This window comes from Streptomyces sp. NPDC058758, assembly GCF_042746075.1.
In the GTDB taxonomy this organism is placed as follows: Bacteria; Actinomycetota; Actinomycetes; order Streptomycetales; family Streptomycetaceae; genus Streptomyces.
In genome coordinates this window covers 1-46,781 of sequence record NZ_JBHYPS010000048.1, presented here as the reverse complement: position 1 = coordinate 46,781, position 46,781 = coordinate 1, and the positions used below count along the sequence as shown (strand labels likewise).

At 73.3% G+C, this 46,781-nt stretch carries 39 protein-coding genes and 1 pseudogene; 13 read left to right on the top strand and 27 right to left on the bottom strand.

The genetic code is table 11. From position 1 onward, the window contains the following. Positions 1 to 159: 159 nt before the first annotated feature. The 8 genes from cmdF to ACFW6A_RS34730 all read right to left on the bottom strand — a co-directional run bounded on the left by cmdF (position 160) and on the right by ACFW6A_RS34730 (position 11,403). A complete protein-coding gene (gene cmdF, locus ACFW6A_RS34765; protein WP_200428849.1) occupies positions 160 to 1,776 on the bottom strand; it encodes a tyrosine 2,3-aminomutase in 1,617 nt (538 codons plus the stop codon). Between the two features lie 45 nt (positions 1,777 to 1,821). Beyond that, entirely contained in the window at positions 1,822 to 4,329 is a 2,508-nt protein-coding gene (locus ACFW6A_RS34760) for an AMP-binding protein (protein ID WP_386645565.1), read from the bottom strand. 293 nt (positions 4,330 to 4,622) lie between these two features. Further along, positions 4,623 to 5,873 (bottom strand): NikS protein, encoded by a 1,251-nt coding sequence (locus ACFW6A_RS34755; protein WP_386645562.1) that lies wholly within the window; start codon positions 5,871 to 5,873, stop codon positions 4,623 to 4,625. Beyond that, a complete protein-coding gene (cysK, locus tag ACFW6A_RS34750; RefSeq protein WP_386476658.1) occupies positions 5,870 to 6,832 on the bottom strand; it encodes a cysteine synthase A in 963 nt (320 codons plus the stop codon). The genes ACFW6A_RS34755 and cysK overlap by 4 nt, the downstream gene beginning before the upstream one ends. A gap of 76 nt (positions 6,833 to 6,908) precedes the next feature. After that, positions 6,909 to 7,640 (bottom strand): serine O-acetyltransferase EpsC, encoded by a 732-nt coding sequence (gene epsC / locus ACFW6A_RS34745; RefSeq protein WP_386476655.1) that lies wholly within the window; start codon positions 7,638 to 7,640, stop codon positions 6,909 to 6,911. A gap of 30 nt (positions 7,641 to 7,670) precedes the next feature. Continuing rightward, positions 7,671 to 9,002: an ATP-grasp domain-containing protein gene (locus tag ACFW6A_RS34740; protein WP_386476652.1), complete on the bottom strand. Its 1,332-nt coding sequence runs from the start codon at positions 9,000 to 9,002 to the stop codon at positions 7,671 to 7,673. Further along, positions 8,999 to 10,249 (bottom strand): ATP-grasp domain-containing protein, encoded by a 1,251-nt coding sequence (locus ACFW6A_RS34735; RefSeq protein ID WP_386645559.1) that lies wholly within the window; start codon positions 10,247 to 10,249, stop codon positions 8,999 to 9,001. Before ACFW6A_RS34735 ends, ACFW6A_RS34740 begins: the two co-directional genes overlap by 4 nt. A 227-nt stretch (positions 10,250 to 10,476) precedes the next feature. Further along, positions 10,477 to 11,403, bottom strand: a complete 927-nt coding sequence (locus ACFW6A_RS34730; protein ID WP_386476647.1) for a GNAT family N-acetyltransferase — start codon at positions 11,401 to 11,403, stop codon at positions 10,477 to 10,479. Between the two features lie 608 nt (positions 11,404 to 12,011). On the opposite strand from ACFW6A_RS34730, the gene ACFW6A_RS34725 reads away from it, so the two are divergent. The 4 genes from ACFW6A_RS34725 (at position 12,012) to ACFW6A_RS34710 (ending at position 17,024) form a co-directional block, all read left to right on the top strand. Beyond that, positions 12,012 to 13,106, top strand: coding sequence for an aldehyde dehydrogenase family protein (locus ACFW6A_RS34725; RefSeq protein WP_386645556.1), 1,095 nt, complete (start codon positions 12,012 to 12,014; stop codon positions 13,104 to 13,106). 93 nt (positions 13,107 to 13,199) lie between these two features. Continuing rightward, the gene (locus ACFW6A_RS34720; protein ID WP_386476641.1) at positions 13,200 to 14,921 is read left to right on the top strand and encodes a thiamine pyrophosphate-binding protein; all 1,722 of its coding nucleotides are present in this window, start codon (positions 13,200 to 13,202) and stop codon (positions 14,919 to 14,921) included. Continuing rightward, positions 14,918 to 16,438 (top strand): class I adenylate-forming enzyme family protein, encoded by a 1,521-nt coding sequence (locus ACFW6A_RS34715; protein ID WP_386476638.1) that lies wholly within the window; start codon positions 14,918 to 14,920, stop codon positions 16,436 to 16,438. Before ACFW6A_RS34720 ends, ACFW6A_RS34715 begins: the two co-directional genes overlap by 4 nt. Positions 16,439 to 16,583: 145 nt before the next feature. Beyond that, positions 16,584 to 17,024: an enediyne antibiotic chromoprotein gene (locus ACFW6A_RS34710; RefSeq protein ID WP_386476635.1), complete on the top strand. Its 441-nt coding sequence runs from the start codon at positions 16,584 to 16,586 to the stop codon at positions 17,022 to 17,024. A 57-nt stretch (positions 17,025 to 17,081) separates the two neighbouring features. Here the strand turns inward: ACFW6A_RS34710 and ACFW6A_RS34705 are convergent, their stop codons facing one another. From ACFW6A_RS34705 to ACFW6A_RS34665, 9 genes are all read right to left on the bottom strand, one after another. Further along, complete coding sequence (locus tag ACFW6A_RS34705; RefSeq protein WP_200428838.1) at positions 17,082 to 17,423, bottom strand: hypothetical protein; 342 nt, start codon at positions 17,421 to 17,423, stop codon at positions 17,082 to 17,084. A gap of 101 nt (positions 17,424 to 17,524) precedes the next feature. Then, positions 17,525 to 19,351 (bottom strand): NAD(P)H-dependent oxidoreductase, encoded by a 1,827-nt coding sequence (locus tag ACFW6A_RS34700; RefSeq protein ID WP_386476631.1) that lies wholly within the window; start codon positions 19,349 to 19,351, stop codon positions 17,525 to 17,527. Position 19,352: 1 nt separating this feature from the next. Beyond that, entirely contained in the window at positions 19,353 to 20,819 is a 1,467-nt protein-coding gene (locus ACFW6A_RS34695) for a dihydroorotase family protein (protein ID WP_386476628.1), read from the bottom strand. Continuing rightward, positions 20,807 to 21,913 carry an acyl-CoA dehydrogenase family protein gene (locus ACFW6A_RS34690; RefSeq protein WP_386476625.1) on the bottom strand — a complete coding sequence of 369 codons (1,107 nt, stop codon included), beginning with the start codon at positions 21,911 to 21,913 and terminating at the stop codon, positions 20,807 to 20,809. The genes ACFW6A_RS34695 and ACFW6A_RS34690 overlap by 13 nt, the downstream gene beginning before the upstream one ends. Then, a complete protein-coding gene (locus ACFW6A_RS34685) occupies positions 21,910 to 22,971 on the bottom strand; it encodes a PrpF domain-containing protein (protein ID WP_386476622.1) in 1,062 nt (353 codons plus the stop codon). The genes ACFW6A_RS34690 and ACFW6A_RS34685 overlap by 4 nt, the downstream gene beginning before the upstream one ends. After that, a complete protein-coding gene (gene asnB / locus ACFW6A_RS34680) occupies positions 22,968 to 24,809 on the bottom strand; it encodes an asparagine synthase (glutamine-hydrolyzing) (protein ID WP_386645553.1) in 1,842 nt (613 codons plus the stop codon). Before asnB ends, ACFW6A_RS34685 begins: the two co-directional genes overlap by 4 nt. Before the next feature lie 31 nt (positions 24,810 to 24,840). Beyond that, positions 24,841 to 25,776, bottom strand: coding sequence for a PLP-dependent cysteine synthase family protein (locus ACFW6A_RS34675; protein WP_200428834.1), 936 nt, complete (start codon positions 25,774 to 25,776; stop codon positions 24,841 to 24,843). A gap of 24 nt (positions 25,777 to 25,800) precedes the next feature. Then, on the bottom strand, positions 25,801 to 26,586 hold the full coding sequence (locus ACFW6A_RS34670; protein ID WP_386476724.1) for an HpcH/HpaI aldolase/citrate lyase family protein: 786 nt from the start codon (positions 26,584 to 26,586) through the stop codon (positions 25,801 to 25,803). 44 nt (positions 26,587 to 26,630) lie between these two features. Next, on the bottom strand, positions 26,631 to 27,491 hold the full coding sequence (locus ACFW6A_RS34665) for a TauD/TfdA dioxygenase family protein (protein WP_386476615.1): 861 nt from the start codon (positions 27,489 to 27,491) through the stop codon (positions 26,631 to 26,633). A 389-nt stretch (positions 27,492 to 27,880) separates the two neighbouring features. On the opposite strand from ACFW6A_RS34665, the gene ACFW6A_RS34660 reads away from it, so the two are divergent. From ACFW6A_RS34660 to ACFW6A_RS34645, 4 genes are read left to right on the top strand one after another with little or no spacing between them, the layout of a single operon-like run. Then, positions 27,881 to 28,087: a 4-oxalocrotonate tautomerase family protein gene (locus tag ACFW6A_RS34660; protein WP_200428832.1), complete on the top strand. Its 207-nt coding sequence runs from the start codon at positions 27,881 to 27,883 to the stop codon at positions 28,085 to 28,087. Continuing rightward, positions 28,084 to 29,394 (top strand): MFS transporter, encoded by a 1,311-nt coding sequence (locus tag ACFW6A_RS34655; RefSeq protein ID WP_386476611.1) that lies wholly within the window; start codon positions 28,084 to 28,086, stop codon positions 29,392 to 29,394. Before ACFW6A_RS34660 ends, ACFW6A_RS34655 begins: the two co-directional genes overlap by 4 nt. Position 29,395: 1 nt before the next feature. Continuing rightward, positions 29,396 to 30,634, top strand: coding sequence for a methionine adenosyltransferase (gene metK / locus ACFW6A_RS34650; RefSeq protein ID WP_386645549.1), 1,239 nt, complete (start codon positions 29,396 to 29,398; stop codon positions 30,632 to 30,634). A 48-nt stretch (positions 30,635 to 30,682) separates the two neighbouring features. Continuing rightward, positions 30,683 to 31,069 carry a hypothetical protein gene (locus ACFW6A_RS34645; protein ID WP_386645546.1) on the top strand — a complete coding sequence of 129 codons (387 nt, stop codon included), beginning with the start codon at positions 30,683 to 30,685 and terminating at the stop codon, positions 31,067 to 31,069. 67 nt (positions 31,070 to 31,136) lie between these two features. Here the strand turns inward: ACFW6A_RS34645 and ACFW6A_RS34640 are convergent, their stop codons facing one another. The 5 genes from ACFW6A_RS34640 to ACFW6A_RS34620 form a co-directional block, all read right to left on the bottom strand. Beyond that, on the bottom strand, positions 31,137 to 32,147 hold the full coding sequence (locus ACFW6A_RS34640) for a hypothetical protein (protein ID WP_386482778.1): 1,011 nt from the start codon (positions 32,145 to 32,147) through the stop codon (positions 31,137 to 31,139). Positions 32,148 to 32,429: 282 nt separating this feature from the next. Beyond that, positions 32,430 to 32,717, bottom strand: a complete 288-nt coding sequence (locus tag ACFW6A_RS34635) for a hypothetical protein (RefSeq protein ID WP_386482775.1) — start codon at positions 32,715 to 32,717, stop codon at positions 32,430 to 32,432. Further along, entirely contained in the window at positions 32,714 to 33,706 is a 993-nt protein-coding gene (locus ACFW6A_RS34630) for an oxidoreductase (protein WP_386482772.1), read from the bottom strand. Before ACFW6A_RS34630 ends, ACFW6A_RS34635 begins: the two co-directional genes overlap by 4 nt. A 112-nt stretch (positions 33,707 to 33,818) precedes the next feature. After that, a complete protein-coding gene (locus ACFW6A_RS34625; RefSeq protein WP_386482769.1) occupies positions 33,819 to 34,367 on the bottom strand; it encodes a carboxymuconolactone decarboxylase family protein in 549 nt (182 codons plus the stop codon). 285 nt (positions 34,368 to 34,652) lie between these two features. Continuing rightward, positions 34,653 to 34,928 carry a hypothetical protein gene (locus ACFW6A_RS34620; RefSeq protein ID WP_386482766.1) on the bottom strand — a complete coding sequence of 92 codons (276 nt, stop codon included), beginning with the start codon at positions 34,926 to 34,928 and terminating at the stop codon, positions 34,653 to 34,655. Positions 34,929 to 35,037: 109 nt separating this feature from the next. Between ACFW6A_RS34620 and ACFW6A_RS34615 the strand changes: the two genes are divergently transcribed. The 4 genes from ACFW6A_RS34615 to ACFW6A_RS34600 all read left to right on the top strand — a co-directional run bounded on the left by ACFW6A_RS34615 (position 35,038) and on the right by ACFW6A_RS34600 (position 38,493). Next, positions 35,038 to 36,018 carry a LuxR family transcriptional regulator gene (locus ACFW6A_RS34615; RefSeq protein WP_386482764.1) on the top strand — a complete coding sequence of 327 codons (981 nt, stop codon included), beginning with the start codon at positions 35,038 to 35,040 and terminating at the stop codon, positions 36,016 to 36,018. Between the two features lie 184 nt (positions 36,019 to 36,202). Further along, complete coding sequence (locus ACFW6A_RS34610) at positions 36,203 to 36,328, top strand: hypothetical protein (RefSeq protein ID WP_386482762.1); 126 nt, start codon at positions 36,203 to 36,205, stop codon at positions 36,326 to 36,328. A 302-nt stretch (positions 36,329 to 36,630) separates the two neighbouring features. Then, entirely contained in the window at positions 36,631 to 37,170 is a 540-nt protein-coding gene (locus ACFW6A_RS34605) for an alkylhydroperoxidase (RefSeq protein ID WP_386482759.1), read from the top strand. A 24-nt stretch (positions 37,171 to 37,194) separates the two neighbouring features. Then, positions 37,195 to 38,493 carry an MFS transporter gene (locus tag ACFW6A_RS34600; RefSeq protein ID WP_386482756.1) on the top strand — a complete coding sequence of 433 codons (1,299 nt, stop codon included), beginning with the start codon at positions 37,195 to 37,197 and terminating at the stop codon, positions 38,491 to 38,493. Positions 38,494 to 38,571: 78 nt separating this feature from the next. Here ACFW6A_RS34600 and ACFW6A_RS34595 read toward each other — a convergent pair whose 3' ends face one another. From ACFW6A_RS34595 to ACFW6A_RS34585, 3 genes are all read right to left on the bottom strand, one after another. Next, a complete protein-coding gene (locus ACFW6A_RS34595) occupies positions 38,572 to 40,056 on the bottom strand; it encodes a multicopper oxidase family protein (RefSeq protein WP_386645568.1) in 1,485 nt (494 codons plus the stop codon). 252 nt (positions 40,057 to 40,308) lie between these two features. After that, positions 40,309 to 40,854 (bottom strand): carboxymuconolactone decarboxylase family protein, encoded by a 546-nt coding sequence (locus ACFW6A_RS34590; RefSeq protein WP_386482751.1) that lies wholly within the window; start codon positions 40,852 to 40,854, stop codon positions 40,309 to 40,311. Positions 40,855 to 40,864: 10 nt separating this feature from the next. Then, positions 40,865 to 41,863 (bottom strand): hypothetical protein, encoded by a 999-nt coding sequence (locus tag ACFW6A_RS34585; RefSeq protein ID WP_386482748.1) that lies wholly within the window; start codon positions 41,861 to 41,863, stop codon positions 40,865 to 40,867. Between the two features lie 160 nt (positions 41,864 to 42,023). Between ACFW6A_RS34585 and ACFW6A_RS34580 the strand changes: the two genes are divergently transcribed. After that, complete coding sequence (locus tag ACFW6A_RS34580; protein ID WP_386645543.1) at positions 42,024 to 42,332, top strand: hypothetical protein; 309 nt, start codon at positions 42,024 to 42,026, stop codon at positions 42,330 to 42,332. A gap of 865 nt (positions 42,333 to 43,197) precedes the next feature. Here the strand turns inward: ACFW6A_RS34580 and ACFW6A_RS34575 are convergent. Both ACFW6A_RS34575 and ACFW6A_RS34570 read right to left on the bottom strand, forming a co-directional pair. Then, positions 43,198 to 44,190, bottom strand: a complete 993-nt coding sequence (locus tag ACFW6A_RS34575; protein WP_386482742.1) for a sigma-70 family RNA polymerase sigma factor — start codon at positions 44,188 to 44,190, stop codon at positions 43,198 to 43,200. A 34-nt stretch (positions 44,191 to 44,224) separates the two neighbouring features. Then, a pseudogene (locus tag ACFW6A_RS34570) lies at positions 44,225 to 44,921 on the bottom strand (transposase family protein). Between the last annotated feature and the right edge of the window lie 1,860 nt (positions 44,922 to 46,781).

Below are 46,781 nucleotides of genomic sequence, written 5' to 3'. Positions count from 1 at the left end.
GGGGGGGGGGGGGGGGGGGGGGGGGGGGGGGGGGGGGGGGGGGGGGGGGGGGGTGTGGGGGGGGGGGGGGGGGGGGGGGGGGGGGGGGGGGGGCCCGGCCGCGGTCTGCGGCCGGCCTCGCGTGCCGTGGACGAAGGGCGCCGGGTGACCGGCGCCCGGTCAGCGCAGGACGACGTCGGTGTAGCGGTCCAGGGCCGACAGGAACTCTCCGCGCGACAGGGCGGCGGCGACCAGCTCGATGTCGTCGGCCATGTAGCGGTCCACGCCCAGGGTCGGGACCAGCGCGCGGACGGCGTCGTACGTGGCCTTGGCGGCCGGGCTCAGGCCCTCGAAACGGCCCGAGATGTCGACGGCCTGCGCGGCGGCGAGGAATTCGACGGCGAGGATGCGGTTGTTGTTCTCGAGGACGCGGCGGGCGTTGCGGGCGGCGATCAGACCCATGCTGACGACGTCCTGGTTGTCGCCGTTGGACGGCACGCTCTGGGTGCTGGCGGGGCCGATCGTGCGGTTCTCGGCGACGAGCGCGGTGGCCGGGTACTGGGCACCGGCGAAGCCGCTGTGCAGACCGGGATCGCCGGCCACCAGGAACTCCGGCAGGCCGTAGCTCAGGTGACGGTTGAGCACCCGGTTGACCTGGCGCTCGGCGAGCACACCGAGCTGGGTCAGCGCGATGGTCACGAAGTCCATGGCGAACGCGATGGGCTGGCCGTGGAAGTTCGCGCCGTGGAAGATCTCGTCCTGGCCCTCGAAGAACAGCGGGTTGTCGTTGGCCGAGTTGAGCTCGATCTCCAGCTTCTGCACCGCGTGGTAGAGAGTGTCGCGGACGGCGCCGACGATCTGCGGGATGGCCCGCAGCGAGTAGGCCTTCTGCAGGTAGATCTCGGAGCGCTGGACGTCCTTGCCGGCGTCCTTGTCGGCCTGGAGCTCACGGCGCAGGTCGGCGTGTTCGACCGTCAGGTTGCTGCCGTCCATCAGCGCGCGCATGTTGGCCGCCGTGTCGATCTGCCCCTGGTGCGGGCGGGCGATGTCGTGGCCTTCGGCGAGGAACGGGCTGGTGGAGCCGCGCAGCGTCTCGATGAGCAGGGCCGTGACGATCTCGGCCTGACGGGCCTGCGCGAGGGCGCGGCCGACCACGAGCGAGCCGAGACCGGTCATCGCCGAAGTGCCGTTGATGAGGGCCAGACCCTCCTTGAACTTCAGCTGGAGCGGCTCGATGCCCAGCTCGTCGAGGACCTTGCGGGTGGGCACCGGCTTGCCGTCGCGCAGCACGTAGCCCTCGCCGATCAGGGTGCTGGCCACGTGGGACAGCGGGGCGAGGTCGCCACTGGCGCCCAGGGAGCCGATCTGCGGGATCGCCGGGGTGATGCCGAGGTTGAGGTAGAGGGCGAGGCGCTCCAGGATCTCCGGGCGCACCGCGGAGTAGCCCTTGGCCAGCGTGTTGAGGCGGGCGGCGACGACGGCGCGCGCCTCGTCCTCGGCGAACAGCGGCCCGACACCGGCGCTGTGGCTGCGGACCAGGTTGGTCTGCAGCTCGGTCTCCTTGGACTTGTCCACCTGCATGTAGATCATCTCGCCGTAGCCGGTGGTCACCCCGTAGATCGGGATGTTCTGCTCGGCGATGCCCTCGAAGATCTCCCTGCTCCTGCGGGCCTTGGCCATCGCCTCACCGGGGACCGCGACCCGCGCGCCCTCCTCGGCGACCTGACGCACCGAGTCGATGGTCAGGCTCTCGCCGTCGAACGCGACCGGAACGGCGGAAATCTCGACTGTCGTCAACGTACTCACTCCCAGTGGAATCGGATGAAGGCAGGTGATGCGGGGTCAGGCCGCGGCGGTCGCCGCCCGCAGGCGCGAGCGGTCCACCTTCCCGGCGGCGTTGCGCGGCAGGCGGCCCGGCGCCTCGTGGAACGTCGCGGGCAGGGTCAGGGGGCCGAAGTGGCCGCGCAGGTGCGCCCGCCATTCGGGGGCGGCACCGAGCGGCCGACCGTCGGCGTCCCGGCGCGGCACGACGTGGACGTCGAGTCCGTGCACCAGGCCCGACACCGGTTCGGCGACCGGCACCACGGCGCACTCCAGGACGGAGGCGTGCGAGGCGAGCGTTCCTTCGATCTCGGTCAGTTCGACCCGGTTGCCCGCCAGCTTGATCTGGAAGTCCTCGCGGCCCCGGTACTCCAGGGTGCCGTCGGGCAGCCGCCGCCCGAGGTCGCCGGTGCGGTACCAGCCCCCCTCGGCGCCGGGCGCGTCCAGCCACTCCACCGGGCGGAAGGGGGCACGGTCGGCACTGCCCAGGTACCCCGAGGTCACGTACGGGGAGCGCACCACGATGCTGCCGGTGACCCCGACCGGACAGGTCAGGTCGTTCTCGTCGAGGACGAGGAGCTGGCGGCCCGGGATGGCCCGGCCGACCGGCACCGGTCCCTCGGTCAGGCCGGTGACCTCGTGCCAGGTGGCGGCGACGACCTCGGTCGGCCCGTACAGGTTGAAGACGCGCAGCGCGGGCAGCTCCTCGGCCAGGCCGCCGAGCAGCTCCGGTGGCACCGCCTCGCCCATCAGCAGCAGGTGGCCGAAGGCGTCGAGCCGCGGCCCCGCCCCGGTCCGGGCGATCACGTCGAGGAGGTCGCGGGCGAAGCTGGGCACGGTCTGCAGATGCGTGATGCGGTGCTCGGCCAGCCACGGCACCAGCAGGTCCGGGTTCACCCGCACCTCGTCGGGCACGACGTACAGCGTGCCGCCGGCGGCGAGCGTCGCGCCGACCTCGGCGAGCGCCGGATCGTGCTCGGGGGAGACCCACTGGGCCACCCGGGCTCCGGGTCCCATCGCGAACCGGGTGCCGAGCCATCCGGTGAACTGGGTGAGCGCGGCGTGCGTCTGCGGGATGCCCTTGGGGCGTCCGGTGGAACCGGAGGTGAAGGCGATGTACGCGGTGTCACCGGGGGTGACGGCGGGCGCCGGGGCCGCTGGCGGGGCGGCCGCGTCGGCGGTCACGTCCACCACCCGGCCGCCGAACTCGGCGTGGTACCAGTCGAGCAGTTCGTCGTCGCCGTCGCCCTCGACGACCACGCAGGCCGGCCGCAGGGCGGTGAGCACGGAGCGGCCGCGCTCACCGGCGGGACCTGGGGCGAGCCAGCACAGCCGGGCGCCATGGGCGAGGACGCCGAGCAGCGCCGCGATCCGCAGCGGCCCCGGCGGCATCCGGACGACCACGGCGTCGCCGGCGGTCACGCCGGCGGCGGCGAGCCGCCGGGTGACGTCGCGGGCCGCCGCGTCCAGGGCGGCGTAGCCCGTGGTGCGGCCGTCCCAGACGACAGCGGGCCCGTCGGTGACGGCACGCGCCGCCACCTGCAGGGGCAGGGGGTCGGTGTGGCCGACCGGCCTGAACATCGGCAGGGCCGCGTAGCGTTCGATCAGCGCGGCGGCCGGGAGCAGCGGCGGCAGCGTGTTGACCGGCGTGTCGGGCGCGTCCAGCGCCGCCGTCAGCAGGGTGCGCAGCCCGTCGAGCAGGTGGGCGGCCGAGCCCGCGTCGTAGAGTGCGGTTCGGTACTCCAGTCGGCCCGAGAGCCGCGGAGCTTCGTCGTCGCCGCCGGCGTCGAGGGCGTCGACGACGAGCACGAGTCCGGCCGGCAGCACCACCCGGTCGGGGACGACGGGCGAGGCGCGCAGACCTGCCACCCGGTCGACGACCGGCGCGGCGGACCGGTCGGCGAAGACGGCGTCGAGCTGCGGAAGGTCCCGGTCACCGCGCAGCGGGTGCGGTTCGAAGCCGAGGAGCGCGCGCAGGGTTCCGTCGCCCGCGTGGCCCCCGTGCCGCAGCAGCAGCGCCCGCAGCGCGGCGAGGACGACACCGGTCGGGGACGCGCTCTGTTCCGCGGCGACGCGGGCGACCCGGCGGGCCAGCTCGCCGCTCCACTCGAACGGCAGCGAGGCCCCTTCGTACCGGTGGGTCCTGGTCCGGAGGGTGCGGGCGACCGCCTCCCGGGCCGCCGTCTCCTGGACCGTCGCCTCCGGGACCGGCGCCGGGGCCGGGGCGCCGTGGCGCTCGTGCGCGTACGCGGCCGAGAGCGTGTCGACCAGCCGCGGGACGTGCTCCTCGTCGAGGGCGCCGTCCACCGTCACGAACAGCAGCAGGTCCGCCGGGGCGATCCGCGCCGCGTGCAGCCGCGCGTGCGGACCCGCCGCGACCGCCGTGCCGGACCGGTCCGCCGGGGCCTCGGTGGCCCACCGGCCGCACAGCGCGGCGGCCAGCGCGTCGACGTCGTCCACCGGCAGGGCGCTGAGGTCGGTGAAGCGCAGCGGCTCGGCCGTCATGGCGTCGTCGGGCCGGGTGCTCACCGTCGTGTCCCAGGCCCGGCGCAGCGCGGCCGGGTCGAGGCCGCCCGCCAGCCGGAATCCCGCACACCGGGGGGACACGGGAGGGTGCGCCGGGGGTCTGTCGCCCGGATGGTTCGCTGCCGCTTCGAAGTTCACGGGGACATGGTGCGACCGCGCGGCCGGGCCGTGCTTCTCCTGGAGTGCGGAGGTGCCCGTGCACCCGTTCTCCAGGCGGTACGGCCCCGAATGCCGTGGTTACTTCGCCATGTCGGGCCCGCGCGGACCCGAACGGGCACCGGCCGCCCCGCCTCGGGTCAGCTGTCGCGGGGCTCCGCCTTGAACCAGATCCCCGCCTTGAACCAGGCCTCCGCCGCCCGGATCCGGGCCTCCGTCTCGGCCCGGTCCGCGCCGGTGATGACGAACGCGGCGAGAAAGTCCCCGGAGTGCGATGCGTCCAGAACGGTGTCGCCCACCTCCGCGTACGTCGTGTACTTCACGACGCCCTCCGGCAGCGTCGCCGGGTCCGGCAGCGCGGCCAGCACTCCGGGTCGCTTGGTGAAGAGCAGCTGCCCGGCGAGCTGCGCCGGGTCCGCGCGCTCGCCCACCGGGGCGGGCAGGCCGAGCTGGCGGCGGACCGGGTACTCCATGGGGTCGAAGCCGAACAGCGCCCGCTGCACGTCGCGCACGCCCGCGCCCCCGGCCCGGGAGGCCGCCTCGCACAGGACCAGTTCGCCGTCGGTGGTGTGGAACACCTCGATGTGGAAGGCGAAGTGCTCGGGGCCGCCGAACGCCTCCAGGATCCGCTCGCCGAACGCGACGAGTCGCCGCGCCAGCGGGTCGGCGGTGTCGAGGGCGATGTCCACCCGCCCCTTGCGGTCGCGGAAGTCGGCCAGCGCGTACTGGTACTGCGACGGCCACATCGTCGCGATCCGGCCGTCCAGGACGGTGCCGTCGATGTGGCACATGGAGCCCTCGACGAACGTCTCCGCAAGCCACTCCGGTTCGCCGTCGGGACGCAGCAGCTCCGCGTCCCGCGCCCAGTCGGCGAGCTCCTCGCGGGTGCGCAGCACGGACACTCCGACCGACAGCAGCCCCTGACGGGGCTTGACCACGACCGGCAGGCCGTGGACGTCGGCGAAGGCGTCGAGCTCCGCGGCCGAGCGCAGCAGGACGTGGGCGGCGACCGGGATCCCCGCGGCCGTGGCGAGTTTCTTCATCTCCCACTTGTCGCGGTACACCAGGGCCGACCCGGGCCGCTGGCCCGGCAGCCCGAAGCGCTCGCGCAGCGCGGCCGCCCGCAGGATGTCGAACTCCTGGCAGGCCACGATGTCGGTGACGCCGAACTCCTCGACGAGCTCGGCCGCCCGCCGCTCCACATGGGGGCCGGTGTCGTAGTCGGTCAGCACCTCGGCGTGCAGATAGGGAGCGCCGGTGGGCAGCTCCTCGCCGAACAGGGCGAGCTGTTCGGCCGAGCCCAGCAGGACGATCTTCTCTCCGTGGTCGGCGAGCCAGCGCTCGTACGGATTGGCGCGCAGCGAGCCGCGGTGCAGGACGAGCGTGGTCATGCGGAGGTCCCTTCGTTCCAGATGCTGACGTAGCGTTCGCCGGTGTCCGGCAGGATCGTGACGATCGTGCGCCCCGCGTAGGCGGGGTCCCGGGCGAGCCGGAACGCACCGTGCACGGCGGCGCCCGAGGAGAGCCCGGCGAACAGCGCTTGCTCCCGTGTGAGCGCCCGCGCGGTGTCCAGCGCCTCGTCGTCGGAGCAGGTCAGCACCCGGTCGATGAGGGTGACGTCGGTGGTGGGGGAGACGAAGCCGCCGTTCAGGCCGGGGATCCGGTGGGTGCCGGCGTGTCCCTGGGAGAGCACCGGCGAGCCCTCCGGCTCCACCGCGACGATCTCCACGCCGGGGTTGTGCTCGCGCAGGAAGCGCCCGGTGCCGGTCAGGGTGCCGCCGGTGCCGACCCCGGCGACCAGGACGTCGACCCGACCGCCGGTGTCTGCCCAGATCTCGGGTCCGGTGGACTCGTAGTGGGCACGGACGTTGTCGGGGTTGTCGTGCTGGCGCACGTACCAGGAGCCCGGCGTGGCGGCCTCGATCTCCTCCGCCTTGGCGATGGCCCCGGCGAACCGCTCGGCACTGGGCGTCTGCACGATCTCCGCGCCGAGCGCGGACAGCAGCCCGATCCGCTCGGGGGTGGCGCTGTCGGGCAGCACCACGATGCAGCGGTAGCCGCGCAGGGCGCTCAGCGCGGCGAGCGCGATCCCGGTGTTGCCGGAGGTCGCCTCCACGACGGTGCCGCCCGGGGCGAGGTCGCCGCGCTGTTCGGCGCCGCGCAGCATCGCGAGCGCGGCCCGGTCCTTGATGCTGGCGAACGGGTTGGTCGACTCGATCTTGGCGAGGACCTCGGCACCGGGCGCGGCGTCGGGGACGGAGAGCCGGACGAGCGGGGTGTTGCCGACGAGTTCTTCGAGGCCGGCGGCGACACGCCGCCCGGCGGGCGCGATGAGGAGATCGGGGGTCACCGGAAGGCTCCAGGAGTAGGGGACGGAGGGGGGGAGGACAAGGGGGGAGGGGACGGGGGAGGGACGGCCGCGGGGGTCACCAGGAGCCCGCCGAGGCGAGCTCCCGTACGGCGTCGGAGACCGACAGCGGCGGCCGGTCGCCCACGGATGCGCCCACGGGGCCGCCTGTCCGGCCGGCGGCCGGCGGGACGCCGGGCCCGGCGCCCGTACGGGCCGCCGACACGGGTCCGGCCTCCAGCGGGGGCACCGCCCGCGGCCCCGGCGCCGGACGGACCACGGAGCGGGCCGCGTACACCCGGGCGCCGGGCGGCAGGTCCTCGGTGACCGTCGCCATCGCCCCCACCAGAGCGCGGTCGCCGATGGTCACCGGACCGAGCACGGTCGCGTTCGCGCCGAGGATCACGCCGTCGCCGACCACCGGGTGGCGGCGGGCGCCCGGCGGGCGCTGGTTGTCGGCCCACCAGCCCACCGCGCCCAGCGTCACCTGCTGGTAGATCGTCACGTCGTCGCCGACGACGGCGGTCTGGCCGATCACCACGGAGGCGCCGTGGTCGATGAACACCCGCCGGCCCAGCACCGCACCGGGATGGATCTCCACCCCGGTCCGCCGCCGGGAGATCCGGGCGATCGTCCGTGCCGCGGTGCGCATGCCCCGGCCGTACAGCCGGTGGGACACGCGGTGGGCCCACACGGCGGACAGTCCGGTGTGGCCGAGCGCCTCGCGGCGGCTGGTGAGGGACGGGTCCCGGGCGACGACGACGGAAAGGTCCTCGGCCAGGGTCCGCAGCAGTCCGGTCTCCTCGGTCATGGGGTCGGCTCCTTTCGGTGCGGCCGTCGCTCAGGCGGCCAGGGCCGGGGTCGCCGCGGCGGCCGGTTCGACGTCGATCCGGAGGGACTCGCCGACCAGCCGCTCGCACAGTGCGACCGCGCTGTCGGTGTCGGCGGCCGTTACCACCACGCTGCCGAGCCGGTCCCAGTTGTCGCGCAGTGGCCGGACGGTGTCGCCGGGGCCCACGTTGACCTGCGCGGCGAGCACGTCGGGCCGTGCCCTGACCTCGTCGAGGCCCGCGACGGCCGTCACGGTGCCGGGCTCGCGCACCACCGCGCGCATCACCGCGGCACCCTTCGGTTCGGGGGAGGCGGCGAGCGGTTCGACCAGGCCCAGCGGCCAGGCCGTGCCGTACGCGATCATGTCGATGCCGTACGCGGCCTCGACCAGCTCCACGATGTTGTCGCCGCCCAGCCGGTTGTGCGACTCGATGACGAGGGGCCCGCGCGAGGAGAGCCGGATCTCGGTGTGGCTGGGGCCGTCGGTGACGCCCATCCCGGTCAGGAACTCCTCGACCGCGTCGGTCAGCGCCGCCCGGTCGTCCGCGTCGAGCCGCGCGGGCACCGCGTGCCCGAGCTCGGCGAAGTGCTCCTCGCTGGTCAACTTCTCGGTGACGGCGACGACGACGTGGCGGCCCGCGAAGCTCAGCGCCTCGACGCTGAACTCGGGTCCGTCGATGTACGACTCCATCAGGAAGCCGTCGACGGTGAACATGGTGGAGCCTCGGTCGGTGCGGCCGCCGTCCATCTCCTGGATCCGCGCCCACACCCGGTCCAGGTCCGCGCGGTCCTCCGCGCGCAGCAGGCCGAAGCCCGCGGTGGTGGAGACCGGCTTGACGATGAACGGGTAGCCCGCCCGCTCGCCGAACGCGTCCAGCGACTCCCGGCCCTCCACGAGCGCGGCGTGCGGCACCGGAAGCCCGTTCTCGGCGAGGTGCCGGCGCATCAGCGACTTGTCGCGCATCCGGCGGCTCACCTCGTGACGCCGCCCGTCGGTCAGCCCGAACAGGTCGCCGAGGCGGCCCGCAGGGGTCACCCCGGGCTCGGTCAGCGACACGACGGCGTCGACGCCGTACACGGCCCGGGCGGCCTCGGCGAACGGCCGGACGGTGTCCCAGTCGGTGTAGTCGACGACGAGCAGCACGTCGGCGGCCCGGGTCTGGTACTCGGTGACCTTGTCCGGGTGCTGGATCAGCACGGTCGTGACGCCGAGCGCCGCGTAACGCTCCACGTGGGCGTCGACGCCCCCGATCAGCAGCACGGTCTTCCGGCCGGTCGGCGCGGCCGGGACCGGGGCGGAGGAGGGGCCGGGGGCAGGGGCAGCGTGCTCGATGGTGCTCATCGGTGGGTTCCCTTCGGAGCGGCCAGGGCGGTCTCGCGGACGTCGACGCGCAGCAGCCCGCGGACCCGGGCGATCCGGTCGGCGGCCTCGGCGGGCGACTCGGCGTCGACGACGACGTAGCCGTGGCGCGTGAACGAGTTGGTGGTGGCAGGCAGGACGTCCCCGATGGAGTGGGGGAAGTGCAGCGCCTGGACGTAGGGCAGGGCCCGGATCGCGTCGAGTCCGGTCACCGACCGCAGCTCCCCGGCGGGCAGCAGGAAGAAGCCGACGGACGCGGTGTGCTTCGGCCGCGGCGGCTCCACCGATTCACCGGCCAGCGTCCGGAAGATCGCGGCCTCGATGTCGTAGTCGGAGGCGGTCTCGATGAGCAGCGGAATGCGGTCGCCGCCCAGCCGGGTCTGCGACTCGACGACGCGCGGACCCCGGTCGGTGAGGATGACCTCGGTGTGCGCCGGGCCGAAGCGGTAGCCGGCCAGGTCGAGCAGGCCGATGACGACCGCGTGGATCGCGGTCCGTTCGGCGTCGGCCAGCGGCGCCGGGTGGACGTGCGAGGTCTCCACGAAGTACGGCGCGCCCGTGGTGTGCTTGGCGGTGATGCCGATGACGTGGTGCACCCCGTCGGCGGAGAGGGTCTCCACGCTGAACTCGGGCCCCTGCAGGTACTCCTCGATCAGGTACGGTCCGGACAGCCCGGCCGCGGTGACCCGCTCCGTCCACTCGTCGAGGTCGGCCGCGTCGCGGATCAGCGCGACGCCCCGGCTGCCGGAGGCACGGGCGGGCTTCACCACCACGGGCAGCGGCAGACCGGCCAGCGCGCCGGACACGTCGTCGGCGGTCGCGACGGATGCGGAGCGCACCGCCGAGAGACCGTACCCGGCGAGCAGCTCGCGCATCGCCGCCTTGTCGTTGAGCACCCCGATCGCGGCCGCCGGGTTGGGCGAGACGCCGAGCGCCTCGGCCTCGGCGTAGACCGGGGGCATCGACTCCTCCGCGCCGAGGTGCAGCACGTGGCCGATGCCGTGCGCGCGGACCGTCGCGGCGATCAGGGTGCGCAGCCCCTCCTCATCCGAGAAGTCGGTGAGCAGCAGCTCCCGCGCGTGCTCGGCGACCTCGTCGAGGTACTCCCGCTCGCGCAGCGAGGGGTCCCAGATCGCCCAGACCTCGAAGCCCGCCTCGGCGGCCTTGCGGACGAACTGGCTGTAGGGCATCACCATCAGCAGCCGCTTGGGTGCACCGGTGGGAGTCATGTCGGGGGCTCCGTTCTGGGCCTGGTCGGTGAGTCGGCACGGGGCCGTCGCCATCCGGCGGGGCGGCGACTTCACGAAGAAGCGCCGAGTCCCGACGGACGTCTTCCGGCGCGGGGGCGGGTCGGTATCGTCGTGTCAGACATCGGGACGGACTCGGTCGGGAGTGCGTCCCTCGCCGTGGTGGGGCATCCGGAGGCCGCAGGGGCGGCCACCGGAGCCCGAGCGGATCAGGCAGGGCCCAGTCGGAAACGGGTGAGCGACCGTGCGCCCGTCACGGCGAAGACGGGCACGAACGCCTCGGCCCTGTGCACGTCGCCCGTCTCCAGCGTGGTCAGGGCGCGTACGGCGCCACGGGCGCGCAGTTCGGCGAACCCGGCGGTCAGCAGGGCGAGTCCGACGCCGAGCCCGCGGAAGGCCGGGGCGACCGCGACCTCCAGGACCCGGCCCTCGTTCCCGGATCCGGTCGTCAGGACGTGGCCGGCCGGACGACCGGACACCTCCAGGAGCAGCGCCGCTCCACCGGCGTCCCGCGACCTGCGCAGTGCCGCGGCGTAGACCGCCGCGTCCTCGGTTCTGGGGCCCTTGGCCGAGCAGCGCCGGTGCAGTGCGTGCAGGGCCGCGAGCTCGCCGGGGTCGTCGAGGTCGGCCGCGCGCACCGCACCGCCGTCGGGCAGCACCATCGGCAGCGCGTCCGCCGTCAGGTCGATGTCGTACTGGCCGGTCGTGGCGCCGCGGACGAAACCCGCCTCCTTCAGCACCGTCGGGACCACCTCGTCGCCCCGCAGCACGTCGCCGACGGTGACGGAGTACGGCCTGCCGTTCTCCACCGCGAGCGCGTCGGCCCGGTCCAGCAGCAGGCACAGCAAGGTGCGGGCCGCGCTCACGCCGTGCCGGCCGGGCAGCGCGGTCAGCACCGCGTCGAGCTCGTTGCCGCGCGGGGTCAGGGCCGCCCAGGCGATCACTTCGTCGCCGGGGCCGGTCAGGCACCAGCTGTTCTCCTCGTAGCCGGGGTGCCCGGCGGCGCGAAGGGCGTCCTCGCGGGTGTACGTGGCCACGCCGGTGAGGCTCTTCTCGTGGGTGCGCATCAGGCGGACCAGGCTGTCCGGCGAGACGTCGGTCGGGCGTCTGACGGTGAGCTGCCCGTGCGGGGTCATAGGTGCCTCCCGTCCTTGGGAAATCGGGTCCGGCGGTCGGGCCGGAGCGTCCGGGAGCCCGTGGCGGGCCGCTGTCGGTCGCGGCCTGCCCCCAGGCAGGTCCCGGAATCCGGTACCGACAGTGAAAGGAATGCTGTGGAACGGAATTCTCTGGTATTCACAGCACTCCTCCTCATCTCTGACGGACCGGATTCCGGCGCCGGTACGGGGGGGTCCCGGCGTAGTCCGAGATGCTACTTGCCAAAGCTGTGACGTCCTTCTCCGAGAATGCTTGGTGACCCTCTCCGCGATTGAACACGGCTGAACGCAGCACGAACCGAGATGCGACGGCGCAGCCGCCCGCGAGACGCTTCGGTGAGCAAACCCTTAGCTCAGGGTGGTTGCGAAGGGGTGATCGCATGTACGGCGGCGTCATCGAGGCGAGCGTGGACACACGTGCGCCGCGGCACCACGGTCGAACGGAAGATTCCCCCGAGCCGGTTCACGCCGCTGCGGGTGACGTGGTTCCGAAACTCGTCGACGTTCTTCTGCGGAACCGCACCGAATTGCTCACGGTACTCACCGAAATCGCCACCGCCCAGGCAGCCGCCGACGAAATTATGCGCTCCGTGAGAGCGCTGGCGGGCGCCCCCTGGGAACTGCTCCGCAATTCCCCCCGGAGGCTCGCCCGCCTCGCCACCTTCCTCCCGTCGAACAACCTGCTCTACTCCTACGTGCTGTTCGGCGTCGTCCCCTCGCTCTACACGGACGAGATCCGGCTGCGCCCCTCGGCCCGGGTCGCCCGCGCCGCGCTCGCCGTCCACGAGATCCTCGGTCCGCCACTGCGCCGGCTCGGCGCAGGACGGATCGTCATGACCCCCTGCACCCAGCGGGAGTTCCTCGCCGACTGCGCCCGCTCCGACGCCGTCGTCTTCACCGGCCGTCCGGAGAACGGGGCGGCCGTCGCCGCCCGGCTTCCGGCCGGGACCCTGCTGCTCTCCTTCGGCTCCGGGCCCAACCCGGTGGTCGTCGGGCCCCACGCCGACCCCGACGCCGTGTGCCGCGCCGTGCTCGACGCCCGGCTGTACAACTCGGGCCAGGACTGCCTGTGCACCGACCTCGTCCTCGTCCACCGCTCGCAGGTCCGCGCGCTGGTGCCGCGGCTCGCCGACGCGCTGGCCGGCATCCGGGTCGGCGACCGGCGCGACCCCTCTACCCGGGTCGCCCCGTTGGTCTACCCGGACGCCGTCGAGGACGCCGCCGCCTTCCTCGACGCGCACCGCGAGTTCACCGTCCGCGGCGGCCGGACCGACCTCGCCCGGCACACCGTCGAGCCGACGCTGCTGCACCTGCCGTGGCAGGAGGACTTCCACCCGCCGGAGTTCTTCTCCCCCGTCGTCCTCACCATGGCGTACGACGCCCCCGACCAGGTCGCCCGCTGGCTGGGCTCCGCCGAGGAGTCCGCCCGCGGCATGTACGCCTCGGTGTTCGGCGAACCCGCCTTCGCCGGGAGGTCGCGCATCGCGACCAGCGTGGTCTGCGAGGAGCGCGTCACCTTCGACGCCGAGGACGGCAACCGCCCCTTCGGCGGCTACGGCCCGCTGGCCGGGAACGTCCGCCGCCACGGCACCGTGTCCGGCCGCCCCCTGCTGCTGTCCGCCGAGGCGGGCCCGCCCGCCGGCCCCGGTACCGGTCCCCGGTCCCGGATCCGCACAGAGCCCTGACCGTCCGCGCTTCCGGCCACCGCGACGTCCCCGCACCCGGGCCCGCGCCCCGTACGCGTGCCCCGTTCCACCGAACCGATGAGGAGCCGACCCGTGAGCGTGAGCACCGAGAACCATCCCTGGCACGTCGTCGCCAGGACCCTCGCGGACGCCGGATGCGATCTCGTCGTCGGCCTGCCGTCCGACGATCCCGGTCTGATGGACGCCGCCGGGGCCGTGCCCGGGCTGCGCGTCGTCGGGGTCCGCGACCAGCGCGCGGGCGCCTGCGCCGCGATCGGCCACGCCGCCGTCTCCGGACGGCCCGCCGTCCTCGCCGTCAACTCCGGCCCGAGCTTCGCCAACGCCCTCACCGGCCTGCTCGAAGCGGGTTCGCTGGGCGCCCCGGTCGTCGTCGTCACCACCCGCGTACCCGCGCTCGGCATCGGCCGGGGCGCGTTCCAGCACACCGACCAGGCCGCCATGGCCGCCCCGCTGGCCAAGTGGACCTTTCTGGTGGAGGACCCCCGTCAGCTGACCTGGGCGTTGCGCCGCGCCGTCCACCTCGCCGTCAACGGCGCCCCCGGCGTGGTCCTGGTCGAGATCGCCGACGAGGTGCTGCGCGCTCCGGCGCCCGAGCGCCGCCCCGCTCCGCCGGTGCGCCGCCTGCGCTTCGCCGCCGACGCGGAGGAGGTCCGCCGCGCCGCCGCGCTGCTCGCCGCCGCACGCCTTCCCGTCGTCGTCGTGGGCGGCGGCTGCAAGCCCGCGGGCGCGGGCGCCGCCGTGCGGCGCCTGGCCGAACTGCTCGGCGCGCCGGTCTTCACCACCGCCGCCGGGCGGGGGGTCCTCGACGAGGAACACCCCCTCGCCTGCGGCCTGGTGGGCCTCTACACCACGCCACCGGCGGACCGGCTGCTCGCCGAGGCCGATGTCGTCCTCGCGATCGGATCCCGCCTGGAGGAGACCGCCCGGATGGGCTGGGACGGGCTCGACGACAAGACGCTCGTCCACGTCGACGTGGACCCGGCCGTGTTCCTGTCCGCCCTGGAGCCCGAGGCCGCCCTGCTCGGCGACGCCGCCGTGGTCGCGGGCCAGCTCGCCGACGCCCTTGGGGCGCAGGCCCCGGAGACAGCCGCCGTGGCCGCCCGCCGGGCCGAGATCGCCGCCGTACGGGCGGAGATGCGGGCCCGCGGCGTGCCCGCCGACACGGACGGGGCCGCCCTGACCGTGCCCGGGGCGCTGCGGCTGCTCCAGGAGTCGGTGGGCCGCGACGCCACCCTCGTCCAGGAGAACGGGCTGCACGACATGTGGGGCTACCACTGGCCGGTGGTCTCCGTCGGCGACGGGGCCCGGGTCGTCACGCCCGGCGAGCAGACCATGGTCGGCTTCGGGCTCCCGGCCGCCGTCGGCGCGGCCGTCGCCGATCCGGCCCGCAGGACGGTTCTGGTGTGCGGCGACGGCGCGTTCGAGATGGGGCTCGCCGCGCTGCCCACCGCGGCCGAGCTGAAGCTCGGCCTCACCGTCCTCGTCCTGGACAACCGCGGCTACGGCTGGCCCCGGTTCGCCCGCGCCGAGGAGCGGGCCCCCGACGCCCTCACCCGCTTCACCGCCCCCTCCCACGCCGACGCCGCCGTCCGCGCCCTCGGCGGCGACGCGGTGCGCTGCACGACGCCGGCGGAACTCACCGCCGCGCTCGCCGCCGCGGCCGAGGCGCACGCCGCGGGCCGGACCACCGTCATCACGGTCCCCGTCCACGACGCCGACGTCCCCGTGGGCGTCCGCCGGCTCTTCGCCGGTCCCGTGACCCCCGAGACCCCGTCGTCCGGAGCGGCGGCATGACCCCCCGCCCACGGACCCACCCGTTCCCCGGCCCGGCCGGCACGCCGACCCCCGCTGCGGTCTCCGGCGGCTCCACCACCGCCTCCGCCGGCCGGCCGGTCGCCCGGATTCCCGGCCCGGCCGACCACTTCGACCGCCCCGCCCCGCGCCCCGCCCCCCGCCCCGCCCCCCGCCTGACCGTCGACGGCGAAGCCGTCCCCGCCGGCCGGCTCGCCCGGCTGGTCGACGAGGCCGCCCGGGGGCTCGCCGCCGCGGGGGCGGGGCCCGGGCGGGCGGTCGCGCTCGCCTGCGACCATCCGCTCGCCGCGGTCGTCGCCGCGCTCGCCGCCGAGACGGTCGGGGCCCCGCTGCTGCTCGACGGCACGGCCCCGGCCCGGCACATCGCCCCGGCGGCCCGGATCCGCGTCACCGGCTCGGGAGTGCCCGTCGTCGTCGCCGGGGCCGCCCGGCCGCTCGACGTCCCCGACCCGGTCGCCGCCGTCTTCTGGACCTCCGGCAGCTCGGGCGACCCCAAGGCGGTCGCCGTCCCCGCCGCCGCCCTCGTCCACCAGGGGCGGGCCACCGCCGCCCGGATGCGGGTCACCGACGCCGATCGGCTGCTGCTCCCGCTGCCGCTGCGGCACGCCTACGGCTACAGCGTGCTGCGGGTGTGGCGGGCCACCGGCGCCCACCTGTACGCGGAGTCGGGCTTCCACCTGCGGACCACCCTGACCCGGCTCGCGACCGAGGGCATCACCTCGCTGGACGGGGTGCCCACCATGTACCGGATGCTCGCCGCCGAGGCCGCCCGGGACCCGGAGGCGGCCCTGCTGCTCGCGGGCCTGCGGATCCGCGGCTGCGGCGGCGACGTGCTGACGCCCGCCCTGTACGCCGACTTCCTCGCCGTCACCGGGGCGCCCCTGCACGACGGCTACGGCCTGAGCGAGGCCGGCCCGAACGTCGCCCTGAACGCCCCGGGAGACCTGCGCCCCGGCACCGTCGGGCGGCTCCTCGACGGCGTCGGGGCCCGACTCGGCGGTGCCGGCCGGGAGATCGAGGTGGCGAGCCCGAGCCTGATGCTCGGCTACCTCGACCCGGCCACCGGCGGCCTCGACCGCACCCCGTTCACCGCCGACGGCTGGCTGCGCACCGGCGACACCGGCGCGGTCACGGCCGACGGCTGGCTCACGGTCCGCGGCCGGATCAAGGAAGTGCTCGTGGTGCACGGCGAGACCGTGGCCCCCACGGTCGTCGAGGACGCGGTACGGGCCGCGGCCGGGGTCCTGGACGCCGCGGTCGTGGGGGTCCGTGGCGGCGGTGACCGGGGCGACACCGTCTGGGCGTTCGCGGAGAGCGCGGATCCCGACCAGCGGGCGGTGGCCGCCCGGGTCGCCGAGGCGTGCCGCCGCGCGCTCCCCCCGCACGCTCGCCCCCGAGCGGTCCGCGTGGTGGCGCGGCTGCCGCGCACCGGGAGCGGAAAGTCCGACCGGGCGCGGTTGCGCGACTGGGCTTCCGGCACGACGACCGCCGTCGCGTGACCGTATCGCTGTTTCATGTCCCGTTTTGAGTAAGTTTTATGAAGCAACCTCGAAGATGTGAGGGCCCGTCAAGATCGCTAAATTCGTTGGTGGCCGCCGGAAGAGGAGCGGCCGCTTCCCCTCCTTCACATCCTGGAGTTCTCGCATGACCGTCAAGAACACGCTCGGCCTCATCGCTCGCGTCGGCGCCACCGCCGCCCTCGCCACCGGCCTGGCCGTCGCCTTCCAGCCCGCCGCGATGGCCGCGGCCCCGGTGGTCTCGGTGACCCCGGCCAGCGGCCTCGCGGACGGCGCCACGGTGACCGTCAACGGCACCGGCCTGACCCCGGGAGCCGTCTACCACGTCGCCCAGTGCGAGATCGTCGCCTCGGGCGCCTACGGCTGTGACCCGTCGACCGTGGTCGACATCACCGCGGACGCCCAGGGCAAGCTCAGCACCCAGTTCACCGTGCACAAGGTCTTCCAGGCCGTGAAGGGCGCCGAGGGCACCCCGTCCGGCACGGTCGACTGCGGTGTCACCGCCTGCCAGGTCGGCCTCGGCGACTCCCAGGGCGTCGGCGGCGGCCAGCGCATCACCTTCGCCTGAGCACCGGCCGGCTGACGACGTCGCGCGGTCCGTGGCGCCGCCGCACCCGACCCCCCGTCAGGGAGCCTGGCTCCCGCTCGGGGAGGGTGCGGCGTCGGCCAGGACCACCGCGACCGTCTCCGGCTCGAAGTTGACCGCGCTGGACCAGCCACCGATCGCGAGCCTGAACCAGATCGCGCTCGTGATCACCCCGTCCCGGTGCTGGTCCTCCACCACCTCGTCACCGGGCGACCAGCCCTCGGCCTCGTAACCGACGGCCGCGTCCGGCAGCAGCAGCCGGATCACGGGGCTGTCCAGGGACGGCCCCGACCGGACGTTGGCGTCACGCCAGACCGGCCCCAGCAGGGCGGGAAACGGGTGGAACCCGCCGGACACGGCGGACTCGGGGGACGACGACATCGAACCCTCTCCTTCTCTCTGCGCTTCTCTGTGCTTCTCCGCGGCGTCCTCGCCGCTCCCGGCCGGCTCCCGGCCGGGAAGTCCCCACCCGCCTGCCGCACTCAGGCGACGGCCCCCAGGACCGTCTTCCGTTCGGCGGCCCGCATGCTGCCCAGCCACACCACCTGGGACACCATCTGCAGCAGCCGCGCCGTGTCCGGCGCGGGCTCCCCACCGGTGGTGTCGGCCGCCGGCACCCGGTCGACGGCGACCCCCACCGGCGTCGGCCAGCCCCTCAGCGCGTGCCCGATGGTGCGCAGCGTCGTCAGCGTCGAGACCGCACCCTGCGCCGCCGCCCCGACCGCGACCGTGCCGATCGGCCGCCCCTCCAGGTACGGCACCGGGCCGTCGATGTCGTTGACGTAGTCGAGGGCGTTCTTCAGCAGTCCCGAGAGGGTGGCGTGGTACGTCGGCGACACCAGGACGACCCCGTCGGCGGCCCGCAGCTCGTCGAGGAACCCGGCCACCGCCGCGTGCGAGGTGCCGAGCCCCGGCCGGTACGCCGGAAAGTCGATCTCCGCGCCGGTGAACACCCGCGCGGAGGCGCCCTGCTCGGCGCAGCGCTCCGCGCACCAGTCGGCCACCCGGTCACAGGTGGATCCCTGGCGCAGCGATCCGCTGATCAGGACGATGTGCGGTGCCGGCATGGCGGAGGGCCCTTTCTTCGGACGGAGGGTGGTCATCGGAGAGGACGGCCCGGCGGGCCGTCGGGGGTCCCGGTCGCCGGGCCGCCAGCCCAGGACGTCGGTGAGTGCCAGGTCCTTGCGGCCGGCGGAACGGACATGGGCGTTGCGGCGTTCTTCGGCCGCCCGGTCGGCGCCCTGGTCGAGGGAGCCCTGACGGCGGGAGGCGAGGACGACGGCCCCGGCGCGCGACGCGCGCTCGCGGGCGTAGTCGGCGAGCGCGTCGGGCACCTCGGCGTCCGAGGCCAGCGCCTCGGCCAGCACCAGCGCGTCCTCGAGGGCCATGTTGGCCCCCTGGCCGAGGGCCGGGACCATCGGGTGGGCGGCGTCGCCGAGCAGCGCCACCCGGCCGTCGACCCAGCTGTCGACCGGATCGCGGTCGTGGATGTCGGTGACGACGATGTCCTCGGGAACGGCCTCGCGCACCAGGTCGACGACCGGAGGGTGCCAGCCGTCCATGGCCTCCAGCAGCGCCGCCCGCGCCCCGTCCGGTCCCAGCGCGGGCCACACCCCCGGCGGTGCGGTGATCTTGGCGGTCCAGTACAGGGTGTCGCCGCCCACCGGGGCGACGAACAGCTGGATCCCCCGGCCGTTGACCACGTGCCCGCGCGCTCCGAGCGCCGAGCCGCTGGTCCGGCCGCGCACCGAGGTGTAACCGCGGTAGTGCGGCGGCCCGTCGCCCAGCATCTGGGCCCGGACCGCCGAATGGATGCCGTCGGCTCCGATCAGCGCGTCGCAGTCGATGCCGTGCTCGTCCGAGAGGACGACGGTGACCTGATCGGGCCCGGTGATGTAGTCCGTCACCGCGGTGGCGAGGCGGACGGCGGCCCCGGCGGAGAGCGCCTCGTCGAGCAGGGCCCGGTGCAACGCGCTGCGGAGCACCGGGATCTGCGGGGCGCCCAGCGCGGCCGTGGACGTGCCGACCTGCTCCTCGGCGAGCACCGTGCCGTCCGCCTCCATCACGATCCGCACCTCGTCGCGCCGGGTGACGTGGCCGACATCCCGGATCCGGGCCCCGAGACGTCCGCTCAGCGCGTCGATCGCGCGCACCCCGTTCGGGTACAGGACGAGCCCCGAGCCCTTGGCGCCGATCCGTCCCGCCCGTTCGACGACGGTCACGTCGAGGCCGCGCACGGCCATGCCCACGGCCGCCGCGAGTCCTCCGATGCCACCGCCCGCCACCACCACGGACCGTTTTCTGGTCATGTCATCCCTCCCGTGCGGCGAACGCCGCCGTCGGTGTCGTGTCCCGGGCCGTCGCGGACCGCGGGTCCGCATCTCCGCGGCCTGCGTCCCCGAAGACCGGGGCCGCCCCGAGCAGCCGGCCGTCGTACGCGCCGAACGTCCCCGACGCGGCGTCCCACACGGTCCGCCCGGCCCGCAGGGTGCGTTCGACCCGGCCGGTGAACGTCCAGCCCTCGTAGGCCGACCAGCCGCACTTGCTCTCCACGTCGTGGGCCGAGAGCATCCACGGAGTGTCCGGCGCGAAGACCACCAGGTCGGCGTCGGCGCCCGGCGCGATACGCCCCTTGCCCGGCAGCCGGAACAACTCGGCGGGCCCTTGCGACAGGTGCCGCACCAGGCGGGCCGCCGCCACGTCCGGATCCTCGTCGGGACGGCGGCGGCGCATTCCCGTCCACACGGCGACCGCGAGCTCCTGCACGCCGGGAAGCCCCGGCGGCGAGTCGGCGACCGAGCGGGTCTTGTCCTCGACGGTGTGCGGTGCGTGGTCGCTGCCCAGCGTCGCGGCCTGCCCCTCGACCAGCGCCCGCCACAGCCGGTCCTGGTCCAGCTGGCCGCGGATCGAGGGCGAGAGCCGGGTGCGTGCCCCCAGCCTGCGGGTGTCCTGGTCGGTGAACGACAGGTGGTGGCCGGTGACCTCGAAGGTCACCGGATATCCGGCGGCCCGCGCCGCGCACACCAGGTCGGCCTCCTCGGCGCTCGACAGGTGCAGGATGTGCGCGGCGGTGCCGTACCGCCGGGCCAGTTCGATGACCTTGGCGACGGCGACGATGCCACCGGTGCGCGGACGCCGGCGCTCGTACTCCAGATAGCTGCCCGGATCGCCCCACCAGGCGTCGAGCAGTGCGAACAGGTCGTCGTCCTCGGCGTGCAGGACCAGCTGGACCCCGCCCTCGGCCGCGGCGGCGAACGCCCGCTCCAGCACCACCGGGTCGCGCACCACCGTGGGCGCCGTGTGGTGGCCGGCCATGAACACCTTCGCGCTCGTCGCCACCGCCGGATCGAGCTCCGCCAGCAGCTCGGGCCTGGCCGGATCGAGCCCGATGTGGAAACGCATGTCCACCAGTGAACGGCCCGCCACCAGCCGGGCCTTCTCCGCCACCGCGACCGGGTCGAGCGTCGGCGGCACCGTGTTCGGCATGTCCATCACGGTGGTGACACCACCGCGGACCGCCGCCCGGCTGCCGTGCTCCCAGTCCTCCTTGTACGTCAGACCCGGCGTACGGAAGTGCACGTGGGAGTCGATGAGACCCGGCAGCACGTAGTGGTCGCCCGCGTCGATCCGCTCGACGTGCGCCGGCGCGGTGTCGGCTCCGGTCACGGCGGTGATCCGCCCGCCGGCGATCAGCACGTGTCCCGCACGCACCCCGTCCGGCGTCACCAGCCGGCGACCGCTGACCACGAGGTCGGGCACCGCGCTCAGCCCTTCCACGACGCCGCCACCAGGTCCCGGCACAGGTCGTTGGTCGGCCCCATGAACGCGATGCCCCGCGCGTCGGCCAGGAGCCGCACGATCCGCGCTCCGTCGCGGTACCCGGCCGAGCCGAGCATCCGCGCCACGTCGAGGCAGATCTCCTCGGCCGCCACGCTCGCGTGCAGCTTGCTGTGCAGCGTCGTCAGACCCGGATCGGCCGAGGTCCGCGCCCCCGCCCGGTCCACTACGGCCCGCGCCGCCTCCAGCCGGGTCGCCAGTTCCACCAGCCGGTGCCGCACGGTCGGAAGCGCGAGCAGCCCGTGGTGTTCCGCGTGCTGTACGGCCAGGTCGAACGCGCCCTGCGCGATGCCCACCGACACCGCGCCCAGGCTGGCGCCCGACTCCCGCACCCCCGCGATCACCGAGGCGGCCCCGCCCGCCGGCCCGAGCCGGTCGGCGTCCGCGACCACGCAGTTGTCCAGTGCGACCAGACCGGTCGCCGAACCACGCATGCCGGCGAGACCGAAACCGATCTCCGGGACCACACCCGGGGTGTCCGCACCGACCAGGAAGAAGGTCTGCCCGTCCGATCCGTACCCGCCCGGTGCCGCCGACGGCGCCTCGGCGGCCGTCCGCACCAGCACCAGATAGGTGTCGGCCACCCCGGCGCCGGTCGCGAAGGCCTTCGCGCCGTCCAGTCGCCACCGCCCGTCGGCGAGCCGTGTCCCGGTGCTCGACAGGTTCCGCTTCGCCGCCCCCGCACCCGTCTCGCTCCACGCCGAAGCCGCCAGCACGCTTCCGTCGGCGAGCCCCGGAAGCCAGCGTTCCCGCTGCTCCTCGGTGCCCCACTCGGAGATCCTGGCGCTTACGGCGAAATGCTGGAACGCGACGATCGCCACCGACGGATTCACGGCGGCGATCTCCGCGACGACCCGGTTGACCGCCGCCGCGTCCCCGCCCGCACCACCGTGCCGGACCGGCACGGCCGTGCCGAGCAGGCCGCTCGCACGCAGCTGGGCCAGCACCTGACGGTCCGGCTCACCCGCCGGATCGGTCGTGTCGGCGGATTCGGACAACCGGGCGCGCAGCTCGGCCGTCAACAGCGGTCTCATGCCGCCCCCGACAACGCCAGGCATTGGGCGACCTCCTCGAATTGCAGATGGCTCAGGGGCGTCAGAACGAACGAACCCTGGAAGGTGACGCTCTTGCGTGCGACGGTCGCCCACAGCAGGGCGCCCTCGCCGTCGGCCGCGCCGGGCGCCGCCGTGACCGCCGTGACGGCCGTCCGGCCGCCCGTCGTCGCGATCTCCAGCAGCCCGGTGTCCGCCCCGTTCTCGCGGGCGATCCGCCACGGCACGGTGCCCGGGATCCGTACGGCCGTCCCCAGGCACACCACCCCGGTCAGCGCGATCGACGGATGCCAGCCGGGCACCGTCACGGCCCGGGCCGCGATCCCGCCGTCCTCGGAGGGCAGCACCGCCGCGATCTTCGGGAAGGCCCCGTCCTTGGCCCAGCCCAGCCGGTCGGCCGCGATCTCCCGCAACGCCTCCAGCCGGACCAGGAGTTCGTCGCCCGCTCCGAACAGCGCCGCCTGGTCGGGCACCCCGAGGTCGCGGGCGTCCACGAAGGCGTACGCGTTGGCGCTCGCGACCAGCGACACCTCGGTCCGGTCGGTGCCCACCACCAGAGGCGTACGGGGCGTTCCGGCGGGCAGCAGCTCGCCGAAAGGCACCGGCGCCGACTGCACGAAGGTGACCGTGAAAGCGGCCCCGTCCCGCTCCACCCGGTCGACCTCGCACACCACGCTGTCGCCGTTGTTGAGCACCTGGACACGGATCCGCGCCCCCGGCACCAGCCGCGGCAGCATTCCCGAACGGGCCGCGGCCACCACCGCCGACAGGATCGAATGACCGCACGAACCCCGCAGGTCGAACCGGTCGGGGGCGCCGGGCAGCGCCTGTACGAACCGGTAGTCGAGATCGAACATGGGGTGCGCGGACGGTTCCACCAGCGCGATCTTCAGCACATGCGCGCCGCCGGCCGACACCAGGTAGCGGCGGGCCTCGGCGAGGTGCGCGAGCAGCGCCTCGTCGTCCTGCGGCAGCCGTCCGGCGTCCAGCACGAAAGTCGGGCAGGGGCTGCCCGCCGCGTACGCGAGATGGCCGATCACGCCGCCACCGCCAGTGTCCGCGGCCCGTCCGGCGCCACCGGCGCGATCTCGGGGAGGGCCACCGGACGGCGGAACTGCTCGTGCCACACCTCGTAGGCGAGCAGCGCCCACAGCGCGAGCGCGGCGCCGTCGTCCGGCCGCTCGGCCTGCGCGGTGAAGAGCGCCTCGACCGCCGCGCCGTCCACCTGGCCGCGCTCCCCGAGCCGACCGGTCGCCAGCAGGTCCCGGGCGAGTTCCCACAGCGAGGTGCCCGGCCGCAGCATCGCCGTCACCGGCAGCGTGAACGGCTGCTTCGGACGGCCGAGGACACGCTCCGGCAACAGCCCCGCCGCCGCCGCGTACAGCGTCCGCTTGACCTGTCCGCCCTGGATCCGCTGGTGGTCCGCGAGCGCCGAGCCGAGCGCGATCACCGACCGCTGGCAGAACGGCACCCGCGCCTCGACCGAGGAAGCCATGCTCAGGTGGTCGACCCGGCGCAGGTGGTAGGCGGGCAGGCGCTGCTCCAGTTCGAACCGGGTGATCCGGTCCAGGACCGTGCCGGGGCCGTGAAGCAGGTCGGCCACGACGGCGGCGGGCAGCGCCGGATCGGCCGCGACGTGGGCCCGGTAGTCGTCGGTGTACAGGCGCGCCCGCAGCGCGGCCGGGGCGGCGGACAGCGCGTCCAGATACCCCGCCGACCACTCCTCGCCCGCCGCGGACCGCTCGGCCGCCACCCGCATCCGCTCGTACCCGCCGAACACCTCGTCGGCGGCGTCACCGGTCAGCGCCACCGTGAATCCGGCCTCGCGCACCGCCCGGAACAGCGCGTACGTGCTCAGCGCGATCGGGTCGGCGTTCGGCTGGCCCAGATGCCACACCGTGTCCCGCAGGAGCGCGGGGAAGTCCGTCGGATCGATCTCCACCTGGTGGTGTGCCGCCCCGGCCCGCTCGGCGACCTCCCGCGCGAAGCGCCGCTCGTCGAACGGCCACGCTCCCCGGTAGGCGATGTTGAAGGTGTCCACCGGCCCCCGCTCGGCGGCGAGCGCCGTCACCAGGCTCGAGTCCAGACCACCGGAGGTGATCAGGGCCACCGGCACGTCGGCGACGAGCAGCCGGCCCACCTCCGTGCGCAGCGTCCTGCGCACCCGCCGGGCCGCGGTGAAGCCGTCCGGGACCGGTCCCTCGGCCACGTCGGCGGGCCGCCGACGCACCCGCGGGGTGCCACCGAGCTCGCACACCCAGGTGGTGCCCGGCGGCAGGACGTCCACGTCCTCGTACACGGTCCGCGTGCCGAACGGCGTCCTGGTCGCCAGGTACGCGTCGAGCGCCGACTCCCGCACCCGGGCGCCGGTCCCGCCGAAGCCCAACAGCGCGGGCAGTTCGGAGGAGAAGCGCAGGGAACGCTCCGCCGCGTCCCACCGCAGGTACAGCGGCTTCATCCCGATGTGGTCGGTGGCCAGCAGCAGCCGCGGCACCGGGCCGCGCTCGTCGACCAGCGCCAGCGCGTACATGCCGTCGAGGTGGTCGGTCAACTCCTCGCCGTACTCCAGGTACAGCGCCGGCAGCACCGAGCCGTCACAGCGGTCGGGGATGTCGTGGCCCCGTGCCACCAGGCGGGCCCGAAGCTCCTCGTGGTTGTAGATCTCGCCGTTGAACACGACCCGCACTCGGCCGCCTCGGCCGTAGGGCTGCTCCCCGCCGTCCAGGTCGACGACGGCGAGCCGGTTGCTGCCGAGGCCCCAGCCGGGGGCCCGCGCGGTCCGGGTGGCGTCGGGGCCACCGTGCCGCTGGAGGGCGGCGACGGCGCGCATCTCGTGCGGCGTCGCCGCCGCGTTGAAGTAACCGAAGATCCGACACATGTCTGCCTGTCTTTCGTGAGGAGACGACGGATCAGCGGGCCGTCGACAGGTAGCGCTCCCCGCTGTCGGGGAAGACGGTGACGACCGTCGCGCCCGCCCAGCGGGAGCGGGCGGTCACGGTGCGGGCGGCCCAGGCGGCGGCCCCGGAGGAGACTCCGACGGGCACGCCCGTGGCGCGGGTGACCTCCCGGGTGGTCGCCGCGGCCGCCTCGTCGGTGACGGCGACGACCTCGTCCACCAGGGACAGGTCGGTGATCTCGGAGACGTATCCGGCGCCTATGCCGGGAATGCCGTGCGGCCCGGCCTCGCCGCCGGACAGCACGGCACTGCGGGCCGGCTCGACGGCCACCACGTGCAGCCCGGTGCGTTCCTTGAGATAGCGGGCGGTGCCGGTGAGGGTGCCGCCGGTGCCGACCCCGCACACCAGCACGTCGATCCGGTCGCCGAGGGCCCGCCAGATCTCCGGCCCGGTGGTCGCGTAGTGCGCCGCCGGATTGGCCGGGTTGCGGTCCTGGTGCGGCACCCACGAGCCGGGCACGGTCCGCTGCAGCTCCTCGGCGTACGCCCAGGCGGCCATCAGCCCGTCCCCGGCCGGCACGAGGTGCACCTCGGCGCCCAGCTCGCGCAGGATCAGGCGCCGTTCCTCGGTGGCGTTGTCGGGCATCACGATGACGCAGCGGTGCCCGCGCCGGGCGCACAGCGCGGCCAGCGAGATGCCGGTGCTGCCCGACGAGCACTCGATGACGGTGCCGCCGGTCGGCGGCAGCAGCCCGGCCTCCTCGGCCGCCCGCATCATGAACAGCGCGGCCCGGTCCTTCACGCTGGACAGCGGGTTGGCCATCTCCAGTTTGGCCAGCAGCCGCACCGACGCGCCGAGTCCGGGCAGCGGCACGTCGAGCAGCGGCGTCCGTCCGACCAGGTCGTCCACCGACCCGGCCGACGCCCGCGTGCTGAGCTCTGTCGTCACGGTTTCCCCTCTCCGGCCGTGCGGTCAGGCCGTGCCGAGGCCGCGGGCCGCGGCCAGATGCGCGGCGGCGGCCTGCTGAAGGTGGGTGATGTCGCTGGAGACGGTGGCGAAGGTGAACCCCTCGGCGAGCCGCTTCGCGGCGTTCTCGCCGTCCAGGACGTGGATGCCGCAGGCGATGCCGTTGCGCCGGGCAGCGTCCTTGATCCGCACCAGCGCCGCCTCCAACGCGTCGGCCGCGGCCGGGTCGCCGAAGAAGCGCGCTCCGAGAGCCGCCGACAGGTCGGCGGGACCGACGTACACCGCGTCCAGCCCCTCGGTCGCGCAGATGGCCTCCAGGTCGTCCAGCGCGGCCGCCGTCTCGATCATCACGATGCAGGCGACCTGCTCGTCGATCTCGGCGGGCACCGACCCGAGCCGCACCTCGGCCCGGACCGGACCGCCCAGGCTGCGGGTGCCCGCCGGATGGTGCCGGCAGGCCCGCACCACGGTCCTGGTCTGCTCGGCGGTCTCCACCATGGGGACGATCACGGCGCGCGCCCCGGTGTCCAGGGCCACGCCGATCGCGACCGGGTCGGGCGACGGAACCCGGAGCACCCCGGCGGACCGGCCGCGGGCGTCGACCGCCAGCATCGCCGACTGCCAGCCGGGCTGGTGCAGCACGCCGTGCTGGCCGTCGACGCCGATGTAGTCGTAGCCGAGACCGGCGATCCGCTCGGTCCCGGCCGGGTTGTCCAGGGCGATCCAGTAGCCGACCAGCGGCTCCCGGCGGCGCAGCCGCGCGGCGAACCCCGCAGGACCGGCGGCGGACACGGGCGCGTCGCCGGACCCGGTGGGCGCGGTGGTGGGCGCGGTGCTCACTCGCCCTCCCGCAGGGCGTAGCTCCGCTTGCCGTCGAGACCGACCGGCACGTCGCCGTCGACGGACACCCGGTGCAGCACCCGCTGATGGCGGTCGTAGTCGTTGACCGCGTAGTGCTGGGTGCTGCGGTTGTCGAAGATCAGCACGTCACCCGGGCGCCAGGACCACCGCGCGGTGTTCTCGGGGCGTCGCACGTACGACTGCAGCACATCGATGATCGGCCGCGACTCGCGCGGGGTCATCCCGACCAGCCACTGAGCGAAACCGCCGAGGAACAGGCTCGGTTCACCGGACTCCGGGTGCACCCGCACCACCGGGTGGGCGGCCTCGAACCGGCGGGCCAGGAACGCCTCCCGGACCTTCTCCCCGCGCTCGGTGCCGAGCCGCGGCTGCTCCGCGTGATTGGTGTGCACGGCCCACAGCCCGTCCGCTATCGCCCGCAGCTCCGCCGGCAGGTCCCGGTACCCGGCGGCCGCGTTCGCGACCATCGTGTCCCCGCCGTAGGGCGGCAGCACCACGCTGCGCAGGCTCGTGCCCAGCGACGGGGCGGTGGTGAAGCTGACGTCGGTGTGCCAGTGATCGGCACGCTGGTCCTCCCCGTCCACCGGGATCACCTGAGGGGTGCCGTCGATCGTCCGCATCATCGGGTGCGGGGCGGTGAGCGGACCGAACCGCGCGGCGAAAGCGAGCTGGTGGGCATCCGTGATGTCCTGGTCACGGAAGAACAGGACCTTGTACTCCAGAAACGCATCGTGGATCTGCCGGAAGACGGCGTCCGACAGCTCGGTGGAGAGGTCGACGCCCCTCACCTCCGCGCCGATCCTGCCGCCGATCCTGCGTAGGTCGAAGAGGGACACCAACATTCCTTCCGAGCGGGTCGGGAGTCCAGAGCTCCCGTGACGGGCGGGGCCGCGCGGGGATCGGGCGCACCAGGCCGTCCCGTCACGGGAGAACACCCGGCGGAGGTCGGACGGGACCGGCCGGGCAGGACGGCGCTGATCACACCACGGCCGGAAATCGACGGCAAGGCCTCCTGGAATTGCGTCGCGACTTCACCAACTCGATGTCCGGGACCACAGGAAAAAGGACCGGGAAAATCCATGACTTGTTCAAGTCGTGCCGCTTCTCCGCCCGCCGCTTGCCGACCGCCCGGCGACGGGAGATTCTCGAGCCGCCGCGCCTGTGCCCGCACCCCGGAAACATATTCCGCGCTCTTCGCCGTCTTCTGCAGAAAAGGACCGCTGACATGCCGGTGATCACCGTCAACTGGTGGCAGGGCAACGACCGAGAGAGCCGCAGAGACCTCGTGGCCGGCATCACCGATGTCGTCACCCGCGTCTCCGGCTGCCCCGACGAGGCCGTCACCGTGATCATCCGGGACGTGGACCCCGACCACTGGGGCAAGGGCGGCCGGCTCGCCGACGAGATCCGCCTGCCGCGGAGCCTGCGATGAGCACGCCGGAGTCGAAGAGGGCGACGGACGACACGCGGCCCGCCCTCACCCTGCGCTCCCTGCACCCCAACATCCGCCTCCGCCTCGGCGTCGGCTTCGTCCAGCGGCTCCTCTCGATCATGCTGATGCCGCTGCTCGTCATCCACCTCGCGAGCCTGTACGGCGCCGCCGTGGCGGGCGCCCTCACGGTCTGCGTGGCGGCGGCGGGCATCGCGGCCAACTTCCTCGGCGGCCACCTGGCCGACGTCCACGGCAGGCGCCCGGTCATGGTGGCCGGCGAACTCGGCGCCACCCTCACCTTCGCTCTCCTCGCCCTCGCCAACTCGCCCTGGTGGAGCTCGGGACCCGCGACCTTCGGACTGTTCCTGCTGAACACCTGCTGCTCGCAGCTGGCCACCCCGGCGGCCGACGCGATGATGGTGGACGTCTCCACCCCCGAGAACCGCCCGCTCGTCTACACGATCAACTACTGGTCCATCAACCTCGCCTTCACCGTCGGCGCGCTCCTCGGAGGCTTCCTGTACGACGGGCACTTCCTCCAGCTGCTGACCGGTGCCGCCGTACTCTGCCTGCTGACCACGACGGTGATGTGGCGGTGGATCAGCGAGACCGCACCCAGCACCGGTGCCCCAGGCGCGTCCGGCCCGGCCGCGATGGTCCGCGGCTATCTCGCCGTCGCCCGTGACCGGGTCTTCCTGCGGCAGCTGGCCGCCGCCGCGCTGATCGCGGCCGTCGAGATGCAGATCGGCTACTACATCGCCGTCCGGCTCGCCGACGAGTTCCCCCGCCAGACCCTCCTCACCGTCGGGTCCTTCGGCCTCGACGTCGACGGCACGGCGATCCTCGGCGTCCTGCGCGCGGTGAACGCCGCGCTGGTCGTCGCCCTCATCCTCGCGGCCAAGACCCTCCTCGGGCGGATCGGCGAACGCACCCGGCTGTACGGCGGGATCACCGTCTTCGTCGTCGGCTACATGATCTGGGCCGTCAGCAACTCCGGCTGGGTGCTGATCGCCGCCGCCGTGCTGCTCACCGTCGGCGAGATCGCCAGCGTCCCGGTGCGCCAGGCCCTGCTGGCCGACCTCATCGACCCCGAGGCCCGCACCAAGTACATGGCCGCCTACGCCCTCAACGCGCGCGTCGGCCTGCTCGTCGCCGCCCTGTGCGTCACGCTCGGGGCCTTCGTCCCCGCCGTCGGCATGAGCCTGCTCTACGCCACCGCGGGTGTCGCCGCGCTGCTCCTGTACCGCTCCCTCCTCGGGGTGCGCACCGCCCGCGAGGCCGAGACGAACCTTGTGAAGGCTGCCTGACATGACCCGCACCGCGACCAGACGTCTGTTCACCTCGGAGTCCGTGACCGAGGGACACCCCGACAAGATCGCCGACCGGATCAGCGACACCGTCCTGGACGCGCTCCTCGCCCAGGACCCGCAGGCCCGCGTGGCCGTCGAGACGCTGATCACCACCGGCCAGGTCCACATCGCCGGCGAGGTCACCACCACCGCCTACGCCCCGATAGCCCAGCTGGTCCGAGAGGCGATCCTCGAGATCGGCTACGACTCCTCGAAGAAGGGCTTCGACGGCGCCTCCTGCGGCGTGTCGGTGTCCATCGGATCCCAGTCCCCGGACATCGCCCAGGGCGTGGACACCGCGTACGAGAAGCGGGTCGAGGGCGCCTCCCGGAGGGACGAGGGCGACGAGCTCGACAAGCAGGGCGCGGGCGACCAGGGCCTGATGTTCGGCTACGCGTCGGACGAGACGCCCGAGCTGATGCCGCTGCCGATCCACCTGGCGCACCGGCTCTCCCGCCGTCTCACCGAGGTCCGCAAGAACGGGACCATCCCGTACCTGCGCCCGGACGGCAAGACCCAGGTGACCATCGAGTACGACGGCGACAAGGCCGTCCGTCTCGACACGGTCGTCGTCTCCTCGCAGCACGCCTCGGACATCGACCTGGACTCGCTGCTGGCTCCCGACATCCGCGAGTTCGTCGTCGAGCACGTCCTCAAGGAGCTCGTCGAGGACGGCATCAAGCTCGACACCGAGGGCTACCGGCTGCTGGTCAACCCGACCGGGCGCTTCGAGATCGGCGGCCCGATGGGCGACGCGGGCCTCACCGGTCGCAAGATCATCATCGACACGTACGGCGGCATGGCCCGGCACGGCGGCGGCGCCTTCTCCGGCAAGGACCCGTCCAAGGTCGACCGCTCGGCTGCCTACGCCATGCGCTGGGTCGCCAAGAACGTCGTCGCGGCGGGCCTGGCCTCGCGCTGCGAGGTCCAGGTCGCCTACGCGATCGGCAAGGCCGAGCCCGTCGGCCTCTTCGTCGAGACCTTCGGCACCGAGGAGATCCCGCTCCACCTCATCGAGCGGGCCATCGGCGAGGTCTTCGACCTCCGCCCGGCCGCGATCATCCGCGACCTCGACCTGCTCCGCCCGATCTACTCCCAGACCGCCGCCTACGGCCACTTCGGCCGCGAGCTGCCGGACTTCACCTGGGAGCGCACCGACCGCGCCGCCGCCCTGCGCACCGCAGCCGGACTCGGCTGACACCCAGCCGTGGCGCCACCCGCCCACCCGCCCCACGAGAGGACCACGATGGCCGCCCCCGTTCCCACCCACCTCAGCAACCCCTTCTTCCTGGAGCCCGTCGCCACCGACCGCGCCCGCGGCCGCGTCGAGGGACTCGTCGCTGACCTCCGCGCCGGCGCCTGGGCACCGACCCCGCTGGAGAAGCGGGTCGCCGAGCTGCTCCTCGCCTCCACCGAGGCCGACGGCATCCTCACCGCCCGCCGCGTCCGCGCCGCCCTGTGGGAGGGCGACCTGGCGATGACGTACGAGAACGACGGACGCTTCGCCCAGCTTCTCGCCGACCTGGTGCCGGTCCTGGACGAGCCCGAGCTGACCTCGCTCGACATCGTCGACGCGGCGGGCGAACTCGTCACCGCCATCGCCACGGCCGACTCCGCCGCCCTCGCCGCCTGAGCGGCGACCGCACGCGAAAGGCCCGGCCGGACTTCCCGGCCGGGCCTTTCGCGTGTCCGGCGGCCGCTCAGGCGGCCCAGGGTGCCAGCGGGTACCAGATGAGGTCACGCCGGGCCAGCATCCGCACGTCCCAGTAAAGGATCATGAACACGCCGGCCGCGATGAACGCCGCCGCCATCAGCGCCGACGCCCGACTCGGCCGCCGGGTCAGCCACCTGTGCAGCCGGTCCCCGAAGAAGCCGGTGACCAGCAGGAACACCAGCCCCATCACCAGGATGTTGCCGAGGCTCTGCAGCGCGAACTCCAGCCCCGCGTACAACGAGTTGCGGCTCGCGGCGGCATCCCGGAACAGCTGGCGGAACAAGGGGAAGGGCCGTCCGATGAGGAACGCGCCGATCAGCCCGCCCATGAAGAACATCGGGGCGTCCGGCCACACCCGGGTCACCCGCGCCAGCGGATCGCGCACCACCCCGAGGGCGGCGAGGCCCAGGTACGTCATGACCGCGCCGAGCAGCCCGTAGACCACCATCGCCTGGATCAGCCGCCCGGAGAACCCGCCGCCCCCCTGGCTCTCGTCGAACTGCGGCATGCCCGTACCGAGCACGCCCACCACCATGCCGTACACCGCCGACACCGCGATCGCACCGAGTGCGAGCCGGCCGAGCGGCCGCAGCGCGGCGGCCATCCGTCCGCGCCGGGAGGTGGCCCGGGCGCCGGTCAGCGGGGCGAGCGCGCTGAACACGGCCACGTTGCACGCGGTGAACGTCCCCGCGATACCGGTGACCAGCGCGAACACGAGCCCGGCGAGCGCGCCCGCTATCGGGGTGCCCTTGGCCGGGTGCCCGAGCAGCGTGTCCGCGATGGTGTCGCCGATGGTCTTGTCGACGAACTGCGCCGACCACACCACGGTGAGCGCGAAGCCGAACAGCGCGCTGATGCCGATCACCAGCGCACGACGGCGCGGCACGTGACCGTTGAAGAAGAACGAGGAGTTCGGGTTGCCGGAGCCGGGTCTCCCGGCCGGGTGTTGCTGCGGCCGGGACCGGGCCGGAGCGGGCCGCTGCGTGGTCTGCGCCATGGCGGGTCGCCTTTCCAGACGGGGGGTGGGGGTGTGTCGTGGCGCCACGCTAGGCCCGGGCCGACCCCGCGCACCGTCCAGAAGACGCACCCAGCACGATGGAGGAAGCCGGGATCGCGACTTCGGGAAGTCGCCCCTGAGGAACGCGCTTCCCCGGAGGAGGGTGCGTGGTGCCCCGGCCGGACGCACCCCGATGCCCTGTCTCGACGGGCCGCACCACCGGACCGCCCGCCGGCCCCGTTCGCTCCGCGCCCGGGGCCGTTCCGGCCGGGCCGCGCTTCGCTACCAGGGCCCGTGAGCGGCGTACCGCGCGTATCCGGCCGCCTCGGCCGCGCGAGCCGAGAGCGCCTCGGTACCCGGCTCCGCCCGCCACGCCGCGCCGGTGACGTCCGGCAGCTCCATGTCGAAGCTGCGCCACATCCAGGCCCAGGCCGCCACCGGCCGGAACCGCTCCGGCCGCTCGATGCCCGCACCGACCTCGGCCGCGACACCCACCCCGGCCGGCACGCTCCGCTCGGCCTCGCCTCGGCTCCTCCCGGCCGCCGGACCGACGTCCGCGCCCCCGCTCATATCCGCCCACCCCTCACCGGGCACCCCATGACGGCGGGCGCGGGGGCCGCCTCGGTCACCGACGTGGATGCTTCGGGGGCCGAGGGCTCGCACGCGTACCGAACCCCGGTCAGCTTCTCCGACAGCGTCCACAGCCGCCCCCGCCCCGCCTTGCTCCGCGCCGCCCTGCTGGAGCGGGCGGGTTCGGGCGCGCCGCGGCCACCGAACCGCTCCGAAGGGCCGAGGTACGCGTCTCCGCGCACCGCCGGATCGACGGCGGCACGCAGCGACGGCAGGGCGGCCGCCTCGACCGGCTGGGCCAGCCACCGCATCCCCGCGGCGGCCAGCGGCCGTGCCGGGGCGGGTGGATCGCCGTGCCACAGGGCGGTCGGCGACAGCCCGGGGTGTGCGGCGACCGACACGGTGGCCGCGCCCGCCACGGCGAGCCGGTGCTGCAACTCCCGCGCGAACAGCAGATTCGCCAGCTTCGAGCGCCCGTACGCCGTCATGGAACGCCGCCCCGTCAAGGACCGGGCCGCCCCCTCGTCCAGGCGGCCGAAACCGATCCGGTGCGCGAGGCTCGCGACCGTCACCACCCGGGAGCCGGGCACCGAGGTCATCAGACCGATCAGCAGCCCGGTGAGCGCGAAGTGCCCGAGGTGGTTGACGCCCAGGTGCGTCTCGAAGCCGTCCTCGGTGCGCCGGTACGACGGGAACATCACCCCGGCGTTGTTGACCAGCAGGTCGAGCCGCCGGTGCCGCTCGCGGACGATCCCGGCCGCCTGCCGCACCGAGGCGAGCGACGCCAGGTCCAGCGGGACGACCTCGGTGCTGCCGTCGATGCGCTCGGCCGCGGCACGGCCCCGCTCGGCGTCCCGGCAGGCGAGGACGACGTGCGCGCCGCGTGCCGCGAGGACCCGGGCGGTCTCGAAGCCGATGCCCGCGGAGGCACCGGTGACCAGCGCGGTCCTGCCGCTCTGGTCGGGAACGTGCTCGATGGTCCACCCCATGACGCCTCCTCGGACGACGAACCGACAGGACAGGACAGAACAGGAAGGGCAGAACGGAACGGAAAGGGAAGAACTGAACAGGGCCGGGCCGGCCGGGAGCAACCCGCTCCGGTCACGTCGCCAGGGCGGCGCCGTACCCGTGCTCGACGATCAGCTCGGCCGCGACGTCGTAGAACGCCGGGTCCGCCGGGACATCGGTCGCGAGCCCGTTCACGTACCGGTTGAACATGGAGAACGCGGCGGCGATCAGCACCGTGTCGTGCAGATGGGTGTCGGTCGCACCCGCCGCCCGGGCCGCCGCGATCGCCTCGTCGGTGACCGGCGCGGCCTTCGCCTGCACCTCGGTGGCGACCCCGAGCAGGGCCTTGAGCAGCGGGGAGACCGGCGCGGTGGCGACGTCGGCACGCACCGCGTCGACGAGCTCGGCACCACCGTCGAGCTGCGCGGCGGCGAACGCGCCGTGCGAGTCGGCACAGAAGTCGGTGCGGTTCAGGTGCGAGACGTACGCGGCGATCAGCTCGCGCTCGCCCCGGGAGAGCGGGGAGGGGCCACTGCGCAGCAGCGTCTCGGCGACGGCGGACAGCACCTTGCCCGTGTCGGGTCGCTGCGCCATCAGCCCGCTGATGCCGGGAAGGTCGTTGGCGATCTCGATGTGGGGCACCGGTGGGTCCTCGTCGTCTCGGCGGCGGTACGGAACGCCCCATCGTCGGGAGCCTCGGCCCGAACGGCCAACTCCTGGCGTGCGGACCTCACCTCGTGCCGCGGCCCGCAGCTCCGCACACAGAGAGAAGCGTCCGGCCGTCCACTAGTCCAAGAATGAGGACGTGGCAAGGAACGGCTCGCGGAACGCGGAGACTTCGGCAGGTGGTCGCACCACCCCGATCACGTCGCGCCGCTCTGCCTCCCGGGCCCCGGCCCCGCGAGGCTCCGCCCCTGTCGCGCGCCCTCAGGCGACGACGGGCCGCGCCAGCCGCCAGCCGTGCAGCACTGGGGAGCCCGCCAGGGCCCGCTGGCACATCGCGCGACACCGCTGGACGGCGTGCGCGCCGTCCGGGGCCAGTAGGAACGCCGCGCCCCGGGCACCGGCCCGGCTGGTGTGGACCCGCACGTGCTCCACGCCGTCGTCCGGCCCGCACACCGCCCACAGGGCGGCCACCAGGGCGTCGTGGGACGCCTCGGGCGCATCCGGCGGCTTGGTGAACGCGAACTCGACGAGGTGCACGCACCGAGTGTGCCGCACCCACCCGGCCCGGTCCCAGAGCCGGCACCGGCCACGAACATGCCGTGGCACGCATGTGCCCGGCACCCGCAGACGACTCAGGGGGTTTCCGATGCTGGAGGTTCTCGGACTGGATTCGGGCACGGAAGCCGTCTACCGGCTGATGCTGACGCATCCGGGCTGGGGCGTGGACCGGCTGGCCGGAGCCCTGGACGCCGACCGGCACACCGTCGTCCGGGCCCTCGACACCCTGGCCGACCTCGCGCTGCTGCGCTCGGCGACGGCGGACGACACACCGGGTCCGGGCCGATTGGTGCCGCCCCGGGCCGGTCTGGGCGCCCTGCTGGAACGCCGGCAGTCGGAACTCGCCCGTACCCAGCTGGAGATCGACGCGACCCGGGCCGCGGTCGCCGACCTGCTCACGGAGTACACGGCGCTGGGCCGCGAACCGCTGCCCGGCGGAGGGACGGAACGCTTCGCCGGAGCCGAGGCCGTCCGCAGGACACAGGCCGACCTCGCAGCCCGGGCCATCGACGAGTTCCTCGCCCTGGCACCCTCCCCGGCGGCGGACACCGACGCCGACGACCCGTGGCGGCTCGACCTGCCCCTGCTGGGGGAAACGGCGACGCGCGGCGTCAGGGTGCGGATCCTGGCCACGGACCCCACCGAGGGACTGCGGCGCCTGGCCGTGGCGGGGGCGGAGGTCCGGCTCCTGCCCTCGCTACCGGTGCTCCTGAGCCTCGCGGACGGATCGGAAGCGGCCCTCCCCCTCGACCCGGCGGCACCGGGGGACGGAGCCGTGCTGGTGCGCGAACCGGGCGTACTGGCGGGCCTGCGGATCCTGTTCCGGCAGCTGTGGGACACGGCCGCACCGCTGCCGGGAACACCCGCGCCCCGGGCGACGGGCTGCACCTCCCAGGAGCGTGCCCTGCTCCGCCACCTCGCGGACGGACTGACCGACGAGGCCGCCGCGCGGCGCCTCGGCATCTCGCTGCGCACCGAACGCCGGCTCATCTCCCAGCTGTCCGAGCGGTTCGGAGCCCGCAGCCGTTTCCAGCTCGGTCTCGAAGCCGCCCGCAGCGGCCTCCTCTGACACAACGACGCCAGGCAGTTCTGTGCCATCGAAAACTGCTGACAGTCCCCGTGAAGCCGTGCCAGAGTCACTTTCAGAACGGACCGGAAAGCAAACGAATCCCTGCCGGACGGAACCGCTCTATTCCAACCGCTCTTCCACACGTCCACACCGATCGCTGAGGGAGCAGCACCTCCGAGAATCCATGCCGACCAAAAGGAAGGAAAACACGTCCTGGGAGAATTTCCAGAACCTGGTGACGGAGATCGTCGGAGACGACCGCTTCGGCTTCGAGACCGATTCCGATCCGTGCCAGGACGTCGGCCACTGAGGCCCGCACCGCAACGCGGCCGGTAGTCCCGAGCGAGGGCACCGGCCGCGTCGGCCGTTTTCCCGTTCGATCGCCCACGACCGTGTACACCGCCCTCGCCCCGCACCGGCCGAGACCACGACGGCTGCTCGACCCATGCCGTCGAGAAGACCGCCCGCGTCGGCACACCACCCGGTCCGGACCGCCGACCCGCCCACGGGACGGCGTCCACTCGGCTCGGCAAGCGAGGAGTTGGCAGGCGACTCCCGCACATGCCCAGGATGAGGCCGCGACCTCCGTCCCGACCAGCTAAGGACCCACCGGTGCCGCACATCACCCTCGCCAACGACCTCCCGGGCATCCGCGGTCTGATGACCGACCGCCCCGACACGGCCGTCCCCCTCAACGACCTCGCGGACACCCTGCTGCGCGGCCCCTCGCCCCTCACCCGGGGAGAGCGCGAACTGATCGCCGCGTACGTCTCCGAACTCAACGCCACCCGCTTCTGCGCCGACACCCACGGTGCGGCGGCCGCGGCCCAGCTCGAAGGCGGCGCCGCCCTGGTCAACGCGGTGCGGCACGACCCCGGCACCGCCGACGTCACCCCCCTCGTACGGGCCCTGCTCCGCGTCGCCGCCGAGGTCCAGGCCGAAGCCGCACCGGTGAACGACGCCACGATCGCCGCCGCCCGCGCCGCCGGCGCCACCGACACCCACCTGCACGACACCGTGCTCATCGCCGCCGCCTTCTGCATGTACAACCGCTACGTCAGCGGGCTGGCGACCACCCTTCCCACCGCCCCCGACTACTACGACGAGGCCGGCCGCCGCATCACCGCACACGGCTACGCCGCCGCCGTCTGACCGCCGACCGAGAAACGGCCCACCATGTCTGCGCACCCTCCGAAGAAGGACCACCGCCGCGCGGTCACCGCCACCGTCGTCGGCAACTTCATCGAATCCTTCGACTGGCTCGGCTACGGCCTGTTCGCGCCGCTGTTCGCCGCTCAGTTCTTCCCCTCCGACAACGCCCTCACCTCCCTCCTCGGCGTCTTCGCCGTCCTCGGCGTCGGCGTCCTCATGCGGCCGCTCGGCGGCGTCCTCCTCGGCCGCTACGCCGACCGCCGCGGCCGCCGCCCCGCCCTCATGCTCGCCGTCTCCCTCATGGCGGGCGGATCGCTCCTCATCGGCCTCACCCCCGGCCACGCCCAGATAGGCATGCTCGCCCCCGTACTCCTGCTCCTTGCCCGCATGGCGCAGGGCATCTCCCACGGCGGCGAATGGCCCGCGGCGACCACGTACCTCATGGAGGTCGCCCCCGAGCACCGCAAGTCCACCTACGGCAGCCTGTTCTCGCTCACCACCTGCGCGGGCGCGTTCACCGCCTCCCTCCTCGGCGCCGTCCTCACCGCCGCGCTCGGTCCGGCCACGATGGCCGACTGGGGCTGGCGGGTGCCGTTCCTCGTCGGCGGCATGCTCGGCCTCGTCCTGCTCATGCTGCGCAGCCGCCTCGCCGAGACCGAGGTCTTCGAACGCGAGGTCCGCACCCGCCGCGACCGCGGCTCGCTGCGCCAGGTCCTCTCCACCCACCGCCGCCAAGTGCTGCTCGCCGTCCTGCTGGTCGCCGGCAGCGGCGCCGTCGGCGGCACCTGGCCCTCGGTCGTCCCCGCTCTCGGCGGCCGTCTCGCCCCACCCGGCACCATGCTGTGGGCCGTGGTGACCGCCACGGCGCTGATGATGGTCCTCAACGTGCCCATCGGCCTGCTCGCCGACAGGATCGGAGCCACCCGCCTCCTGGTCGCCGCGGGCGTGCTGTTCTCCGTGACCGGCTCCGTCTCGTACCTGACGATGACCGGCACGTTCACCAGCCTCCTCTTCGCATACGGCTCCGGCGTGGTCTACCTCGTCTGCGTCACCTCGGTCCTGCCCAAGCTGCTCACCGAGATCTTCCCGGCGCAGAACCGTGCCCTGGGCGTCGGCCTGCCGAACGCCGTCACCGGCGCCGTCCTCGGCGCCGTCGGACCCGCCGCCGCGACCTACGCCGCCGAGCACGACGCCGACGGCTGGTTCGTCGCGGGCGTCGTGGCCGCGGTGCTGCTGTCGATCCCGGCCACCCTGCTGGCCCGCCGCACGCCCCGCCCCGCCACGCCCGCCCTCGACCGCTCGGGCCTCACGCTCGTCCGGTGAGACGACGACGGTCCCGGCCCCCGACGAGGGGACCGGGACCGACGACGGCACGGCCGGCGGCACCGCTCCGACGAAGCGTCAGACGATCTCCATCTGCGCCATCATCCCGATGTCACTGTGCTCCTGCAGATGGCAGTGGTACAGATAGCGGCCCTTGTAGCCGCTGAACGTGGCCTGCACCCGCACCGTCTCACCGGGCCGCACCAGCACCGTGTCCTTCAGCCCGTTCTCGCCCGGCAGCGGCGGCTCGCCGTTCCGGTCGAGCACCCGGAACGGCACCAGGTGCATGTGGAAGGTGTGGTTGACCGGGCCGAACGGAGTGTCGGCGGGGTCGGTGTTCGTGACCCGCCAAATCTCGGTGGTGCCCTCCACGATCCGCGTGTCGACCCGGTCCGGGTCGAACGTCTTGTCGTTGATGGCGAACTCCTCGCCCGACGGCGAGAACGACAGCTTCACGTCCCGCTCGACCGTCGCGGCCGGCAGCGCGGGCAGTTCACGCAGCCTGCCCGGAACCCGGCTCGGGTCGACCACCCGACGGGTCACGTCGAACCGCATCACCGGCTCGTCGGCGCCGTCGAACACATCGTTGAGCACCAGCTTGCTGCCGACCGCCTGAGCCGAGAAGTCCACCACGATCTCGACCCGCTCACCCGGCACGATCATGATCTTCTTGCGGGGCAGCGGCTCCGGCAACAGCCCGCCGTCGCTGGCGATCTGCACCATGTCCAGACCACCCAGGTCCAGCTCGACGTTCCGGTGCAGAGTCGCGTTGAGCACCCGGAAGCGGTACTTGCGCGCGTCCACCCGGAAGTAGGGCTTCTGCCGCCCGTTGACGTGCAGCGTCGTCGGCAGCGGGCTCGGCTCGAAGATCATGCCGCCGTTCTCGTCGAAACGCGCGTCACGGATCATGATCGGCACGTCGTACGCGCCCCGGGGCAGCCCCAGCTTCGCTTCGTCCCGGCCCTCGATCAGATAGAACCCGGCCAGCCCCCGGTACACGTGCTCGGCTTCCTTGGAACACGTGTGGTCGTGATACCAGAGCGTCGCGCCCCGCTGCCGGTTCGGGTAGTCGAAGACCCGGGACGTGCCCGGTTCGAGCAGGTCCATCGGAAAGCCGTCGCTCCCCGGCGGCACGTGCCCGCCGTGCAGGTGCACGGTCGCCGCCCGGTCGAGCCGGTTGACGTACCGCACCTTCACCCGGCGACCGGCCTTGGCACGGATCGTCGGACCGATGAACTGCCCGCCGAAGGTGAGCACCGGTGTGGGACGGCCCGGGAAGAACTCCGCCCGCGCGTGCTGCATCGCCAGCTCGTACACATCGGTGTCACCGAACGAGGACACCGGCCTGAGCACCCGGGGCACCGGCAGCTTCTCCGAGAACGCCGTGTGCGGCGGAGGCGTGGCGGTCCCCGCCGTCGGCTCGCCCCCCGCCGGCGCCGCCGTGCCCTTGTGATGGGCGTGGGGGTCGGCGGCCGGAGCGGCCGACCCGTCAGCCTCGGCACCTGCCGCGCTCTGCCCCCACCACAACAGCGCACCGCCGGCCGTCGCCGCACCGCCGCCCATCGCCAGCAACCGCCGTCTGTTCAGCATCTGTTCCCCACTTCGGTGAGAGCCGGAAGAAGGCGACCGTCCAGCTCGCCGGGAACCCGCGCGAGCAGAAGCCACTCACCCCCGAGTCGAACAGAAAATCGCTCATCGATCCTGGTGGTGATCAGCTCCACCGGGCATCTTCGCGCGTGCTGTGTTCCCCGCGGGGCGAGGGGCTCCGGCGGCAAGCGACCGCCGGAGCCCCACAGGGCACCCGTCTCCCCGGCGTCAGCCCGAACCCTGCGGCAGATACCCCTCGGCCACCAGCGCCGCCCCGATCCGGTCGTACACCGCGGGATCCTCCGGAGTGATCGCCCCGAGCCCGTCGACGTACCGGTTGAACATGCAGAACGCCGCAGCGATCAGCACCGTGTCATGGACCGTCTCGTCGTCCGCGCCCGCCGCCCGCGCGGCCGCGACATCCTCCTCGGCCACCGTGCGGGCATCACTCCGCACCTTCCCCGCGAGCGCCAGCAGCGCCCGCATCCGCGCGCTCACCGGCGCCGTCGCCAGGTCCTTCTGCACGGCTTCCACCAGCGCGTAGTCCCCGCCATGGGCGTGTGCCGCGGCTGCGGTGTGCGACCCCGTGCAGTACCGCGTCCCGTTGCCGTACGACACGTACGCGGCGATCAGCTCCCGCTCACCCACCGACAGCGGCGAGTCACCCCGCAACAACTGCTCGGCCAGCCCGCTCAGCAGCCGACCCGAAGCCGGCTTGCTCGCCATCAGCCCCCGGATCCCCGGCACCGGTGAAGGAATCTCGATGTACGGCACCTCCCGCCCCCTACCGGTTGAACCACGGAGTGGACGTCGGGTCCGTCGACAACTGGTTCAGCACCAGGTTCGCGACCTTCTGCTCACCCGAGGCAGAGGGGTGCACCCCGTCCGACTCCAGATCCGAGCACGCCCACTCCAGCCCGTCGCTCCGCCCCGGCACACCGCCGGCCACCCCGTCCGAGCCCAGACCGTCGGCCCACAGATACGGCCCCCACGACAGCCACGGCGCGACCCCGCCCACCCCGTAGGTCAGGTCCGAGGCCCCGTTGATCTGGTCCTGGATCAGCTTCTTGACCGCCCAGCCCTGCTGGTACGCGCCCGCGCTGCGCGCCGGCGCGTAGGTGTAGATGCGGCTGGCGACATAGCCGAGCGCCAGGTTGGGGTACTTCGCCCGGGCGTTGCGCGCGATCGAGGCCAGCGAGTTCCGCAGGTTCTGCGCACCCTGCGGGAACGCCCCCAGGTTGTCCCCGACGAACTGCTCCTTCAGCCACACCGCCTGCACCTGCGCCGGCGTCACATTGGCGTTCGACAGCCGGCCGGCCAGCACCGACCAGGTGGCGTCCGAAGGGTTCGCCCAGGCGGAGGCGTCCTTGCCGCCCTGCGCGCCGTCGACGATCACGAGCTTGTCGCTCAGGTTTCCGTACGTCTTCGTCGCCGCGACGAACTTCTGGAACTCCTGCGTCGTGTTGGACATGCCGATCGAGATCAGCACCACCTTGCCGTTGACCGGATCGACCTGACCGGCGGCATTGCGCGGCAGCACCGCGTTCTGGGCGAGGTCCACCCCCGCCGCGGTGTGCGCGGCGGGCCGGACGTTGCCGCCCCCCGGATACAGACCGCCGGTCAGACCGTTGTACGTACCCGTCCCCAGGTCGTTCAGCGGCACCAGACCGCTGGACGTGTACGTGCAGTCCGCGGCGGCGGCCGCGGGCTGCGGCACCAGTGCGATGCCGAGCGCGGTGACCGCGGCGGTCAGATAGACCCCGAAACGGCCGGTCTTCTTCATGGTTCCCCCTCCGTGGGCGGTGAGCATCGGGCCGACGGCCCGGCAACGATGCTCACCACGACACTCCCGCGCCGCACCTCCTGCCGTGCCGTCACCACGCCCCGCGCCGACTGTGCCAAGTCCTGTCCCCGCCCCGCCCCGCACCTGACACGATGCCCCCATGCCCCTGCCCCTGCCCCTGCCACGCTCTCGCGGATCGTTCCTCTCCATCGGTTCCAAGGAGTCGATCCTGTCCATCGGCTCCGTCGGATCCGTCCTGTCCATCGGCTCCGTCGGCAGCGTCCTCTCGATCGGCTCCGTGGGGAGCGTCCTGTCCGCCGGCTCGATCGGCTCCGCACTCTCTCTCCTCTCCACCGCCTCCTGGCTGAGCACGGGATCCCTGCTCTCCGCCCAGTCCCGCTGGTCGGTCCTGTCCTGGCGCGCCCGCCACGGCTTCCGCACCGCGAACCGCAAACGCCCCGAAGCCTGAGCGGGCCCGGTCTCCCGAGTGACGGTGACGGGCGACACCACGGTGCGGGTCCTGCCCGAGAACCCGGGCAGAGGCGCGTGCGGACGGCCTTGTCGATCGTCCTGCCGCCGGCGGGAGCGACGATGCCGAGGAGGCCGGTGCCCACGGTGAACCGTTCCACTGCGGTCCGCGCGGGCTGCGCCTCCTCCCTGACGTCCGACACCGGAGTCTGGCGACGCGCCCGGCGGCACGGGCGAGCGGTTGACCTCCTCGCGGGCCGGTCTGCCGGCGCTCTTGTCGGTCCCGTGGACCTGCGAGGGCGCCCGCGACACGGAACCGGCTCCGTACGAAGCGGTCCGCAAGCGCCACCCGTGCGGTGCGGGGCCCACTCCGAGGCTGTCGTCCTGCTCCTCGACGGCCGTGCTTTCGCGCGCCTGAGCGGGATGCCGACGACGGCGCCGACGCCGTGCGGAACGGGCGCGCCCCCCCGCGAGAAAGAGCCCCGCTCCTGCGAGGACGGTCTCTGACCTCGGCCTCCAGGGCCATCCGACGCCGCCGCGGCATCCGTGCCGCCCTCCGTATCGACATCGGATTCGACGGCCCTGCGGAAATCTCTCAAGATCTTTTCATCGGGTCGCGCCCGTCGCGGAGTCGCGGACCGCCGGGAGGCCCCAGCAGCTGCGGACTGTCGCTCTCCGCGCCACGGCCGGCCCGGTGAAGGCGGCTCTGCAGAACCCCCTGGCACTGCTCCTCCCCCGGCAATCCGACGCCCGGCGTGGCCCGGGAGGCGACTCCCCCCGACCACGTCCTGCGCGGTGCCGGTCAGCGCCTCGGGCTGTCACCGGGGCCGACCCACCTGACGGAGACGCCGCGGCACGAGGTCCCGTCAGGCACCGGCGGCGGTGGCGGGCAACCGCATGGGCAGACCCCACAGCGGGAACAGGCGGTCGGTGTCCATGTGGTTGGTCATGGCGGCGATCCGGCCGTCAGCGATCTCCAGCACCGTGATTCCCCACGGCGTCCAGCCGTTCTTGTCCTCAGCCGGCCGGTACTGCGCGAAGGCGGGCGAGCCGTTCGCCTCGACGGCAAGCAGCCGCGATCCGCGGCAGCCGCAGCCCGCACCGAGCCACCACTCGCCCAGCTCGACCGCGCCGCGGACCCACATCTGATAGGGCGGCATGTTGAGCACGGCGTCCTCGTGAAGGAGCTTCTTCAACCCTTCGATGTCGAATGCCTCGAACGCCTGGACATATCGGGCCAGTAGGGCCTGCTGCGTCTCGTCGAGAGGTTTGTAGGTGTCGCTCGCCGGGATTCCCCCGCTTTGGGCCAACGTGGCGCGCGCCCGCTGCAGCGCGCTGTTCACCGAGGCGACCGTCGTGTCGAGCAGCTCGGCGGTCTCCGCCGCCGACCAGGCCAGCACCTCCCGCAGCACGAGGACCGCCCGCTGCTTGGCCGGGAGCTTCTGCAACGCCGTGACGAAGGCCAGCCGGATCGTCTCCCGTCCCACTGCCACCTCGGCCGGGTCACCGCCCAGTACCCGCCGATCGGGGACCGGACCCACCCAGATGTTCTCCTCCCGCTGTGTCAGATCCGGCGAGGACGCGGAGACCGGCGAAGTCAGATCCATCGGCCGGGCTCGTCGCTGCGCGGCCGGCGCCATGTCCAGGCACACGTTCGTCGCGATCCGGTACAACCACGTCCGCAATGTCGAACGCGCCTCGAACCCGCTGTACTTCGACCAGGCTCGAACCAGCGTCTCCTGCACCGCGTCCTCGGCCTCGAACGCGGAACCGAGCATCCGGTAGCAGTACGCCGTCAGCTCTCTCCGGAACGGTTCGAGCTGCTCGACGACGTCATCACAATCCTTGGTCACCGACACCGTCCCACTCTAAGACCGTGAGCTCTTTCCAACCTCACGCTGACGCGTGGTGAAGGACGAGGACGGCCTTCACGATGTTGGTGATGCGGTTGGTGCTGCAGCGGAGTTTCCGCAGGAGCCGCCAGCCCTTGAGGGTGGCCATGGCCTGTTCACCGACACACCGGATCTTGGCGTGGGTGGTGTTGTGGCGGTGCTTCCATCGCTTGAGGTGGCGGCCCCGGAACGGGACGCGGACAGGTCTGCCGGCTCCTTTGCTGCCGGGCGGCGGTCAGGTCGTGGGTCGCGTCGGGCAGAGCCGGTGAGGCCCAGAGCAGACGGCTGAACGGATCGGTGAGGACCTGGACGCTCATGCCGTGGCGTTTGTGTTTTCCGGAGTAGTACGGGGTGTCGGCGGCGATGCGGTCGATGGGCAGCAGGGTTCCGTCGAGGAAGACGAACGCCTTCGTCCGGATGGTCTTCATCGCCTCGGTCAGGGTCGGGGCGAGGGCCGCCAGGACCTCGATGACCTCACGGATGTAGCGGTAGACGGTTGCGATCCCGATGCCGAACCCGGCCGCGAGTTGGGCGTAGGTGTCACCGCACCGCAGGCGGGCCAGGACGAGCAGGGCCTGACGTACCACGAGAAGCCTTCGCCACCGAGTCCCGATGTCCCGGCGCCTGGCCGTCAGTTGTCCGGCCAGGAACCGCAGAGTGCGGGCGGACAAGTCGATCGAGGACGGGTAGACAAGCACGCGAAGCTCCTGGCGACCACGGGAGATCTTGGTCAAGAACCCGTCTACCAGGAGCTTCGCCGCTGTGCAGGACTGTCCACCTCGCAGCGAGCGCCGCCAGCTTGGAAGAGGCTCAGAGTCCCGAGCCGAGGAGAATCCGCAGCGCCGTGCGGCCTGGGCGCGTTCAGTGAGACTCACCCCTTGCCAATATGGACTGTTTGCCCCTTTCGGTGAAAGTGGTCCAGTCACGGCAACCGATGAGGTAGAACTGCAGGTCAGGAAGTTGCTCCCCGTACCCGCGAGGATAGACCCGTCGGCGATCGGCCTCATAGATCCCCCCGCACTGCTCCCCGCGCCCGCGGGAATGGCCCCCCGCCCAAGGACGGCGACCATACGGCAAGCGTCTGCTCCCCGCCCGCGGGAGGCTTGGCGGTGGGGGTGTGGGTGATGTGTTTTCCGCATGAGGCTGGGGTTTTGTATGTCGTATGCGGAAGTCGCATGCGGGGCGTGGGGTTGTCGGGTGGTGTTCCTGCCGGCGTGGCGTGCGTGCTCCTGTTGCCGCTTGTCTTTGATCGCGCGGGTGGTGGGGCGGGGGCCGTGTTCGGTGAAGGGTCTGGGTCCGTCGCTGTGCCCTCCCGGGCGCTCCTGCGTGTGGCCGGTGCCGGCCTTGCTTGGGTGCGTGCGTGTGGGTCTGTGGTCTGTAAGGGCCTGGGCCTGGGCGCCGTTCTGTCCTGGGTGGTGTTGTGGTGAGTGTGGGGCCTGAGAGCCTCTCAGGCCGTTTCCCCTGGTAGAGAGGCGGGCTGAGAGCTGTGTGTGGTGTTCCTGCCGTGGCTTTCCAGAGCACTGGCCGGGCCGGGGGAGGGACTCTTCCTCCGCCCGGCACCGTGGGACGGGTAGGCCGTTGTCTGGCCGGCGCTGCCTTCCGTAGTGTCGACGGCCCGCCTTCTACCTGGCTGTTCGTGGGTGGCCTGGGAACCGTCGGTCGTGGCGCTCACGCCTGCCCCTGGTCAGCGCGCGGGGCCGGGACGAGCCCGGGCTGCTCCCCGCGGGGTGGGGGCAGGGGTGATGCGGTTTCCGCATGCGGGATGACCGCCCCTGTCGGGTATGTGCTTTCCGTATGCCCGCGAAGGGCTGCTCCCCAGCCCCTCCCTCTCGGTCGTCGGCGCATGGCCTCTGCCCGCTTGCCCGCTCGAGCTCACGAGGGACGTGCTCCGCAGCCGGCCCCGCCCGGGGTGCGCCCCCGGCACACAGCACCCTGCCGGTGCGCCTCCGTGGCTGCCGCTGTCTTCGGAGGGGAGACGGGTGACAGACCGTCTTGATGCGTTTTTACACGGGGCGTTGATGACCCGCCAGGAGGTGTCCGTTGACAGCTTTTTGAGCGCCGCTCACCCGAAGCAAGATTTCTGACAGTTGGAGGCATACTAGGGGTTTGAGGTACTTTTATATAGGTCTAGACAACTATCTTTGAGCTTTCTGCGAATCAATCACTCATAGTGACATTCCATGCGGCGTCCCTACGCTCGTGAATCACCGCCCCAACACCACTCGAAGTCACATCCCTCGAGCGCGGCAAACGGCCGACACGCCCCGCCGGCCCCGCAGGGGCCGCACACCATCCAACACACCCTCAACCACCCGCCACACCAACCCACTTACCTTCACCACACCCCGCCGCAGGCGGGCGCCCCACCACAAACAACCCCCCACCCCACACCCGCACCCGTCACACCACACCCACCACTCCGCGGTCACCGAAGGTACCGCCCCTCACGCAGCCAGCCCAGCCCAGCGCCGCGCAGCGGCGCAGCACCACTGGGCGTGACGCAGTCACGCCGCGTCGTGTCTCCGCAGGAGCTGTCGCTTATACACATCACCGAGCCC

Bases quoted from the DNA above. Each gene is read 5' to 3' on its own strand.
- ACFW6A_RS34755 (WP_386645562.1), bottom strand. From the start codon at position 5,873: ATGACCACGCTCGTCCTGCACCGCGGCTCGCTGCGCGCCAATCCGTAC.
- epsC (WP_386476655.1), bottom strand. From the start codon at position 7,640: ATGACCGAGGAGACCGGACTGCTGCGGACCCTGGCCGAGGACCTTTCC.
- ACFW6A_RS34740 (WP_386476652.1), bottom strand. From the start codon at position 9,002: ATGAGCACCATCGAGCACGCTGCCCCTGCCCCCGGCCCCTCCTCCGCC.
- ACFW6A_RS34735 (WP_386645559.1), bottom strand. From the start codon at position 10,249: ATGACTCCCACCGGTGCACCCAAGCGGCTGCTGATGGTGATGCCCTAC.
- ACFW6A_RS34730 (WP_386476647.1), bottom strand. From the start codon at position 11,403: ATGACCCCGCACGGGCAGCTCACCGTCAGACGCCCGACCGACGTCTCG.
- ACFW6A_RS34715 (WP_386476638.1), top strand. From the start codon at position 14,918: ATGACCCCCCGCCCACGGACCCACCCGTTCCCCGGCCCGGCCGGCACG.
- ACFW6A_RS34710 (WP_386476635.1), top strand. From the start codon at position 16,584: ATGACCGTCAAGAACACGCTCGGCCTCATCGCTCGCGTCGGCGCCACC.
- ACFW6A_RS34705 (WP_200428838.1), bottom strand. From the start codon at position 17,423: ATGTCGTCGTCCCCCGAGTCCGCCGTGTCCGGCGGGTTCCACCCGTTT.
- ACFW6A_RS34700 (WP_386476631.1), bottom strand. From the start codon at position 19,351: ATGACCAGAAAACGGTCCGTGGTGGTGGCGGGCGGTGGCATCGGAGGA.
- ACFW6A_RS34690 (WP_386476625.1), bottom strand. From the start codon at position 21,913: ATGAGACCGCTGTTGACGGCCGAGCTGCGCGCCCGGTTGTCCGAATCC.
- asnB (WP_386645553.1), bottom strand. From the start codon at position 24,809: ATGTGTCGGATCTTCGGTTACTTCAACGCGGCGGCGACGCCGCACGAG.
- ACFW6A_RS34660 (WP_200428832.1), top strand. From the start codon at position 27,881: ATGCCGGTGATCACCGTCAACTGGTGGCAGGGCAACGACCGAGAGAGC.
- ACFW6A_RS34655 (WP_386476611.1), top strand. From the start codon at position 28,084: ATGAGCACGCCGGAGTCGAAGAGGGCGACGGACGACACGCGGCCCGCC.
- metK (WP_386645549.1), top strand. From the start codon at position 29,396: ATGACCCGCACCGCGACCAGACGTCTGTTCACCTCGGAGTCCGTGACC.
- ACFW6A_RS34645 (WP_386645546.1), top strand. From the start codon at position 30,683: ATGGCCGCCCCCGTTCCCACCCACCTCAGCAACCCCTTCTTCCTGGAG.
- ACFW6A_RS34640 (WP_386482778.1), bottom strand. From the start codon at position 32,147: ATGGCGCAGACCACGCAGCGGCCCGCTCCGGCCCGGTCCCGGCCGCAG.
- ACFW6A_RS34635 (WP_386482775.1), bottom strand. From the start codon at position 32,717: ATGAGCGGGGGCGCGGACGTCGGTCCGGCGGCCGGGAGGAGCCGAGGC.
- ACFW6A_RS34630 (WP_386482772.1), bottom strand. From the start codon at position 33,706: ATGGGGTGGACCATCGAGCACGTTCCCGACCAGAGCGGCAGGACCGCG.
- ACFW6A_RS34615 (WP_386482764.1), top strand. From the start codon at position 35,038: ATGCTGGAGGTTCTCGGACTGGATTCGGGCACGGAAGCCGTCTACCGG.
- ACFW6A_RS34610 (WP_386482762.1), top strand. From the start codon at position 36,203: ATGCCGACCAAAAGGAAGGAAAACACGTCCTGGGAGAATTTCCAGAAC.
- ACFW6A_RS34600 (WP_386482756.1), top strand. From the start codon at position 37,195: ATGTCTGCGCACCCTCCGAAGAAGGACCACCGCCGCGCGGTCACCGCC.
- ACFW6A_RS34595 (WP_386645568.1), bottom strand. From the start codon at position 40,056: ATGGGCGGCGGTGCGGCGACGGCCGGCGGTGCGCTGTTGTGGTGGGGG.
- ACFW6A_RS34585 (WP_386482748.1), bottom strand. From the start codon at position 41,863: ATGAAGAAGACCGGCCGTTTCGGGGTCTATCTGACCGCCGCGGTCACC.
- ACFW6A_RS34580 (WP_386645543.1), top strand. From the start codon at position 42,024: ATGCCCCTGCCCCTGCCCCTGCCACGCTCTCGCGGATCGTTCCTCTCC.